The sequence below is a fragment of the Flavobacterium sp. UBA7680 genome (assembly GCF_002482975.1).
Taxonomy (GTDB): domain Bacteria; phylum Bacteroidota; class Bacteroidia; order Flavobacteriales; family Flavobacteriaceae; genus Flavobacterium.
The window spans coordinates 309,185-363,183 of record NZ_DLHA01000050.1 but is presented as its reverse complement, the minus strand read 5'-3'; the positions used below and the strand labels follow the sequence as shown (position 1 = coordinate 363,183).

Below are 53,999 nucleotides of genomic sequence, written 5' to 3'. Positions count from 1 at the left end.
ATTTTTAATTATGCAAAAGAAAAAGGTTTTGCTTTACCAGCAGTTAACGTAACTGGGTCAAGCACAATCAATGGAGTTCTTGAAACTGCAGCAAAACTAAATGCGCCAGTTATCATTCAATTTTCAAACGGAGGAGCACAATTTAACGCTGGAAAAGGTTTATCTAACGCAGGTGAAAAAGCAGCTATCGCTGGTGGTATCGCCGGAGCAAAACATATTCACACTTTGGCAGAAGCTTACGGAGCAACTGTAATTTTACATACTGACCACTGTGCAAAAAAATTATTGCCTTGGATTGATGGTTTATTAGATGCTTCTGAAAAACATTTTGCAGAAACAGGAAAACCATTATTTAGTTCTCACATGATCGATTTGTCTGAGGAGCCAATCGAAGAGAACATTGAAATCTGTAAAGAATATTTGGCTAGAATGAGTAAAATGGGAATGACATTAGAAATCGAACTTGGTATTACAGGTGGTGAAGAAGATGGTGTTGACAACTCTGATGTTGATAGCTCAAAATTATACACACAGCCAGAAGAAGTAGCTTATGCTTACGAAGAATTATCTAAAGTAAGTCCTAAATTTACAATTGCTGCTGCTTTTGGAAACGTTCACGGTGTTTACAAACCAGGAAACGTAAAATTAACTCCAAAAATCTTAAAAAATTCTCAGGATTTCGTTCAAAACAAATTCAACACAGGACACAACCCAGTTGATTTCGTTTTCCACGGAGGTTCAGGTTCTACACTTGAAGAAATCAGAGAAGGAATTAGCTACGGAGTTATCAAAATGAACATTGATACTGATTTACAGTTTGCATACACTGAAGGAATCCGTGATTATATGGTTAAAAATCTTGACTATTTAAAATCACAAATTGGTAACCCAGAAGGTGCTGATGCTCCAAACAAAAAATATTACGATCCAAGAAGATGGGTTCGTGAAAGCGAAGTAACATTCAATGCAAGACTTGAACAAGCTTTTGCAGATTTAAATAACGTAAATACGCTTTAAATTTTAGATTTTTGATTTTAGATTTCAGACTTCTAAAAAAGCCTGAAATCTAATTTTGTGAATCAGATTAAAAATCTAAACTTTAAAATCTACATTCTAAAATTATAAAAATGGCTTGGTTTAAAAGACAAGAAAAAGGGATTACGACCGCGACAGAAGATAAGATGGACGTTCCGAAAGGATTGTGGTACAAATCTCCAACAGGAAAAATTATTGATGCAGACGAATTAGCAAGAAACTTATTCGTAAGCCCTGAAGATGATTTTCACGTTCGAATTGGAAGCGCAACCTATTTTGAAATTTTATTCGACAACAACGAATTTGTTGAGTTAGATAAAAACATGACATCAAAAGATCCTCTGCATTTTGTGGACACAAAAAAATATGCAGAAAGATTGAAAGATGTAATGGAAAAAACTCATCTTAAAGACGCTGTACGTACGGGAGTAGGAAAATCTAAAGGAAGAGAACTTGTAATTTGCTGTATGGATTTTGCCTTTATTGGCGGATCTATGGGAGCTGTTGTAGGTGAAAAAATTGCAAGAGGTATTGATCACGCGATCAAAAACAAACTGCCTTTTGTTATGATTTCTAAATCTGGTGGAGCTCGTATGATGGAAGCTGCTTATTCTTTAATGCAATTAGCAAAAACTTCTGTAAAACTAGCTCAATTAGCAGAAGCTAAATTACCTTATATCTCTCTTTGTACAGACCCAACAACGGGTGGAACAACTGCATCTTACGCAATGTTAGGAGACATCAACATCTCTGAGCCGGGCGCTTTGATTGGTTTTGCTGGTCCTCGTGTTGTTCGTGATACTACAGGAAAAGATTTACCAGAAGGTTTTCAAACAGCTGAGTTTCTTTTAGAGCACGGTTTCCTAGACTTTATAACGCCTAGAAAAGAATTAAAAGATAAAATCAACTTATATATCGATTTGATTCAAAATAATGATATTAGATAGTTTTAAAACTACTTAAAATAGAAAATCCCAAGAAAATTGCTTCTTGGGATTTTTTTTACTTTAATTCCTTACCATATACATATTGATCTATATCAATCCCTAAATTCAATTTATTCATTCTAGAAATTATCTTATCATCAAGATGAATTCCCTTGTTTCCGCTAATACATTGATTAAGACAAACAGAAATAATTGCGTTCCCCTTTTTTGTCAAATTTATAACTCCATCAAAATCTTGCTCTAAACTAGTTAAAAGCAATTCAAGTTTAGATTCTAATTGATAGGCTTGACTTTTTATTGGTTCAAATTTCATACAGCTAAAATCATATTTACTTTTTCCGCTAGGGCGCAAATCATTATTACTCCAACCTGTTAATGGCCGAAGTATTGTCAACTCAGAAAGATGGTCAAAATCCAAAACTTCAGAAGTGACTTTTAAATAAACTCGAGTAGCATTTTCAGTATCAACATTTATTATTTCATTATTATCTTTGGAAAAGTACACAACAAGAAAAAAGAACTCCTCTTTTATTGGGAAATAAACAGCATTTGTATCTATGTACGAGGTAAAGTCTACTCGTTCTATTTTTGGAGTCTCTTTTTCCAGTTTTATTGAATAAATTTTCAAATATTGTTTTGTAGTTTCAAAAACTGGATTTAATATTTCTGAGACTGCCTTTTTAATTAATTCCTCTTTCATTCTCGTTTTGCTTTATGAATCCCAAAGAAAAACATTCTTAGGATTTTTTATATCTTTATTTTAAATCTGATTTTCTATGGCAAGAATTTTTATTGGTTTCATGATTTGTTTTTTCTTTTTGAATTGTAGTAAAAAAGAAAATCAAGAAGAAAATATTCCTTAGATTATTTCACAGAATAATAAAGAAATAATTCGGGGCAAAGACACAGTTCCGCTACCTCCATCTATTCCTGGCCGGCTATATTATGGAACAAATTCCTTTATAATAGACACTGATTCGAAAATATACTATTTTCAAAGAGACGAAATTAATCATATTTGCGGAAATTGGAAAAAAAGTGATACAATTCCAAACTTTATTGATTTACAACCAAAAGATTTGATCGAAATACCCACTAACAATATATCCGATTTTATAAAAGCAAATTATAAACAAAAATTCAAAAATATCACTTACATATGTTCTAAAACTGATACTTTACAATCAGAATCTTTTTTTGTTTTAGAAAAGGCATTAAAGTCACAAGAAAAATACGGAGATTATTACAATATAAGGAGAACAACACAAGAAGAAGATACTGTCTTGAAACACAAGAAAAACAATGAATTTTATAACTCGGAAGATATTAATTGGGATAAAAATAGAATTACATTTCCTTTCATAAAACCAAAGCTAGAAAAGACAAAAAAATAAATTAGCTCGCTTTTTTCAAATCCTTTTTCAATTCCTTTTCCGCTATTTTAAAAGCTAGTTTTTCACGCCATATCGCATAACGTTCTCTAAAAACAATTTTTATAGCGCTATCTACTGCGCCATGCATGAACAAACTCCAAACGCTAGCCATTTTCCGAGTAATCGATGAATCCCAAGCGCGAAGACTCAGCGAAAAAGAACCATCAATATAACGCATCCAGTGCCACATTCCGGTTGGCATAAATAAAGTATCTCCGTGTTCCAGAAAAACTTCATAACCTTCGACACCTTTTAGGGCAGGAAATTTTTCAAAATCGGGATTGGCGACATCATAATCTTCTAAAGCATAAGTGGTATTTGGAACACAATAAAGCCGTTTTTTCCATTTATAATCAAAAAGTATAATATGTTTTCGGCCTCCAAAATGGGTATGAAAAAGGTGCGGCAAATCGATATCATAATGTAAAAAAGTAACAGCATTTGAACCGCCAAAAAACATAGCAGGCATACTTTCTATAAAACCGCCCATTAATTCTTTTGGTATTTTTACATCATTAACTAATTCAGGTTTATGCTTGAAGAGATTGAAGAAAAAAATACGCAAATCTGTGGGTTCTCTTTTTATTAAATCGAGATAATCGCCAAATTTCATACTGGCGATTGAAGCATTAATTACTTTGGTTGGATCTGCTTTAGAATTATCAACCAACTTTACCTCAATATCTCCTGCAATTTGCTTAAAATAATCAGTAGACCATTTGTCTCTTGCAGGCCAGTCTTTTGTTAGTCCTTTTATAATTAAAGGTTTCCTTTTATCTAAATAATTCTTTTTAAAATCATCTCTAGAAATAGACTCAACAGCATCAACATGTTTTAAGATAAAGCTCATTTGTTTAGTGTTTAAATTGTTTGCTTACAAAAAAAATCTAACCAATTCTAGTCTTCAAAAATTACATATAAAATAAAAATAGCTTCTACATTCCTGTACGAATAGCTTCGACAGGATCTAAATTTGCAGCAGAAATTGCCGGAAGAATTCCCGAAATTAATCCAATCAATGCTGCTAAACCGGTTCCTAAAAGTATATTTCCTAAGCTTAGAACAAACTCAAAATCGAGTGCTTTTGTTAAGATAATTGAAATTCCCCAAACCATCAATAAACCAATAATTCCGCCAATTACAGAAAGAATTATGGCTTCAAATAAAAACTGAAATAATATAAAACGATTTTTTGCACCTAATGATTTTTGAATTCCAATTAAATTCGTTCTTTCCTTAACCGAAACGAACATAATATTAGCAATTCCGAAACCACCAACTAAAAGAGAAAAACCGCTTATAATCCATCCTACTACATTCATCTGACCTAAAATTCCGTCAATAAAATCAGTAAAACCAGAAAGTACATTTATAAAGAAATTATCCATTTCTCCTGCTTTCATTCCGCGAATTGCTCTTAGTTTTTGAGCAACTTCTGCTTTGTAAGCATCCATATCGACGCCTTTTGTCGGCTTTAAAACAATAACCGGAGTCATAGAATCGCTGTCGCCATACATTCGGCGTAAAAAATTAGCTGGTAAATAAACCGATGTATCATTGCTGTCTCCAAAAAATCCTGCTCCTTGTTTTGCAATTACTCCAATAACGGTAAAACGCTGTCCGTAAAGACGAATATTTTTCCCAAGCGGATCCATACTTCCAAAAAGACCTTGAGCAATTTCATATCCTAAAACTATAACCGCCGTTCCCGAATTTGATTCAGATTCATTGTAAAATCTTCCTTTATCAAAACTTAATCCGTCAATATTTACCATTTCAAATGAAGATGGAACGATGTTTACATCGGCAACCGTTTTTGAATCGTACTTTAAAGTTTCATGATTTACAAAAAGCTGATAACCGACTTGGTCAGTATTATTCATAGAATTTTTCAATCCTATGTATTCATCATATTTTACATTTGGAAACTGTTCTCTCTTCCATTGTGGAATTTCAGATGGTCCAAAACAATATTTCATTAAATAAATCGTATTTTTATCTAAGCTGCTCAAATCTTTAGAGATTTTTTTATCTAAAGAATCAACTGCGGCCAGGACGGCAATTATTGAAAATATACCAATTGTAACACCTAACAACGATAATAAAGTACGTAGTTTATTATTTCGTAACGCATTTATCGCAAAGCTGAGACTTTCTTTTAATAATCTTAGATAAAGAAGCATATAGTAGTATTTTTCAATAAAGTAAAATTCAATAATTTAAAAACAAAAACCTAATAAAAGTTAACTTACTCATCAGTAGATTTTTTTAAGAGAATGTTACATTAATTTCTTTTAAAATAATATATAAAAAAACTACTTTTGCAGTCTGAAAATCATAACTACACAATGAGCACAACTAAAAAAATACAATCAGCGTTAATATCTGTTTTTTCGAAAGATGGATTAGAACCAATCGTTAGAAAATTACACGAACAAAACGTAACACTTTACTCAACTGGAGGAACAGAAGATTTCATTAAAAACCTAGGAATTCCGGTAGTTCCTGTTGAAGACATTACTTCTTTTCCAGAAATTCTTGGCGGAAGAGTAAAAACTTTACATCCGAAAATTTTTGGCGGGATTTTAAATCGTCAGGATAATGAAAGCGATGTTCAGCAAATGAAAGAATTTGATATCCCTCAGATTGATTTAGTAATTGTTGATTTGTATCCTTTTGAAAAAACTGTTGCTTCTGGTGCAAGCGAACAAGATATTATTGAAAAAATTGACATTGGCGGAATTTCTTTAATCCGTGCCGGTGCAAAAAACTTCAAAGACACTGTAATTGTTGCTTCGGTTAACGAATACAGCTTACTTTTAGATTTGATTACAGAGCAAAATGGTGCTACAACTCTTGAAAACAGAAGATTGTTAGCCACTAAAGCGTTCCACGTTTCATCTCACTATGATGGAGCTATTTTTAACTACTTCAATACTGATGAAACAATCTACAAAGAAAGTATTGATAACGGGCAAGTTTTAAGATATGGTGAAAACCCACATCAAAAAGGATTTTTCTTTGGAGATTTTGATGCTATGTTCAAAAAAGTTCACGGAAAAGAGTTATCTTACAACAACTTATTAGATGTTGATGCTGCAGTTAATTTAATTGCAGAGTTTAAAACTGACGGACCAACATTTGCTATTTTAAAACATAACAATGCTTGTGGTTTAGCTTCAAGAAAAACTATCAGCGAAGCTTATTTAGCAGCTTTGGCTTGTGATCCTACATCTGCTTTTGGAGGTGTTTTGATTGCAAATACTAAAATTGATTTAGCTACAGCACAGGAAATCAATAAATTATTCTGCGAAGTTGTAATCGCTCCAAGTTATGATGATGATGCAATTACTGTTTTACAAGAAAAGAAAAACAGAATTATTTTAGTTCAAAATGAAGTAGAATTACCTTCAAGACAAGTTAGAACATGTCTTAATGGTTTGTTAATTCAGGACAGAAATAATATTACGGATAATAAAGAGCATTTAAAAACCGTTACAATTACAGAACCTACTGCTCAGGAGATCGAAGATTTGATCTTTGCTTCAAAAATTTGCAAGAATACAAAATCAAATACGATTGTGTTTGCAAAAAACGGAACATTAATTTCATCTGGTACAGGTCAGACTTCAAGAGTTGACGCTTTAGTTCAAGCAGTTGACAAAGCAAAAGCTTTTGGATTTGATTTAACTGGTGCTTCGATGGCGAGTGATGCATTTTTCCCTTTTCCGGATTGTGTTGAATTAGCTAAAAAAGCAGGAATAACCGCAGTAATTCAGCCGGGAGGTTCGATAAAAGATGAATTAAGCATAAATTATTGCAATGAAAATAATCTTGCAATGGTATTTACAGGAACACGTCATTTTAAACATTAATTTGTTTAACTTTGTTCGATAAATAATTTTATAACATTTTAAACCCCTAAAAAACTTATGGGATTTTTTGATTTCATGACCGAGGATATTGCGATAGACCTTGGTACCGCAAACACTTTAATCATTCATAATGATAAAGTTGTTATTGATAGTCCGTCAATCGTTGCACGTGATAGAATATCAGGCAAAATCATTGCTGTTGGTAAGGAAGCCAACATGATGCAAGGTAAAACGCATGAAAACATAAAGACCATAAGGCCTTTAAAGGATGGTGTAATTGCCGATTTTGATGCTTCGGAAAAAATGATCAACATGTTCATTAAAAGTATTCCTGCATTAAAAAAGAGAATGTTTACTCCTGCATTACGCATGGTAGTTTGTATTCCTTCTGGTATTACTGAGGTAGAGATGAGAGCGGTAAAAGAATCTTGTGAAAGAGTAAACGGAAAAGAAGTTTATTTGATTCACGAGCCTATGGCAGCCGCAATTGGTATTGGTATCGATATCATGCAGCCAAAAGGAAACATGATTGTTGATATTGGGGGTGGTACAACAGAAATTGCCGTTATCGCTTTAGGCGGAATTGTTTGCGACAAATCTGTAAAAATTGCAGGTGACGTTTTCACAAATGATATCGTTTATTACATGCGTACACAGCACAACCTTTTCGTAGGAGAAAGTACTGCTGAGAAAATTAAAATTCAAATTGGAGCGGCTATCGAAGATTTAGACGGACCGCCAGAAGATATGTCAGTTCAAGGTAGAGATTTACTTACTGGTAAACCAAAACAAGTAGATGTTTCTTACCGTGAAATTGCAAAAGCATTAGATAAATCTATTCAGCGTATTGAGGATGCAGTAATGGAAACATTATCTCAAACTCCTCCTGAGTTAGCTGCTGATATTTACAATACTGGTATTTATTTAGCTGGTGGAGGATCTATGTTAAGAGGTCTTGACAAACGTATTTCTCAAAAAACAGATTTACCTGTTTACATTGCTGAAGATCCATTAAGAGCAGTTGTTCGCGGTACAGGAATGGCGCTTAAAAACATCGCAAAATTTAAAAGTATCTTAATCAAATAAGATTCAAAAATAACAATCAATATACTTTTATTAGGGTCAAATTTCTAATATTTGACCTTAGTAAAATTTGAAACCTTAAAGCATATCCTGAAACAAAATAACCAGACACGAAATGCAGCAAATTTTTAATTTCATTATAAGAAACAGTAATCGATTGCTGTTTTTGCTGCTTTTAGGTATTTCGTTGACTCTCACAATTCAATCGCATTCGTACCACAGAAGCAGAGTAATCAGTTCCGCAAATTTTTTGAGCGGAGGTGTTTATGAAAGAATCAATCATGTAAACGAATATTTGAATTTAAGAACCGAAAACGACGAGCTTGTACTTGAAAACGCAAGGTTAAAAAGTCTTTTATTCAATAAAGAAGACACAACAAAAGCACCATTACCAGATAGCATTAAAGGAGTAAAACCTGCAGATATTATCGTTTCAAAAGTAATTCACAACTCTTACAGCACACACGAAAACTTTATTACACTTAACTCTGGAAGCAAAGAAGGAGTTAAACAAGATATGGGTGTTATCAATAGCTTAGGAATTATTGGAGTTATCGATAATACTTCAACAAATTACTCAACTGTAGTCAGCATTTTGAATATGAAATCACAGATAAATGCTAAACTAAAAAAGACAAATCATTTTGGTTCTTTAACCTGGGATGGAAAAAGTACCGGATTTGTACAGCTTGAAGATGTTCCTAGATTAGCCTCTGTAAGAAAAGGAGATACTATCGTTACCGGAGGACAATCTGTAATTTTCCCGGAAGGAATCAATATTGGTACTGTAGAAAATATATACAAAAAAGACAATTCAAGTTTTTATGTTATAAGAGTTAAACTTTTTAACGATATGACAAACTTAGGTCACGTATACATTATCAAGAGCAAGGACAGAGAAGAACTTATTAATCTAGAAAACAAAAGCAAGGAAAAAAATGAGTAGCGCTTTGTTAGTAAATATTTTTCGATTTATTATGTTGCTGGCAATTCAGGTTGTTATTTTTAACAACATGAATTTTCTAGGATACATAAGTCCTTTTCCATATATCTTGTACATTATTTTATATCCTGTAAACAGCAACAGAGCAGGACTAATTATTTCCAGCTTTTTATTGGGATTAGTAATGGATATGTTTTGTAATTCTGGCGGAATTCATGCGACTGCTTGTGTTATTCTTGCTTACTATCGACCGTATATTTTTAAGTTTTCGTTCGGATTAAGCTATGAATATCAAACTATTAAACTAAATGAATCTTTAACACCAGAACGGTTTTCATTTATATTAGTTTCTGTTTTATTACATCATATTGTACTATTTACATTAGAAGCTTTTGAGTTTAAGTTCATATTTGACATTTTACTGCGAACGTTATTTAGTTCTATTTTTACAATAATCACTTCAATTATAATAATTTACATTATTAAGCCCAATAAACGATGAGAAAAGTTCTGCTGCCCTCTTTAATTATTATTGCAGCATCTTTGCTAGTGATTCGGATATTTTATCTGCAAATTGTAGATGATTCATTCAAATTGAAATCAGAAAATAATGCGATTAAGAAAGTCTATGACTATCCGGAGCGCGGTTATATTTATGACAGAAATGGTAAGTTATTAGTTGCCAATCAGGCTTCGTATGATATCATGGTAATTCCAAGAGATATTAAAGAAAATCTTAATATCCCAGAATTCTGTGCACTTTTAAACATTACACAAGACGATTACGAGAAAAGAATTGCAAAGGCAAGAGTTTACAGCCCTAGGCTTCCATCTGTGTTTTTATCTCAGTTAAATAAAACGGAATTTGCTGCTTTTCAGGAGAAAATCAGAAAGTATGAAGGTTTCTATTTTCAAAAGCGTTCTCTACGTGATTACGAAGTAGATTATGGTGCAAATATATTTGGGTTTATCACACAAGTAAACGAAAACCTTATTGCCAAAAATCCATATTACAACAGTGGTGATTTAATTGGAAAACAAGGTGTTGAAGAAAGTTACGAAGATATTTTACGCGGAATTAAAGGTGTAAAATATATTCAAAAGGATAAATATAACCGAGAAATTGGTGCCTACAAAGAAGGAAAATACGATACGATTGCCGTTGCCGGAGAAGATATCAATTTAAGTATTGATGCTGAACTTCAAAAATACGGCGAGGAGTTAATGATTAATAAACGAGGTGGAATTGTTGCTATTGAACCAAAATCTGGTGAAATATTAGCATTAGTTACAGCTCCTTCTTATGATCCGGGTATTTTGGTTGGAAGACAAAGATCTAAAAACTATACGCTTTTATACCATGATTCTATCGCAAAACCTTTATATGATCGCGGACTTTTAGCTGAATATCCTCCTGGTTCTCCATTTAAAATTTTAACGGGTTTAGTGGCGCTGCAGGAAGGTGTTATCGACGAGCAGACTACTTTTATGTGTCATCACGGATTTAGTTATGGGGGTGGCCGTTTTATGAAATGTCACGGTTTTGGACCTCATCAATTACATAACGGAATTTATAATTCCTGTAATAGTTACTTTGGACAGGCTTATATGTTAACGATTAACAAATATTCAGATCCGGGTAAAGCAGTTGATGTTTGGAGCGGTCACGTAAAAAGTTTTGGTTTAGGTCAATTTATGGGTTATGATTTACCAACGGGTAAAAAAGGTAATATTCCAACATCAAAAACATACAAAAAAATCTACCCTAACGGAGGATGGAGAAGCTCAACTATTGTATCAAACGCTATTGGACAGGGAGAGGTTTTAATGACCCCTATTCAGTTAGCAAACATGATGGCAACTGTTGCGAATCAAGGATATTATTATACACCTCATATCATTAAAAAGATTGAAGGCAAAAAAATTGATCCTAAATTTACAGAAAAGCATACCACAACTATTGATCAAAAATATTTTCCACCGGTTATCAGCGGATTATTTGACGTTTATAACAAAGGTACCGCTTATGCTCTTAGAGTAAACGGAATTGATATTTGCGGAAAAACGGGAACAGCTGAGAATTATGCCAAAATAAACGGCAAAAGAGAAAAACTTAAAGATCACTCTATTTTTGTGGCTTTTGCACCAAAAGACAATCCAAAAATTGCAATTGCAGTTATGATTGAAAATGGAGGTTTTGGAGCAACTGTTGCTGGGCCGATTGCCAGTTTAATGATCGAAAAATATTTAAGAAAGAAAATCACAAGAACTGATTTGGAAGTTCGTGTTTTAAATAAAAGTTTAGCGGCTGAATATGCTAAATTAGGTGGAATGAACGAGGCAAGCGCAATTGAGTCTACACCAAAAGATTCTGTTTTAAAAGCAAAAATTGTAGTTCCTAAAACTGTAACTGCTCCAAAAACAGAAGTTAAAAAAACAACGATAGACACCACTAAAGAGAATTAAGATTATTTCAGATGAGAAATCAAAGTGTAAAAAATAACATTGACTGGATAAGTGTCTTTATCTACATTGCATTGGTAACATTGGGGTGGCTGAATATTTATTCCTCCTCTTTATTATCAACCGATGGAACCTACCAAAAACAATTAATCTTTATTGGATGTACAATTCCACTAATTTTTGTTGTGCTTTTTGTTGATGGAAAATTTTACGAAAAATACGCTAGTATTATTTTTGGTGTGGCATTATTGTCGTTAGCCGGATTGTTTCTTTTTGGAAAAACAATTGCAGGTCAACGATGCTGGTATGCTATAGGAAGTTTCACGCTTCAACCGTCAGAGTTTGCAAAAGCGGCTACATCATTGGCATTAGCCAAATATTTAAGTGATACACAAATTAACCTTAAAGAAACAAACAGGCAACTGCAGGCGCTAGCAATTGTATTTTTACCTGTAATGCTTATTTTACCACAGCCCGATCCGGGAAGTGCGTTAATTTATAGTGTTTTTATTCTTGTTTTATTTAGAGAGGGATTGCCGTCTTGGTACGTTTGGACTGGTTTTATTACCATTCTATTATTTGTATTAACACTTATTCTAGAGCCTTATGTTGTTATTTTAATTGCACTGGGTGTTCTTATTATTATACATTTTAAGGGAAGAGCTGTTGATAGAAATCTACTTTTAAGTGCTATTTTATTGGCTCTTATCTCTGGATTTGTTCTTTCTGTTGATTATGTATTTGACAATGTATTTAAACAGCACCATAGAGACCGTTTCAATATTCTTTTAGGAAAAAGCGTTGACATGAAAGGTATTGGTTATAATACGAATCAATCTGAAATCGCTATTGGATCTGGAGGATGGTTTGGAAAAGGCTTTTTAGAAGGTACGCAAACCAAAGGAGGATTCGTTCCTGAGCAGCATACCGATTATATTTTTACAACTGTTGGTGAAGAATGGGGATTTATAGGTTCTCTGGTTGTGATTTTACTTTTTACAGGTTTATTCCTGAGAGTCATTTATTTGGCAGAAAGACAAAAGACTAAATTCAGCCGAGTCTATGGTTATTGCGTCGCCGGAATTTTATTCATACACTTCTTTGTAAACATTGCCATGGTTATTGGTGTTTTCCCAACAATTGGGGTTCCTCTGCCCTTCTTTTCTTATGGAGGTTCGGGACTTTGGGGATTCACAATTTTATTGTTCATCTTCTTAAAAATGGATGCTAATAAGGTTAATGAATGGTAGGGTTTAAAATTTTAAATTCCAATTTTTAAATTCCAAATTCCAATTGTAGAACTTCTCTTTTCATTGGATACAAAAAAACATTTTTATAATCTCATTCTATAAACATAGCCCACGGTTTCAACCGTGGGAAACGAATGGAATACAAATCATAACATACGAATACATATATTGCGTCCCACGGTTGAAACCGCGGGCTATATTTAAAATGCATTAATATTCAACTGATGTTATTTAAATCGAATCATATCTGAATAAACAGAAAATAAAAAGTCCGAAGTTTTAGCTTCGGACTTTTTTATTTTTCTATGAGATTATACTTCTTCGCTTGGTCTCTTTTTTAAGAGTTTTAAAAGAACCGGGAATGTAGAAATGATAATGATTATTATAATAATGTATTCGATATGTTGTTTTAAATCAATTCCTTTTTTCAAGAATACGCCGTATAAATAATGCCCGGCAAAGATTAGGATGAATGACCACAAGAAAGAACTTAAAACGTTATAAAACATAAATTTCTTTTTATCCATAGAAACTATTCCTGCAATAATTGGAGCGAAAGTTCTAAAGATTGGAAGAAAACGCGCGTAAATAATTGCTTTTCCACCATATTTTTCGAAGAAATCTTTTGATTGTAAAAGGTATTTTTTCTTAAACCAAAATGTATCTTCTTTTTTAAATAAATAATAACCGCTTTTTGCTCCAAACCAATAACCAGTCATATTTCCAAAAACTCCCATTACGGCTACAGCCGTCGAAAGCAAAAATACATTGATAAAATCTCCCGGAATATAAACAACATTTTGAACTAAGTCGCGGCTATAAATTCCAGCTAGAAAAAGTAAACTGTCTCCTGGAAGAAAGAAACCTGCAAAAAGTCCTGTTTCAGCAAAAACTATAAACAGAACAATAAATAACCCAATCTCAAAACCTCCGATACTTAAAGTTATATAGAATTCAGGGTTTAGTAACTGGGTCCACTCAAAATTATTCATAAAACGAATTTGGTTATACTTATAAGTTTGTGAAATTAACAATTATTTACCTTAACCACAATTAAAAGCCATATTTTAAAGATAAATTAACTATATAAAAAAGCCCGAAGATTAACTCGGGCTTTTAAAATTATTTTTCTCTCTCGTACTTACAGCAAGAATGTAGATTTTCATAATCAGCATCTGCAGCCTTTACTTCTTTTGTATCATGCCCAACTTTTGCAATAGCGGCATTCAAATCTTGTGGAGAAGATTTTTCTTCGTTTAAAATCACAGTAAGCTGATGTGTGCTAATATCCCAAGAAGCCGTTTTTACACCCGGAACTCCAAATGCTGCTTTTTCAATACGCTTTTTACATTGTTCACAGTTTCCGTTAACTTCTACAGTATATTTTAAATTCTTATTTTTTTTAGTCTGCGCCTGAGCCGAAAATCCTAAAAAAGTTATCATTGCAATTAAAATCAAATTTTTCATTGTCTGTTATTTAGTGTTATAAATTTATTATTTTATTTTAAATCGTAATCCTGCATAATACATCTGCCCAAAAATTGGCGCATAAGCAACAGAAGCATCAAAATTTGGTCCGAAAGGGTCATTTGCTCCTAAAATCGCTTTTTGCTGTTTGTAATTTCCAATATTTTCTCCTCCTATATATACCTCAAAAACAGATGAGAAAACCCTTGTAACCTGAGCGTTCATAACAGCATACGAAGGCGAGAAATCAGGAAATTGATCTTCAGCAGGATTTGACGCTGTGTACGGAAGCTGTTGTTTTCCAGACCAATTAAAGGTATAATCAAACTTCCATTGTTTATCATTGTTCAACGTTGTTTCGTATTCTAAATTTCCTAGAAAACGATGTTTCGCCTGAAGCGGACGCTGAAAAGTTCCTCTTAAATAATCGGTTTGTATGTCATAGTATTTATAAGCCGTTCTTAAATTTAAGTTATGAATTAGCTCGTAATTAAATTCAACCTGAATACTATTAGCAAAAGAACTTCCTTTTAAATTATAAAACAAAACTTCTTGCGGACTCTGCATTAAATCTACAACAGCCTGATTTTGAAAATCGGTTCTGTAGATATCAAATCCGGCATCGGCATTTTTACCGAAAAGTTTAAATTTCTGCGAAAAACTAACTCCGTAATTCCATGCAATTTCCGGATTTAAACCATAGATTTTTCCGCTGTTGTCTAAAATTGAAAATGTTCTTGAACTTGCAAAAAGCTGCTGATTCTCGGCAAAAATATTAGCCGAACGCTTTCCTCTTCCGGCAGAAAAACGAATTACTCCATTTTTCCAAGGATTATATCTCACATGAAGTCTTGGTGTAGCAAAAAAGCCTAAACGGTTATGATTGTCAACTCTTCCGCCTAAAATGATACTGAAGTTATCTGTGTTATCATACGTATATTCAAAAAATGCTCCAACTGAATTATCGATTCGGCTGTAATCTGTAACATTTACAAATTCCTGATATTGATCGTATGAAAAATTTAAACCGGTTGTAAATTTATGCTTCGTATTATTAATAATCGAATTGAAAATTAAATTCGAATAAAAACTATTCTGCTTAATATCATATTGATTTAAACCAAAATACGAATCTTGTTTATGTCTGTTGAAAGCATTTTGAAATCCGATGCTTTGATAAGGCATATCTTTAAAAACATACCCTATTTTTGTAGATACATCAAAACGTTCTGTATTGATTTCTGAACCCCACTGATTTGTAGTTCCTCGGTCGCGGTCTTTATCAAAATCAACTTCTCCGGTTTGCTTTTTATCATTCATATATCTGAAATTGATAAAACTTACCAAACCACTTTCGGGATCATAATATTGATAACGATTTAAAACATTGATTTGTTTTCCTAACGGATTATCTAAAAAACCGTCATCGTTCATGTCATTTTTAGCCACACGAGTATTTCCGTGAACAAATAAACTTGTCGCCCATTTATCAGATAACTTTTTATTAAAATGTGTATTCAATTCAAATCTTGAATCGGTTGATCCGTAAGCATTCAGAAAAAACGGAATGTCACTTAATGGCTTTAAAAGTTCGGTATTTATTTGTCCCGAAATACTTTCGTAACCATTAATAACACTTCCGGCACCTTTGGTAATTTGAACACTTTCGATCCAGGTTCCAGGCGTAAATGATAAACCATAAGCTTGTGACGCTCCGCGAACCGAAGGAATGTTTTCTTCGGTAATCATTAAATACGGACTTGTTAAACCCAGCATTTTAATTTGTTTTGTTCCTGTTAAAGCATCAGAAAAATTGACATCGATTGATGGATTTGTTTCAAAGCTTTCGGCAAGATTACAACATGCTGCTTTTAAGAGTTCTTTACTCGTAATTAAAGATGTGTTTGCGGTAACGGTATAGGATTTTGTAATTCCTTTTTGCTTTTTTTTGACTTTTACTTCCTCTAAATTTTCTTGTGAGAACACAGAAACCGAAAGTAAAAACATCGCAAAAAGCATGATATTTTTTGGCATAAAAAAAGATTTTAATGTTATTTAGAAATTCTGTTTTGGGTTTCTGTAGAATAAGAAACGCTAAAACATTTATTGCAAGCCATAGAAAGAAGGCTTGATTCTAAACATTAAAATCAGGAATAAAAAATGTATTGATTGTATAATTTGAATAAGGGGGGCGCATTCGCATCTGAATAATACGAAATAACCTGATTGTTTTTGAAGTTTGGAATGGACAAAAACGCAATTGGTTTGTATTCCTGAATTACAGCCGGAAATGCAAGCTGGAAAAAGAAAACTTTAAAAGTCGCATCACTTGATTTTTTTTCAAATTTTACAACTTTATCCTTGCAGCAAGATGATTTTTTCTCTTTTTCACCACAGCATTTTTTCTCTGGTGATGCCGAAGCCGAAATATTTAAAGAAACGGAAGCTATTTTTCCTCCGCAGTAATGCACATCAAAAGCAAACCCAACGTTGGAAACCAACAATAGGAACGCTAAAAATAAAACTGTGCACTTTTTTAAACTCATACTGCAAAAGTATTTAAAAAGACTCAGATAAAATTTAAATGAAATGTTATTTTTTTAGATTTTGAAGCTGATAGTAAAACGCAGGAATAAACAAAAGCACAAATATAGGCTGAATGATAAATCTTCGAACATAAAACAAGAGCCAGCTTTTTTCTGGATAATATTCGACAATTATAAAAAACATTGCAAAAAGAACGACTGAAAAGAAAGCGTATAAAAAGGAACTAAAGATTAAAATTCCTTTATCTCTAAAAAGGGTGTAAATTAGAATAAGTGATAGCGCAGTGTTTAAAACAAACCGAAGTAAAAGGTTCAGAAAAAGTTTTAACGAATCGACTTCTGGCAATTTTATATTATTAAAATCCTTTTCAAAATAATCTAAGAAGGGATCATAAAACAGCATATTTTCAAAAGCCCGAATAATTCCAAAACAAAAAATAACAAGTATCGAAATGAAAATTTTCGTTTTTTCTTCTCTTATTTTATTTAGCATACTTCGAAAATTTATTAACCCAGATAATCCATAAAATAAAAACAGTTCCGTAAATAATTAACGGAAAAAGAACGCCGTGCAAAAGATGATTTTTTTCGGGAAAATGAAATAACAAAATGGTCAATAAAGCGATTCGGGCAATGTTTAAAAGATAAATAAACACGATCCCGAACAGAATATAATATAAGGTAACTTTAAACTTTCCAGAAAAAGCAAGCACGAAAGCAATAAATAAGATAATAACACTTATAGCATTGCAGCCTTCTATTATTCGAACAATGTAATGATTGTTATACAGCACTTCTAACCAGGAATTAGAAAGGCTTTTTTGCACTTTTATATCAAAATTAAAAGCATGAAGCAGCTGCTCAACATTGCGGCCAACTAAATTTGTAATTCCGTCGACTTCATCAGCTTTAAAACTGTTCAAATAAAATTTATATAATAGCGTTAATGCAATATAAGCTGCAAAAAAAGTACCTATAAAAATTAAAAACGGCTTGAATTGGGCTAGATATTTTTTCAACAGATTTTTTTTTCAAATTTATGTATTTTTTGAGTTCAGCTTTAAATACTTTTGTATAAAATTTTCAAATCATGACATTTCAAGAATTACAACCAAAAATAAGCGCTATAGTATCTGATAATAATAAAGTTAGAGACGAAAAACTATTAGCTGTCTGTCAATTATTAAACGAAAATGTAGAATATTACAACTGGGTTGGTTTTTATTTTGCAAATCACGAAAACAAAACACTTCATTTAGGCCCTTATGTAGGTGCTGAAACAGATCATACTGTTATTCCTTTTGGTAAAGGAATTTGCGGACAAGTTGCAGAAAGTAATGCCAATTTTGTTGTGCCGGATGTAAAAGCACAAGACAATTATATTGCCTGCAGTTTAACTGTAAAATCAGAAATCGTTGTTCCGCTTTTTGTAAATGGAATAAACATTGGTCAAATTGATATTGACAGCCACGTAATTGATCCTTTTACAGAAGCTGACGAAAGATTTTTGGAGTTTGTTAATCAAGAAGTTGCTAAGTTATTCTAGAAGAGCTATTTTTAATGTATAAAAAATAGAGCTGAATGAAAAATAATGTATTCATCATATTTCTTCTTATAAGTTCAGTCAATCTATTTGGACAGATTAACATGGTCTCGAAAAAGATTTTTCTTGACTCGTTAAATCGTGAAACTACGCCTGAAAATTATACTTATACGAGAGTAATTACGAACTATTCTCAGAAAAGTGTACGCTATGTCGTTACTGATTTTTACAAAAACGGAAGAAAAAAAATGACGGGCTGTACTTTAGACAGAGACATTTTAAAAAAGGATGGCGAGTTTATTTGTTATTTCAAAAATGGATCGAAAGAATCTGTTGTAAACTATTCTGACGATCATAAAGTGGGCAAAGAGATCAATTGGTACGAAAACCAAAGTAAAAAGTCTGAAAAACAAAATTCGTGGAATCCTAAAACTAAAACGTCTCAAACTTTAATTCTTAATTTTTGGGATGAAAATAAAAATCAAACTGTAGTTGATGGAAATGGAGAATATGAGGAAACCGATAAGTTTGTAACTCAAAAAGGAATTATCAAAAACGGTTTAAAACAAGGTGTCTGGGTTGGAAACGATGCTTTACGCAAAATTTCATTTACAGATAATTATGATCAGGGAATTTTAATTTCAGGAACAAGTATAGACGAAAACAATATAAAACTTTCTTACTCCTCCTTAAATGAGAAACAAACAGGTAAAAAAATTGCGAAATCTAAATAGGTTTTAGTTTGTTAATTAACCTTCAAACGAATCACAAATAGCTGAATTTAAAATCAAACTACCTTAAAATCAGCAAAAAAGGATTATTTTTACCTGAATTTGATTAATTATTAAAATTTTCAAAGTTTAAATTTATTTTTTCGGAAAAAAGATGTAATTTTGCACCCGTCTTACAAAAGTTGTCTGACATACATAAAAATCATTAAATAATATTGGAATGTATTTAACTAAAGAAAAGAAAGAAGAGATTTTCGCACAACACGGTGGTGCAACAAACACTGGAAGCGCAGAAGGTCAAATTGCATTGTTCACTTACAGAATTTCTCACTTAACTGAACACTTGAAAAAAAATCGTCACGATTACAACACTGAGCGTTCTCTTGTACTATTAGTAGGTAAAAGAAGAGCTTTGTTAGATTACTTGAAAAAGAAAGAAATTAACAGATATCGTGAGATTATCAAAGTATTGAATATCAGAAAATAATCAATATAGAAAAGAGGTGCGAAAGTGCCTCTTTTTGTTTTTACATTACAAGCATTTACAAGAAAAAAAGTTTGGTTTTTCATTGGGTTTTAGACAACAACAACTACACACAACAACACTACAACACAACTAAAACCCATTGTATAATCAATAAGGAAAAAATTTATGATTCCACAATTATTTGTAGAAAAGATCGATTTAGGTGATGGCAGAAGCATCACAATCGAGACAGGACGTTTAGCTAAACAAGCAGACGGTTCTGTAGTAGTAAGAATGGGCGACACTATGATACTTGCAACAGCAGTTTCAGCTCGCACATCAAACCCAGGCGTTGATTTTTTACCGTTAACGGTAGATTACCGCGAAAAATTCGCAGCAGCAGGTCGTTTCCCAGGAGGTTTCTTTAAGAGAGAAGCACGTCCAAGCGACAGCGAAGTATTAACAATGAGATTAGTTGACCGTGTTTTACGTCCGCTTTTCCCAGACGATTACCATGCTGAAACACAAGTTATGATTCAGTTAATGTCTCATGACGAAGAAGTTATGCCAGACGCTTTAGCTGGCTTAGCTGCATCTGCAGCATTAGCAGTTTCAGACATTCCATTTTACAACTTAATTTCTGAAGTACGTGTTGCACGTATTGACGGAAAATTTGTTATCAACCCAAGCAGAGCAGACTTAGAAAAATCTGACATCGATATGATGATTGGTGCTTCTTTAGACTCAGTTGCAATGGTTGAAGGTGAGATGAAAGAAATTTCAGAAGCTGAAATGGTTGAAGCAATTAAATTTGCTCACGAGGCTATTAAAGTTCAAATCCAGGCACAATTACGTTTACAGGCTGCTTTTGGTAAAAAAGAAATTCGTACTTACGAAGGTGAGAAAGAAAACGAAGAAATCTACAAAAAAGTAAAAGCTGCTGCATACGATAAAATTTATGCTATTGCAAAAGTTGGTTCGGCTAAACACGAAAGAGGTGCTGCATTTGCTGAAGTAAAAGAAGAAGTTAAAGCTTTATTTACTGAAGAAGAATTAGCTGCTGACGGCGATTTAGTTTCTAAATATTTCTACAAAACAAACAAAGAAGCTGTTCGTAATGTAGTATTAGAATTAGGTGTTCGTTTAGATGGTAGAAAAACTACAGATATCAGACCTATCTGGTGTGAAACTGATTATTTACCAAGAGTTCACGGTTCATCTTTATTTACTCGTGGAGAAACTCAGGCTTTGGCAACTGTAACTTTAGGAACATCTAGAGAAGCAAACCAAATCGATTCTCCATCTGAACAAGGTGAAGAGAAATTCTACTTACACTATAACTTCCCTCCTTTCTCAACTGGTGAAGCAAAACCATTAAGAGGAACTTCAAGAAGAGAAGTTGGTCACGGTAACTTAGCTCAAAGAGCTTTAAAAAATATGATTCCTGCAGATTGTCCTTATACAATTCGTGTTGTTTCTGAGGTTTTAGAATCTAACGGTTCTTCTTCTATGGCAACGGTTTGTGCTGGAACAATGGCTTTAATGGATGCTGGAGTTCAAATGGTAAAACCAGTTTCTGGAATTGCTATGGGATTGATTACTGATGGAGAGAAATTTGCAGTATTGTCAGATATTTTAGGTGATGAAGATCACTTAGGAGATATGGACTTTAAAGTAACCGGAACTGCTGACGGTATTACAGCTTGTCAAATGGATATTAAAATTGATGGTTTACGTTATGACATTATGGAGCAAGCTTTAGGACAAGCACGTGAAGGACGTTTACACATTTTAGGAAAATTGACCGAGACTATCGCTGCTCCAAGAGCTGACGTAAAAGCTCATGCACCAAAAATTATTACAAGAACTATTCCTGGAAACTTTATTGGAGCATTAATTGGACCTGGTGGAAAAGTAATTCAGGAATTACAAAAAGCTACTGGAACAACTATTGTAATCAACGAAGTTGACGAGCAAGGTGTTATCGAAATCTTAGGTACAGATCCTGCTGGAATTGAAGCGGTATTAGCAAAAATTGCTTCTATCACTTTCAAACCAGTATTAGGAGAAGCTTACGAAGTAAAAGTAATCAAAATGCTTGATTTTGGAGCTGTTGTAGAATATACTGCTGCGCCAGGAAACGAAGTATTACTTCACGTATCTGAACTTGCTTGGGAACGTACTGAAAACGTTACTGATGTAGTTAATATGGGAGATGTTTTCCAAGTGAAATACTTAGGAGTTGACCCTAAAACTAAAAAAGAAAAAGTGTCTAAAAAAGCACTTGTTCCAAGACCTCCACGTGAGGACAAAAAAGAGTAATCAGATCTTAGTTTACTAAAGGTTTATTCATAGAAAACCCCAATTCATTTAGTTGAATTGGGGTTTTTAAGTTTTTAAATCTACCTTCCAACTAAAAATACACGGTAAAAGACTAGACTACAACGTTTTCAGTAAACACATTATAGATTAAATAATGTTGTTGGTTTAAAAATCAATGTTGTTGGTTTAATTTATTTTTTTGTTAACCTTCATTAACATAGTTTTATATAGAAAATAGCTGCATAAAACTAAAAATATTGATGAGAAAGGATATTGGAAGATCAAAAATTAAAACAATATTATTTATTATCTCTTTTAAACTCAAACTATATTGTAAAAATCTACCATTGAAAATTACAAATTACTCAACGCTAATTTTCATCCTGCTATTATTTTCAATCAACAGTTTTTGTCAGACTAATGTAAAAAAAGATGTTTCTAATTACTTAGACAAAACAATTGGCGAAGAAATTTTAAACATCAATAATGGCAAAATTCATATTGATCCTTATAATTTAAAAAATACTAACAACTATTATTTAAATAAAAACTTCGTTAACGGATCTGTTTTTTACGATAATCAATTATATGAAAACATTCTTGTAAAGTATGATATATACAAAGATGAACTTGTTAAATCATTTGAAAACAATAACACATTTGGTATAACTCTTATAAATGAAAAAACAGATTATTTTCTAATTGATGATAAGAGATTTGTAAATATTGATAATAAATATAAATACCCGAAAGCAATCACCGGTTTTTTTGAAGAAAAATATTTAGGCAAAAATATTTCCTTATATATTAAACACATTAAAACTGCCAAAGAAACCATTATTGAAACTACTTTATATACTGAGTTCAAAGAATATAATAATTACCAGCTTCTTTATAATTCAAAATTTACATCTGTAAATACACAAAAAGAAATCCTCGCAATATTTCCTCCGCTAAAAAAAGAGATAAAAGAGTATTACAAAAAAAATAAAATTCAAGAAGAGACAAATCCATACCAGTTCAAAGCAGATTTGATAAAATTTATTGATAACAATTTATAAGCTCTATTCCCAAATCTAAATGAAAAAGTACTTTATCTTCTGTTTGTTTTTTTTCCTGCCAATTGTTCTATTTTCTCAAGAAAAGAATATTTCTATAGAATATTCAAATGTTACACGAAAAAAAGCTCTTGAAATAGTCGAAAAAAACATTTCTTTCCACTTTTATTTTGAGGATCAATGGTTATCTAATAATGAACTTATATCAGGAGAATTCAAGGATACCTCTATTTCAGTAATTTTAGATGCTATTTTTAATAACACTACCATAAATTATATTATTGACAAGAACAATATTATTTTAAGCAATGGCCTTTTAATATCAAACACGATAACAGAGGATTATTTTAAAAATACTGATAACTCAAATGTTAGTAAAAAGCCGAATTTACAAATTGTTCCTATTTACAATAAGCAATATCTGAATGATTCTAAGAAAGATTCAGATTCTATTATTTCCCTTGGAAGACAGTCGTTAATAAACGAATCTCAATCCTATACACTTTCCGGCTATATTAAAGACCGAACTTCAGGAAAACCAGAATATAATATTACTATTAAAGTAAAAGGCAAAGATATAAGTACAACAACTGATGAAAATGGTTATTATAGCTTTAGAGTTCCTGCCGGCATTAATATAATTGAAACACAATCTATTAAACATGAATCAAAGACTAAAAAGATTGTACTTTACAACAACGGAAAAGTTGATTTTAATTTAGACGAAAATGTGAATGCGCTTAAAGAAGTTGTCATCGAAAATAAAAGAACAAGAAATACAACTTCGACAGTTACAGGTCTCACAAGCATTGATATCGAAAACATCAAAACCGTACCTTTAATTTTAGGTGAAAGAGACATTTTTAAAGTCGCTACAACTCTACCGGGCATAAAAACAGCCGGAGAAGGTTCTGCGGGATTTAATGTACGTGGAGGAAAAGACGATCAAAACTTGTTTTTATTAGACAATGCTTCTTTATACAATCCATCTCACTTTTTAGGTTTCTTTTCTTCTGTAAATCCTTTTACAACAAAAAAAGCCGATATATACAAAGGAAGCATTCCTGCTGAATTTGGAGGACGTCTTTCTTCAGTTTTTGATATTAAATCTAAAAGTGGAAATACCGAAAAAGTTTCTGGTGAAGCAGGAATTGGCCCGGTAATGAGCAATGTTACTCTCGAAATTCCGATAGTAAAAGGAAAATCAAGCTTATTATTTGGCGGCAGAGCAAGTTATTCTGACTGGATTTTAAAGGCTATTAAAGATCCTGAATTAGATAACAGTCAAGCCTCTTTTTATGATTTGCTTTTAAAATACAATCACCAAATTACTGCAAAAGATAATCTGGAAACTTCTTTATATTATAGTCATGATAAGTACAGCATCAATTCAGACTCTATTTATAAATACAGCAATTTATTAGCAACCGTAAAATGGGATCATGATTTTAACGCAAAAAATAAATCTTCATTTATTGTTACTAATAGCCAATATAAATTTAATATTGATTACGATTCTCAACCTGAAAAATCATTTGATTACGGTTATAAAATCAATGAAACTCAGTTTGTTTTAAAAATGAAGTACAATCTCAATGAAAAGCACTCCTTTAATTATGGTGTAAGCAGCAAAATATACAATATTAATCCTGGTTTCCTCAAACCAACAAGTAACGACTCTCAAATTAAAAACAAAACACTTGAAAAGGAAAAAGCTTTAGAGTCGGCTTTGTTTTTTACCGAAAATTATAAAGTCAATGACAAACTTTTAATTGATTTAGGTTTGCGTTATTCTTTTTATTCGGCACTTGGTCCTTCTACCCAAAACATCTATCAGGATGATCTTCCTAAATCTGAAAGAACTGTTATTGACAGCAAGACCTACAACAATAATGAGTCTATAAAAACGTATGGCGGTTTTGAACCCAGAATTTCAGCTCGCTATTTTATACTTCCGGATTTATCCATAAAAGCAAGTTTTGACAGAACGTACCAATACATGCATTTACTGTCCACAAATACGACTCAATCACCAATGGATGTATGGAAGCTTTCAGATTTAAATACTAAACCACAATCTTCTAATCAATTTTCGTTAGGGATTTTCAAAAATATAATTCAAAATTCATTAGAACTAAGTATAGAAGGTTATTATAAGCGTTCGAAAAATATTCTGGATTATAAAGTTGGTGCCGAATTGTTTTTGAACGAAAACATAGAAACTGAACTTCTTCAAGGTGAAGGAAAAGCGTATGGAGTTGAATTTTTGATCAAGAAAGAAAAAGGAAATTTTAATGGCTGGTTAAGCTATACTTACTCCAGAGCTTTAATAAAATTGGACAGTAGATTTGATGCTCAAAAAATAAACAGCGGAGATTATTTCCCCACAAATTATGATAAACCACATGATTTTAGTGCTATTCTAAATTATAAATTCACCAAGAGATATAGTTTATCAACTAATTTTGTTTATCAAACCGGCAGACCGGTTACTTTTCCAATTGGATCTTATGATTTTGCCGGAGAGAGCTTTACGTTATATAGTAATCGCAATCAATATAGAATTCCAGATTATTACAGATTGGATATTGGTCTTAATTTTGAAGGAAATCACAAAATAAAAAAACTCGCTCATAGCTTCTGGAATCTTTCTGTTTATAATGTTCTGGGCAGGAACAATCCTTATAATGTTTATTTTGTTACTGAAGACAGAAAAATCAAGGCGTATAAAACATCGATTTTTTCTGTTCCGATTCCAACAATAACTTATAACATTAAATTTTAATTCATTTATCACAACAATATGAATTTATCAATAATCAAAAAAACAACATTGATCCTTTTTGCATCTGTTATCTTGGCAGGCTGCACGGAACAATATGTATATCAAAATCAAGATTTTGAAGATGCAATGACTGTTGAAGCCACATTAACAAACGAATTAAAATATCAGGAAATAAACATTTCAAGAACAAGACTTCTTAATGACACCATAAAAATTCCCGAATCTGGAGCTAACGTTACTGTTGTTGACAGCGACAGTAATGTATTTCATTTTGACGAAAAAGATGGAAAATATGTTTCTGAAAATGAATTTAAAGTAGAACCAAATAAAAACTATCAATTAAAAATAACAACTAAATCTGGAAAATCATATGTTTCTTCACCAGAAGTTTTAACTACACCAAACACTATTGATCTTGAAGCAACAGCTGCAGAAAAAGATGGCGTTAGAGGTGTTCAGGTAAATGTTAAGAGTTTTGACCCAACAAATACATCTAAATATTATCGTTATGAATATGAAGAAACCTATAAAATAATAACTCCGCATCCTATTGAAACTCGTATTAAATTAGTACAGCAAAACGGCTATTACAGCTACGTAAAAGTGCCTGCTCCACCAAACATTCAAATTTGTTACACCACCAAACATTCTACAGGAATCAGACAAACCAATACGACCGATTTGAGTGAAGATCGCGTAAAATATCCTATTCGTTTTATTGCCGACACAGATTATATGCTAACAAATCGTTACAGCATAATAGTTTCTCAATACACACAAAGTCAAGCTGCTTATGATTATTATTATACCTCTAAAAAAATGATTGATTCAGGAGAAATATTATCTCCAAATCAGCCCGGATATGTTGTGGGAAACATGAAATCAACAACAGATTCACATGAAAAAGTTGTTGGTTATTTTGAAGTGGCATCTGTCACCAAAAAAAGGATCTTTTTTAGCTTTAAAGATTTTTTCCCTTCCGAAAAGCCAACCGAGTATTTTACAACTTGCAATGCCAGGCTCTACTATTTTTATGAGATCGAAAAAGACAATTATGGCTTGATTAAAACACATGATTATATTGGAGATGGTCCGGGATTTAGTCCTTCTGGATTTTACATGGTTGAAAAAGAATGCGGAGATTGTACATCATTTTCTTCTAACGTAATACCTTCATTTTGGGAAAATTAAAAATCAAATTAGCGTTTCTACTGTTATTAGTAAATTTCACTTATAAAGGTAGTGCTCAAAATAATACTGTTTTGGGTACAGAATCATTATTAGTTAAAACCAATACCTCGGTAGTCTTAACCGGCGAAACACTATATTACCAATTATACTGTTTAAACAAAACAACCGTATTTTCTGATATAAGTGAAGTGGCCTATTTAGAAGTAATTAACAATCGTAAAGAAAGTATATTTAAAACTAAAATTAGTTTAAAAAACGGAATTGGATCTGGTGATTATTTTATTCCAACAACATTAACAACAGGAAACTATAAACTTATTGCTTATACGAGCTGGATGTTGAACAATAGCCAAAATAACTTTTTTGAAAAGGATTTTACCGTTATAAATCCGTTTGAAGAACATATCAATATGATTATTGATAGTACATCTAAAAAACCTGAAGTTTATAAAACCGAAACAAAAAACACATCTGAGGGAATTGTTTTAAACCTTGGCAAAGAAAAATATTTTAAAAGAGAAAAAGCCACACTTGTAATACCAAAAACACTGGATAAAGGAAATTATTTTTTAAATATCAGAAAAATAGATTTTATACCTACAAACTCAAATAATGAAATTATTAATACTGATATCAATTTAAAACAAGACATAAAAGTACTTCCAGAAACAAGAGGCGAAATTATAACGGGGTATATAACTTCAAAAGCTGCAAATGCTAACTTAAACTCTAAAATAGTTACACTATCGATTCCGGGAAAAAATTTCATTTTCAAAACAACTAAAACAAACAGCAGTGGAAAATTTACTTTTTTAATAGATAAACAAACCAGTGCATCAAACTGTTATGTGCAATTGTCTGAATCTGATAGAGAAAATTATGCTATTACAGTAGATAAAACACCAAGTCCGGATTTATCAAATTTAATTTTTTCTAATAAAACAACTATTTCTCCTAAAAATTTAAAAGCGATTCAAGAGCGCTCATTGGCAACTCAGGTAGAAAACGTTTATTTTTCACAAAAAAAAGACAGCCTTATTGAAGCTGTTAATACCGATTTATTTTTTGAGCCTACCGAGAAGAATTATAATCTGGATAGTTTTGAAAGATTTAGAACATTTAAAGAAACCATAATAGAAATTGTTACCGAACTTAATTTTAAAGATTATAATCAAGTTCCTTCACTATATTTAAGAAATTCCAAATTTAATATAACTCAATCTCCTGAACCGTGTCTGGTTTTGGTTGATGGATTACAAATTCAGGATATAAATGCATTACTTAATTACAATGCATATCAGATTGAAAGTATTAGCGTTGTTGACAAGCCGTATTGTTATGGACCTAAAATATTCAACGGAATTGTTAGCATCATTACAAAAAATAACGATTTTGCGAATATTTATACGGATAAAAATATTTTAAAAACGATGATTTTGAGACCTGAACCTGCAAAAGTGTATTTTGAACCAAAATATGAAATATCTAATACCCTAAACCGAGTTCCTGATTATAGATATCAATTACTCTGGAAACCTAATATAGCTTTTAAAAATAGTGAAATGGCGATCTCTTTTTACATGTCTGATATTGCCGGAGATTATGAAATCATGCTGGAAGGAGTAACCGAAACAGGGAATTATATTCATTTTTATAAAACATTCAAAATTGAATAAATAAATCAAATTTCTTAAAATAGAATATTGGGCTTAGCAAAAATTATTAGCTAAAACCCCAATTCATTAATTGAATTGGGGTTTTTCGTTTTTAATTAAAAAGCTTATTCTTCTTGAAAGGAATTTTATTCCGAATCAAATAAGCATGATAGCAGCTAGGAACATCAAATGTCCATTTTGGAAGAATTAAGATGATAAGCAAAACATCTATATGACCAACAATTCCAAAAATAATTGCTAAAGAAAAAGTAATTCCAGAATATCCAAAACCAATCATTCCAACAAAAGCAAGTAATAACGTTATCCCCCATAATTTAGAAAGAAATGCATGCGTACAGGTTTCTTTACCGAATTTCATAAAGCTGAAAACATAGGTCAATGCTTCCATTATAAAAATCAAAGTAATAGGCAATGCATTTTCTATTATTATTTCGGGATTTAATATCCACGAACACCAAGCAACGCACAACCAAAAAACTAAATCTGTCTGACTGTCCATTCTTCGAAGTTTTTCTGAAGAAGTTCCTATTCGACGCGCAATAATTCCATCAAAAATATCAGACAATAATCCCAAAAAGATTAAAACAACAAGTTCTTTTCTAATTTCAGTTCCATAATTATACGTTAGCATTATTAAAATTGGCCCTAATAAAAGCCTGAAAGCGATAAGCGCGATTGGTATATTTTTCATTTATTTTGTTTTTTATTTCTTAAACTGCCAGTTAAAAAAAGGAAGTTTACGTTTTCCGTTTGTATTCCAAAGACCAAATTGCACTCCTCGCAATTCTTTAGAATTATTAAACAATCCAATCTGAATTCCGTTATGTCGTCTGGAAACATTCGATGACCCAATTTGGACTCCATTTCCCAAATCAGAAATATTAGCTAAACCCGAAATACTCACACCAGAAAAGCTCTTTGTATTCAATATCCCGCCAACTGAAAATCCATTCATTTTATTCATTCCAGAAATTATAGAAATATTTACCCCTCTTAATTCTGCACCGCCCATAAATCCTCCCGAACTAATATTTAAACCATTTACCCTAATATAAGTATCGGTTCGATCATCAAAAAAAGCCACGTTACTAATAACATTGTCATTAATTCCAACCAAAAAAGATTCAAACGGGACATTAATTGAAATTGTAAATAAAGCGACTGACAGAGGACTGGCTTCAACATTTAATCCATTAATTGTTTGAAGTTTAATTTTTTCATTCTCATAATGCCCCGCTCCCAGAACAAAACCATTTACTCTGTTGACTCTTCTGGATATTGGAGACAGACTAAAAATCTTTATGCTGTCATTCCTTAAATTATTATTAGATTTCCATCTAAAATAATGCAAATCAATATCCTTTCCTTCAAATTCTACAGAGGGGCCTGCCGAAATATTATTGGCTAGGGAATCTACAGCTTTTGATGAGCCGTCTTGTCCAAAACAAAAACCGCTAAACAAGAGAAGACCTATAAATTGTGCCCTGTGAAAACGGCCAAAAGAATTGGCACCCTTAACTTGATTTATAATTTTCATACTGTTTCTTTTTAAAATTACAGGACAAACCTATTGCATTTATCACATATATATTTGCGTAAAACAATAAAGTATTTTATTATATTTGTGATTATCGCAAATTATGAAACACCAGGAATCATTTTTAAAAGCTATTAGAAGTAAAATTTCCAAGTCCAATTCTTTGATAGATGAAATCGCTTCTATTCTGGAAATCAGTTATGATGCATCTCATCGAAGGATATCTCAAAAGAGTAAATTTTCTATTGATGAAACCATCAAATTGGCGAATCATTTTAATATTTCACTGGATAATTTATTTTCACAAAAAGAAAAAGTCATTGTAGAAAAAACAATTGAGATTGAATCGTTAAAAGATATGCTTCAATATTTTAAAGCATCTGCTCAACAGGTTGAAATACTTACAAAGAATCCCAAAACAAAACTTTATTATTCGGCCAAAGATATTCCGTTATTCTATTTTATGGACGGAACAATTTTGTCAAAATTCAAGGCTTTTGTCTGGCTGAATCTTTTAAATACAAATCAAAAAAAAGTGTCTTTTGAAAATTTTGTAATTGAGGAATCTTTTACTGAATATATGCAAACCTTAAAAAAAGCATATGAAAACACTACCGTAAATGAAATTTGGAACGACACCACTATAAACAGCAGTTTACAGCAGATTCTCTATTTTTATGAAGCCGGATTGTTAAATTTAAAAAATGCTAATGCACTTTGTAAGGACTTAAAGAGAATTATAAGTTTAATACAAGCAAAATGTAATGATGGTAATAACAACTTTGCTCTTTATTATAATGAACTGATATTATTAAATAATAACATGCTTATAGAAACCGAAGAAAAACTAACTATGTTTGTTCCTTACACGCTCTTAGGTTATTTTATTACAGACAATGAAGACAGCTGTAAAAATGTGCATCAGTTTTTTAAACAACAAATTAGTAACTCAATAGCTTTAGGGCAGTCTGGAATTAAGGAGCAAAATCTTTTCTTTAATCGCGCCATTCGAAAAATAGATTATTATCTGGAAAAAATTAATTCACAAGTTGATTTACTTTTCTAAAATAATAAGTCATAAAATTCATTTCTTTCAACCTGTATTTTCTCTTTTGTAAAGCAAATTATTATGTTTATTATCGATGAACGGCAATAAACAAATAATTTAACAAAAAAAACACGACAATGCTTATATTTTCTTAAAGAAATAAAATATCTTTAACCCACCAAAAATAAAACTATTAACCCTAAAAACCTTATTATGGACTTTAATGTCATTCAAATCACAAGAATTAACACAGAAGATTTTATTTTTACAGACACAGTGAACATTACTTTTCCTGTTCCTCCTTTAGCTTCGGCAAAAATTTACGACAATAATGGAGTAAAAACATTAAAAATCTGTGCAACTGTATACATTAATTCTAAAGATTCTCAAAACCCTGTAGTTGGAACATTAACAGAACATGTTAATACTGTCGAAATTTATTTTGACTACGATTGGGATGAAGAAACACCAAATACTTATGATGTATGGTATGTTGAAATAGATTATACTTCTGAAAGCGTTGAAAACATTACTACTGTATTCTCATATTTAAGAAATATTGATCCTGAAACATCAAGAGGAACAGAGACATCTGTAGGTCGTTAAACCCTCGCAATAGATATTTAACTAACATCGTTTATTGAGATTATAAATTATCCATTAAACGATGTTTCTTTATTACATAATATTTTCTTATTAAATTCTAAACAAAAAATGAGTAATGCTTATTATTAGATTTTTTTTTAATTTCTTGATTATTTGCTCCCCTTTCTTGTTGTTTTCTCAATCATCAAACAAACAATTAAACGAAGCACTAAAGAAAAAAGAGATTGAATTCAAAAACGAGTTGAATTTTAGCAAAGCTTCTAACTTTTTTATTAAAAAAAATTGGGACTCGACTTTGGTCAGTTCTATGAAACAATTAAATATTAATAAAAATAAAGAAGTCGCAGATTATTGCCACTTTTTTAGGGGATATAGTTTTATTGAAAAAAAATTATTCAAAGAAGCAAAATTTGAATTAAACTTAATTTCCAAAAAATTTACGTTCTATCCATTAGTCAATAAAAACTTAGGGGATGCTTCAATAGAATTAAAAGAATTTGAAAAAGCAATTATATATTTCAAAAAAATAGAAGGCCTTAAATCCTTAAATCAACAAGGATTAAAAATAAGCCTTATTTATCAAAATTTAGGAATTTGCCATTTACATCTAAGTGATTTTATCAAAGCAGAAGAATATCTTTTTAAAAGTTTAGAAATTCTAGAAACAGAAAAAGACATTGTAAATTTATTTTGTATTTATAATGATATCGCGAACTTATACTATATTCAATATAAAGACCAACAAGCAATTCCTTATTTTGAAAAGGCATATGATTTATCAAAAAAAACCATTGATTTTGATATAAAGAGAAAAGCTTCATTAAATATGTCTGTTGTAGAAGAAAATAAAGGCGATTTTAAGAAGGCATTGTTTTACAGAAAAGAATCTGCTCAATGGAAAGATTCTTTGAACAATCAAAGCAAGATTTGGGCTCTGGCAGATTACGAAAAAAAATTCGCTGTAGCACAAAAACAAAAACAAATTAAAGTACTCAAAGTAGAAAATGAGTTAAAAAATGCACAACGTAATACATTATTTTTCTCTGCTATTGGCCTTTTATTAATTTTAACTGGCGGAGTTTATTTATATGCACAAAAAGTAAAAAATGGAAAAACCATCTTGCGACAAAAAAACAAACTTGATGAACTTAATGCAACAAAAGACCAACTGTTTTCGATTGTAAGCCATGATTTACGCTCATCTGTAAACGCTTTAAAAAACAGTAATTCTAAATTATCTGCCACGCTTGAAAATAAAAACTACGACGAATTAAATCACTTAATTATTCAGAACAGCAGCATTGCTAATGGTACTTATAGTTTACTGGACAATTTATTACATTGGGCATTACTGCAGACTAAACAATTGTATTTTCACAAAGAATCAATTCATTTACATTCTGTAATACAGCAAATCGAATATAATTATAAGCCTTTATTATTAGATAAATCGATAACCTTCGAAAATTCGGTTTCAAAAAATATATTTCTGTTTGTTGACCTTGATTCTCTAAAAATTGTATTTAGAAATTTACTAGACAATGCTATTAAATTTTCTAATGAAAATGGACAAATTACCTTTTCGGCAAATGAAATAGATTCTGATTTTTGTCAGGTTATAATTCAGGATACCGGAATTGGAATGAATGAAAACACTATTAAGGAATTGCTTTATGAAGGAGAATTATTAGCTAAAAAAGGCAATTCAGAAATTATAGGAACTGGTCTGGGTTTACAATTATGTAAGCAAATGATAAAGAAAAATTCCGGAACATTTGATATAGAAAGCGAACTCAATAAAGGGACTAAAATGATATTAACATTCCCAAAAACTAAATGAAATGGACAATATTAATGTTTTAATTATAGAAGATATTTTAGAACAGAGTGATCAACTTATAAAAGTACTAGAGAACAACAACTATAATGTTGCTGGAGTTGCCAAAAATTATACAGAAGCATTAAAACTTTTTTATGAAAAGCCTGTTGATATAATTATAATTGATGTTTTTTTGGATGGAAAACCAGACGGAATAACTTTTGCAGAATCTATAAATATAATTCCGCATGCGTCTAAACCATTTGTGTTTTTAACAAGCTCTCAGGATCGCCAGGTTTTTGAAAGAGCAAAACTCACGAGACCTTTTAGTTTTTTAATGAAACCATTTAATGAACTTGAAATTTTGTATGCCTTAGAAATGGCTGTGGAGAAATTTTATGAGCAGACAAATGTCTTTTTTAGCGAAGAACAAAATACGGTTATCAGTAATGATTCTCTATTTATTAAAAAGAAAAACTCTTTAAAAAAAGTATCTCTTGAAGACATTCTTTATATTGAAGTTGAAGAACGTTACTGCAATATTATAACCGAGAAAGAAAAATTTGTAATTCTAATTTCATTGACTAAAATCAGTGATTTATTAGACAAAAATAAATTTATAAAAACACATCGCAATACAATTGTAAATACCGATAAAATAGAAGAAATTATTCTGGCAGATAATCTTATTATTTTAAAAGGAAATCATAAAATAAATCTGAGTGATACTTACAAAGATTTCATAAAAAAGATGAACATTTTATCTTAGTAAAGATCTAAAATTCAAAAACTAATCCTCTTAACAGAGGATTTTTTTATGCTTATTCGAAAGAAAAAAATCCTACATAACAAACAATTCATCGTATTCATGACAGAGAAAAAGCATTTCGTGACATTTTCAAACTTATAGATCGAGATCAAAATTACTTTTATCCCACCTAAATCAAAATAGAGATAGATGAAGATAGCATTAACGAGACAACCTGAAATGAAACTTTTGCCAACTATAAAAAAAATAAAAAACAATCCATGGGTTGGGGTTGTTGTTTCCTTGGCAATAATAATTCCTTGCTTATATAGAATTTTAGACGATGTTACCGTTTTAAGATTAGAATATATCTTACTGGCCATTGCGTTTCCAATTTATATAAGATCATTAAAAAAAATATTCGACGAAATCCTTGATAACACTGATGATTTCAACGATTAAAACTTAAATACACAATTCTAATTCGATCAAATTATTCGTTAAAAACCCTAAATCATCATTATGATTTAGGGTTTTTGTTGTATAAAAAATAAGATTTTATCACATTTTAACAGATATACGTTTTGTTTATAACCTTTTTTTAATAAATTTGGAAACCCCCAAAACAAATCACTAAAATCCACTGAATCCTTTGAAAAATTATCAAAAAAAGTCCGCTTTCCTCGTTTTATTTGGATTATTCTTAAACATTTATAGCATTCATAGTCAAACAAATAACGATGTGAATGTATACAACTGGTTTGACAATACAGTTGGCAAAAATAATCTTGACCTAAACAACGGGGTACCACACATTAATCCATATAGATCTATTGGAGACAACCATTTATATTTAATCAACAAATATGAAATTGGAAAAATTGACTATGATGGTCAAAAATACTTTGAAGTAAAACTTAAATATGATATTTACAGAGATATTTTAGTTTTAAATCCATATGGAGAATCTGAAAACATTGGAATAAATCTTAACTCAAGTAAAGTCGAAGCTTTTTCAATTTTAGATAAAAATTTTGTCAAAATAGACAAAAAAGTCCCGACTGTTCCGGAATTTACTTCTGGTTATTATGAAGAAAGTAAAGTTGCCGAAGCCCTTACATTATACATCAAACATCATAAAGACATTCAAAAAACAGTTTCTGAGAATGGAATATCTTATAGTTTTAAAGAAAATAATTTATTTTTTATTGATCTTAAAAACATTATTTATTCAATACGAGGAAAGAGCGATATTATTAAGCTGTTTCCAGATCAAAAAAAACAAATCAATGGGTTTTATTTAATGAATAGAGAACTGCAAAAATCTGATTTAAATCAATTCATGAAAAATTTGATGAAATACATTTCTAATTCTCTTTCAATTCAAACCAAATAAGACAATGAAAAAAATTTTACTCGCCTTTATTATTTTATTCTCATTTCAGTTGTCTGTTGCACAAAATTCTAATGAGAAATTCTCAATTACTTTTAAAGATGAAACTTTAGAAAATGCAATCAAACGTATTGAAGCAGCAACATCTTATAAATTCTATTTTGATCCAACTTGGGTTAATGCTAACAAAGAATTAATTTCAGGAGCTTATACTGATGCAACTGTTGACGCAGTACTTAATTCCATTTTAAGTAAAACCGATTTGAATTATATTGTTCTCAAAAACAAAGTAATCCTAACACTTAATAGTACAATTCACGATACCTTACCGTCGAATTATTTTAGCGATGCTCCAGTCGAAACGAATCAAAATAATGGAAATGATAATTCAGACAATCCAGTATTTCATCAGCAGTATGATTCTTTAAACAGCTACAGCGTAACTAAAAAAGCTTCAATAGTTTTCATCGGAAAAGAAAATAAAGATGCTGTTAAAAGAAATTTTACCGTTTCTGGTACTGTAAGAAATGACGAAACCGGAAAAGCAGAACCTAATATTTACATTAAAGTAAGAGGAAAAAATATCAATACTTCTACTGATCTTGACGGAAATTATAGTTTAATCCTTCCACGCGGAATAAACATTATTGAAGTAAAATCCCTTAGCCATAAAGAGGTTGTGAGAACTTTAATGGTTTATGATGACGGAAAATTTGATATTGGAATCAATGAAAGATCAAATCAATTAGATGAAGTTGTAATTAAAAAGAAAGGTCAAAAACAAACAGAAACAGCCGTCTCAGGATTAGTTTCTATTGATATTGAAGGAATTAAAAACGTTCCTTTGATTCTGGGAGAAAGAGATATCTTAAAAGTAGCTACAACATTCCCTGGTATTAAAACTACCGGAGAAGGATCTGCTGGATTTAATGTTCGAGGTGGAAAAGACGACCAAAACCTTATCCTTTTAGACAACGCCGTTTTATATAATCCGCAGCACTTTTTAGGTTTTTTCTCGGCCATAAACCCTTATACAGCAAAGAAAGCAGATATTTATAAAGGAAGCATTCCGGCAGATTTTGGAGGAAGATTATCATCTGTATTTGATATCACAACAAAAAACGGAAATCCGGAGAAATTCTCTGGCGAAGGTGCAATAGGACCAATAACTTCAAACCTTACGCTAAGCATGCCAATCGAAAAAAATAAATCAAGTATTATTTTTGGAGGTAGAGCAACTTATTCAGACTGGATTTTAAAATCTCTTGATGATGAAAATTTAAAGAATAGTCAAGCCGGATTCTATGATGGAATTCTTAAGTACAACAATCAAATCAATGCCAACAATAACATTGAAGCAACTGCTTATTACAGCCATGATCGCTTTAGTTTAAGTTCAGATTCGATCTATAAATACAGCAACAGACTTGCTTCTTTAAAATGGGATCATACTTTCAGTAAAAAGAGCAAAGGTGCTTTAATTTTTACAAACAGTGAATATAAATTCAATATTGATTACGATTCAAGTGATATTAATGCATTTGATTTTGGATACAAAGTAAACGAATCGCAATTGCAGTTAAAATTGAATTATCAGCTTAATCCAAAACATACTTTATCTTACGGTATTGCTAGTAAATTATACAACATTTCACCAGGTTATCAGCATCCGAAAAAGCCTGAGGCTACTTTAATTTCGACTGATCTCGAGAAAGAAAGAGCGCTGGAGTCTGCTATTTATTTAGCCGATAGTTATAAATTTAGTGATAAGCTTTTAATTGATTTAGGTTTAAGATATTCGTTTTATGCATCTTTAGGAGAAGCGAATGTAAATACTTATCAAGCTGGTCTGCCTTTAAGCGACGAAACGGTAACCGGAACAGAGCATTACAATAAAAACGAAGTTATAAAAACTTATGGCGGACTTGAGCCTCGTTTGGCAGCACGTTATTTTATTACTGAAGATTTTTCTATTAAAGCAGGTTATGATGTTACACGTCAATATGTTCACCTTTTATCAAGCAACGTAACGCAATCTCCAACAGATACCTGGAAATTATCTGATTCTAACGTAAAACCACAAACTGCACAGCAAGTTTCTTTAGGTCTTTTTAAAACGCTGAAAGATGAAGAGTATGAAATTAGTTTAGAAGGATATTACAAAAAATCTAAAAACATTTTGGATTATAAAGTTGGGGCACAGCTTCTGCTAAATCAAAATGTAGAAACTGAATTACTGCAGGGCGAAGGAAAAGCTTACGGAGTTGAATTGTTATTGAAGAAATCAACCGGAAGATTAAACGGATGGATTGGTTATACTTATTCTCGTACTTTAATAAAGCTTGACAGTCAGTTTAGTTCAGAAATTGTAAATAACGGTAACTTTTTCCCGGCAAATTTTGACAAGCCTCACGATTTAAGTGCGATTTTAAATTATAGATTTACAAAACGTTATAGTTTGTCTTCAAATTTCTTATACCAAACAGGAAGACCAATTACATACCCAATTGGAACATTTCAATATGGAAATTCAGAATATACGCTGTATAGCGACAGAAATGCTTACAGAATTCCGGATTATATCCGTTTAGACATTGGTCTTAATATTGAAGGAAATCATAAAATTAAAAAGTTAGCGCATAGTTTCTGGAACATTTCAATTTACAATGTTCTAGGAAGAAATAATCCATATTCTATTTATTTTGTAACTGATCAAAATGGAAAAGTAAAAGGTTATAAAACATCTATTTTCTCAATTCCAGTTCCTAGTATTACTTATAATTTTAAATTTTAATTAATGAAAAATTATAAACTATATAGTATTCTTTTCCTCTTTTCAGCTTTTATTTTGAATAGCTGTACAGAAGCGTATCCGTTATTAACGAATACTTATGAAGAAGCTTTAGTGGTAGAAGCAACGATAACAAATGAATTGAAAAATCAGGAAATTAAACTTACCAAAAGTGCCAAATTTGAAGATGAAAAATATTTGACAGAGAGCGGCGCGGAGGTTTATATAACAGACAACTCAGGAAACAGATATGATTTTGAAGATCAGTCTGATAAATATGTATCAACCGTTGCATTTCAGGCCGCACCCGGAACGCAGTATCAATTGCACATTAATACAAAAGACGGCAGAACTTTTGAATCATCTCCGGAAACACTTTCAACAGTAACTCCAATGCAAAGCGTTAAAGCTGCTATAGAAAAAGATAAAGACGATAAAAGAGGAGTCAGTATTAGAGTCAATAGTTTTGATCCTACCAATAAATCGCATTATTACAGATATGAATATGAAGAAACATATAAAGTTGTAGCGCCAAAATGGGTTCCGACTAAAGCATTTATCAATCAAAATGGAGGACTTACTTTTGGTCAAAATGATCCTAATACAAAAACTTGTTACGGAAATAAAAAAAGTACAGATCTGCTTTTATTAAACACTACTGATTTAAAAGAAGATCGAGTTGATTATTTGGCCCGTTTTATAAGCGATCAGGATTATATAATCACAACCCGATATAGTATACTGGTAAAACAATATGTTGAAAGTTTAGCCGCATTTAACTATTACAGCACACTAAAAAAAATATCCGGAAGTGCGAGCCTTTTATCTCCAACACAACCCGGAATTGTATTAGGCAATTTAAAATCTACAAAAAATCCAAACGATAAAATTGTTGGATATTTTGATGTAGCATCAATATCAATTGAAAGAATCTATTTTAATTATAATGATTTATTTCTTGGCGAACCACCACCTCCATTTTATACAGACTGTCAGGAGTTTTGCTACGCTAATTATCCTTTTAGTCCAGATCCATGTACACATTCTGGCGGTTATTTTGACGACTTAGAGATGAACAACATTACTTATTATTTAAACGGTGCATTTTATTATTGGGTATATTCACCGTGCGGAGATTGTACCACAATTGCATCAAATGTAAAACCAACCTTTTGGGTAGATTAAAAAATATAAATTTTAAAAAACAAAAATAGATTCTTCAAAATCAAAACAAGAAAAAACTATTTTAAACAAAGCCATGAACATACCTTTTAATAAAATATTAATCTTATTGCTTATCTGCTTTTTCGCAAATGGGTGTACAGAAACTTATCCGTTACTTACAAACACCTACGAAGAAGCTATTGTGGTAGAAGCTACATTGACCAACGAACTTAAAAATCAGGAAATTAAAATAACAAAAACTTCTAAATTTGAAGACACATCGCTTCAGGTAGAAAAAGGTGCCGAAGTAGTTGTTAAAGACAATCAAAACAATTCTTATTTATTTGAAGAAAACGCTGGAGTTTATGTTTCGCAAACACCATTTCAGATTTTACCAAACAGACAATATACTTTAGAAATTAAAACCACAGACGGAAAAGTATATGAATCAAGTCCTGAAATACTTCCAACAGTAAATCAAATTCAAAGCATAGTTCCTTCGGTTGTAACAAACAAAGACAATCAAATTGGTGTTCAAATCAACGTTAATAGTTATGATCCTGCCAGAACTTCAAAATACTATCGTTTTGAATACGAGGAAAGCTATAAAATTATAGCACCAAGATGGTCATTCTCTAAATTAATAGTTACCGGTCCCGAATCTGTAGCGCTTATTCCTAATTCGTCTAATACCAAAATTTGTTACTCAACAAAAAAATCGACAGATATTATTTTATTAAACACAAATGACCTTACCGAAGATCGTGTAAACTTACCAATACGTTTTATTGAGGAAGAGAACTATATCATCGGGCATAGATACAGTATTTTAGTTAAACAATACGTCGAAAATTTAGCAGCCTACAATTTCCATAGAACAATGAGGGATATTGCTGGTTCAGGCACCGTTTTATCTCCTAAACAGCCCGGAGTACTTTCTGGAAATATAAAATGCATCAGCGATTCTAACACAAAAGTTATTGGTTTTTTTGATGTAACATCTGTTTCAGAACAAAGAATCTTTTTTAATTATAATGATATGTTCCCGGGACAACCAGCTCCTTATTTTAATCCCTGCGAAGACATTCGTTTTAAGTTCTGTTTTGGTGGAGAAGGCTGCAACGGAGAAGATATGATTTTTAATGTTGAACAAAATCTAATGACCTATTTTTTCAATACCGGAACAAACTACATCTTAGTAGACGCCGTATGCGGAGACTGTACATCATTTTCATCTAACGTAAAACCTTCATTTTGGATAGACTAAAACACATATTTTTATTGTTTGTATTAATTAATACACAATTAAGCAGCGCACAACAAACTATCGCAGTAGATGAAACTGTTTTCATTCATACAAATGCAACAACACTTGTTTCTGGTGAAACTTTGTTGTACAAAATCTATTGTTTAAAATCATCTGATAAAACGCCAAGCAATATTAGCAAAGTTGCTTATGTAGAACTGGTTGACGATAGTAAAAAATCCGTTTTTAAAACAAAAATTTCTTTAGAAAACGCAAGCGGTCAGGGAGATTATTTCATTCCGACAACTTTAAAAACAGGAAGCTATAAACTAATAGGCTACACAAACTGGATGCTGAACAAACCGTTTTCTGAGTTATTTCAGTTAAACATTAACATTGTCAATCCTTATAAAGTTGACGAGAAAAGTGTTGCAGCAAACATTTTAGCAAACGGATCAAATACTTCTGACGAAAATGTTACGAACGAAAATGTTACACTTAAACTGAATAAAAAAACATTTGCAAACCGCGAATTTGTTGATTTAAAAATTCAATCTTTAAATAAAAATTTTGAAGACGGAACGTATTCGCTTTCTGTTAGAAAATTAGATAATATTCCTGCTCAAAATCAGGTTTCGGCTGTGAAATTTGCAGCAAATCCATCTTATCCGGTGGTATTAGATTTGCAAAAACAGGATCAAAAAATAATTTTGCCAGAACTTAGAGGTGAAATTATTTCAGGGAAAATCTCGGCAAAAAATAACAGTGATAAAGTCGATAATATTTCAGTAGGATTATCTATTCCGGGTAAATCGTTTGCTTTTGAAGTGGTAAAAACAGACCTAAACGGAAACTTTATTTTCAACATAAACAAAACATTCTATACGTCTAATATTGTTATTCAAATTATTGATGAAAAAGCAAACAATTATGATGTTGCTGTAAACAACGCTCCTGAAATTGATTATTCTCAGGTATCTTTTGAAAAGGATTCAAAATTGTCTTACACCTTTAAAGAAAGTCTTTTAGAAAGATCCATTTCAAGTCAGGTTGAAAATGCTTATTATCACAAAAAAGTAGACAATATCCAAAAAACACCAACATCTGAATCTTTCTTTTATCAAACAGCAAAAGAATATATCCTGGATGATTATACAAGATTTAAAACTTTAAAAGAAACCATAACCGAAGTTGCAGTCGAAATTTATTCTAAACAAAAAGACAACAAACTTTATCTGCATGTTAATGATCCAAGTATTTTTCCGCAGTTTCCTGAATCAGCACTTGTTTTGGTTGACGGACAATATTTAGAAAATCAAACTGATCTTGTAACCTATAATATGAAAAATGTATATAAGATTGAAGTAATTGTGGGAAGATATTATGTTGGTTCAAAATCATTTAATGGTTTAATTAGTTTTACAACTTTTGACAAGGATTTTAAAAGTACTCAAACAGGATCTTCAATTGTAAAACCAGTTGTTTTAAGACCGCAGCCTAAGAAAATATACAACAAGGTAAACTATGAAAATATTGCTGACAATCAAAGAATTCCTGATTTTAGAAATCAATTATTCTGGAACCCTGATGTTCAGTTAAACAAAGATTCTGAAACTTCATTTTATACTTCTGATCTTTCGGGAACTTTTGAAATAAGACTTGAAGGTTTTACTAAAAGCGGAATTCCGGTTTCTGTAAAAGAAAATATTGAAGTTCAAAATGCTGCAGCAAATTAATTGAATTTTTTACTTGTAAAGAAATATCATAACATACTGAAAACCTGTCTATTCCTAGACAGGTTTTTTATTTTTGAAAAAAAACAAATTATTTTTGATACAATTTGTAACTTTTTTGAAACTTCATACGTATAACAATCTGTACACTTAAAAATTGAGGAGACAAATAACATGAGACAACTTAAAATCACCAAGCAGGTAACTAATCGTGAAACTGCATCGTTAGATAAATATCTACAAGAAATCGGAAAAGTTGACCTAATTACCGCTGATGAAGAGGTAGAATTAGCACAAAGAATAAAGGCTGGTGATCAAAGAGCTTTAGAAAAATTAACAAAAGCCAACCTACGTTTCGTTGTATCGGTTGCTAAACAATATCAAAATCAAGGATTAACTCTTCCTGATTTAATTAATGAAGGAAACTTAGGTCTTATTAAAGCAGCACAGCGTTTTGATGAAACTCGTGGTTTTAAATTCATTTCTTATGCCGTATGGTGGATTCGTCAATCGATTCTTCAGGCTCTTGCAGAACAATCACGTATTGTTCGTTTACCATTAAACAAAATTGGTTCTATCAACAAAATCAACAAAATGTATGCGTTATTAGAGCAGTCTAATGAGCGTCCGCCTTCTGCTGAAGAAATTGCAAAAGAACTTGACATGACCGTAAATGACGTAAAAGAGTCTATGAAAAACTCTGGTCGTCACTTATCAATGGATGCACCTCTTGTTGAAGGTGAAGATTCTAACCTTTATGACGTTTTACGTTCTGGAGAATCTCCAAACCCGGACAGAGAGTTAATTCACGAATCATTACGTACTGAAATCGAGCGTTCGTTAGAAACATTAACTCCAAGAGAGGCAGATGTTGTACGTTTGTATTTTGGTCTTGGCGATCAACACCCAATGACTTTAGAGGAAATTGGAGAAACTTTCGACTTAACTCGTGAGCGTGTTCGTCAGATTAAAGAAAAAGCAATCCGTAGATTAAAACACACTTCAAGAAGTAAAATCCTTAAAACTTACTTAGGATAAAACAATATAAATTTCAATATCTTTAAATTCCAAATTCCAACCTTAATTGGAATTTGGGTATTTAAAAATTGGAATTTTTACCGTAAACAACAGTTTGATTGACTGTTCGTTTTTTGATTGATGATTGAAACTCCGGCTGATTACCGGAGTTTTTTATTTAAATATGTTTGCAAAATATTTAAAACATCAAATACTTTTAAAGCTCTAAAAGTTAATTCTATTATTTTTTAAGCAAAACTTTTTCCTGAGTAAATTGGTAAGCCGCTTCTAAAAAGTCTACTATTTTGTTCCAATTTGCATTAGGCTCGTAGTAATTATTATATTTCTTTACTGTTTTAATTACTAGCTTATTATCTTTTAAAACAGCTGTACTAGTAAATTCTCCAGTGGAATTTTGAACATTTTTATTTAATTTTTCAATTCCTGAAATTTTATATCCGGCAGGAATTTCAAATATAATTTCATTTTCAAAAGCTCTCGGAAATGGCATATATACATTGTTTTTTCGGTCAGCTTCCTTTTTATCAATTTCAAGCTGGTTGGTCAGCATTTTTCCAATTTCAACAATATAATTTTCACCTGCTTTTTTGATAAAATTATTCTTTATAACAAATTCTTCCTCATACGAAACTGGAGAATTATCGCCATATCTTCCGGTATTTGTAATTTTAATTGTTGGATTTTCAATCTCAAAATCAAATTCTCCCGAAAGAGATTTTTTCTCGTTTTCTTTTTGAATATCTTTTAGTTTGTTTTTCAAAGCATCAAACTCTTTGTTATATTGTTCGCGCTTGCTTTTACTCCCTACTTTATCTATAACTCTTTCAGTACCATATTTTTGATAATCTTCATCTACATAATCATAAAACTTCAATTTATCCTTTTGTTCATCGCTTTTAAAATGTCCATAAAACTCTGAAGCTCTTTTAACATTCAAACTAGACAAATCAGCATCCATAGAAACATTCGTTACTACTTTTGTAATATTGTCTTTAACTGTAGTCGATGGCAAATCCACTTCCTTTACGTTTGCAATAGTCCTGTTGCTCACAAAATCCATTATGTAACCTTTTGTATTTTCAAGGTTATAATCAATTGTTCCCGGCGTGGTAAAAGGGTTGCAATATTCAAGATATAACGGAGTTGGTGTATTGATTCGTAATAATGGAGTCAGATTTTTTTTAATCAGCAATTCATCCAGAGAACCATTATTTCTGGCTGTCGCCAATACAATATTATAATCGATTTTAAACTCTTTCATATAAGCCATAAAATAGTATATAAAAGACCATTCGTTTGAAAAGAAATCAGGATTCTTGTACATGGCATACGAATTAAAAATATCAGCTTCTTTAATAACTGCCGATTCAATATATTGTGTGTAATACTGATGTCTGGCAAATAAGTAAACCGCTTTTATTTTTTCTTCCTCACTTTCAAAAGTTTTTCCTTTTAAAAACTTTAGTGTTTCTCCTAAATCAAAAACCGCACGGAATTCCTTTTCATAATTGTCAAAAATATCATCCTTATTGACTGTTTTTTTAAAAGCCTCATTCTGTTTAGGCAAAAATATTTGGGAATAATACGGTTTAGCATCACTCGATTTTTTTGCAAAAAAGACCTGAAATTTATAACAAGGCAGTTCGACTAACGGATAAAACCATCTCGGAAACTCCTCTTTTTCAATATCATGAGCCGTTAATTCGTATGCCTTAGTACGTTTTTTTCCAGAAGCAACTTCTTTTAACTCAGGCGCACCGTGATAGGTATTAAAAGCAACATAAAAATCTTCTTCAACTAAAAATTTCATTTTCCTGCTCATAATAGGATATACGTCTCCTAATGTGTTTTCAACAGGATCAAAATTTTGAATCTGGCTAGCAAATGGTTCATACGAATAGTAATAATAATCTATAATATCTCCTATTTCAAGACCATTTATAGCTATTTTTTTCTGGTCATCAACCGCCTTTGCATCTTTATCGACATCAACCTCAATTTCTTTTCCGTCTGGCTTAACAATTTTAACTCCTAAAAATGTTGTTCCTTGTTTATAGCTGTATCCTCTTGACGAATAAAACTTGTTTTTAAACGAGAATTCCGAAAATTCTTTAACCGAATTTTCATCCTGAAGTTTTATTCTTTGTCTATAAGCACTTGTAAGCACTACTTTTACACCAGAATTATGATAGTCATAATGTTCATATTTATAAATAATAACTGCCGACTCATTCTTCCATTTGTCTGGAGTTTTGGTCACCGTTTTAAAAGTGTCTGATTTTCCCCAAAAGAAGTCTTTTACTTCGGTTTTATCCTGTGAATAAGAAGAGAAACAAATTGTAATAAAGAAAATGAGTAATGTTTTATTCATACTGTTTTATGATTTTGTAAAAATTATTTGTTGGTTATAAATTGTTTTAAGGTTTTTATTGAAGTCATTCCATTTTGCCATATCTGTTTTTTTAACCACGGCATTTTTAAACACAAATTGCTTTTTGTAAACAATCTCTTTACCAACTTGTTTAAACGAAATCAGAGCACTGAAATCTTCTTCATTTACATTTAAGCTTTCAGGTAATTTACTCAGTTTATATCCGTCAGGAATCGCCAAAACTACATTCGATTCGTAATTTGTTTTATAATTTAGTTCGTAATTTGTTTTTCTGTCTTTAAACTCAAAATTTTTATATTCATCCATATAGGCTAAATCTATAAAAATATCATTATCAAACTTTGAAACCTTATTTTGAACATCTAAATCATAATTCAACGAAAGTTTTAAATCTCTGTTTTTTAAATCTGAGGTTTTAATATTTTTAGCTGTAATATTTTTATCATTTCCAGAAAGGTATTTTTCTAAAGTTTCGCCTTTTTTATTATTTTCAAAAGAATTAAAAATATTTAAAAACTCCGTTTTACTTTCTCCCGAATAGGTTTTAGAGCAGCTTCCGCTCAATTTATCATTGTCAACAATTAACTTGGCGTTATAAATTTCCTTGTTTAGTTCACTTCCCGAAGCTGGAACTTTTTTAATGATAAATTTATCCCCATCTTCAATCATTACTTCTTTATTTTGAATTCTTTCCGCATCTTCCCCAAAAGAATTATACTTCTCTGTACCGTCTATAAAATACGTTTTGCCTTTATAAAACAGTGTACAAATCATATGGTTATCAACCGCTAAAGAAGGTGTTGTATAATCATACAAAATATGCTTGGTGCCAATCCAGGTAAGTCTCGCATCAAATCCTGCCAATTTCAGCATTTGTTTACTCAGGTTTGCCATTCCTTTACAATCCCCATATCTTTTTTCAAAAACGTTTTGCGCTTCGTCTGGTTTAAAACCCGCGATTCCGTCTTCAAATGCTATATATCTAATATTATCCTGAACCCAATAATAAATATTCTTGATTTTTTCTTCATCGGTTTTTGCCGAAGACGTCAACTCTTTAACTTTAGCGGCAAGCAGACTTGTATCATCTTTCATAGAATCTACTAATGATTTATACCATTTATAAAGATCTGCAGTCGAATTAAAAAGCATCGTTTCTTTATCTCTATGTTTAAATGATTTTGCTATAACCAGAACATGCGGATAGATATAACTTCTTCCCGGTGCTTTTTTCTCTTTATAAAAAGCATCAACATTTTCCATTACATAAGTATAAATTGTAGCACCATTTCTATCGTCGCGCGTTTTAGTTTTAGAAATAGTATTTCCATCAAAATTAAATTCCTTCAATTCTAAATTTAACCAGTCCGGAACGGTAACTGTAATCTCTTTTTTAATAACCGGAAACTCGTCATTAAAATACAAAGAAGTAAAATACTTAACATCATTATACTTTTTTTCAAGCTCATAGATATAACTATATCCCTGAACCGGAAAATCTACGTCCATATACTTTACGCGGGCATCATTGTAGAACAAATCGTTGTCTTTGTAAAATTGATCTTTTAACGTAAACCCGGTATTTTTTTGATTTCTGTATTTCAGAATAAAACTTTCAATCGAAGATTCGCTGTCATAAAACTCATATTTATTAATATCAGCTCTGTGATTAATGTTCATTAAAACTTCTCTAACAGAGTTTTTAACCACAACTTTAGCATCGCTTTTGTTAAGTTCAAACGTAATGTTTTCCTTGCTTTCTAAAACGGCCACATCATCTTTAGAATATTTTTCTCTAAGTGATTTTGCTAATTGAATATCTTCTGCTGTAGGGTCTAATGCCTTTTGGCTAAAGAGCATATTTGCAGATAAAAAAAAGGTAATAATTGAAAGTAGAGTTATTTTCATCAAGTAGGATTATTTGCCGCAATTTACAAAAAAACCCATACGAATTATTTATTTCCTTTTTTAGATTTACTATATTTCTTTCTTATTATTTTAATTAAAATAATGACAAAACCTTAATCTATTAAAAATAAATTTAGCAAAACATAAACATCTTAAACCTATATGAATTTTACATAAAACCTTGACCCGGATAGTTGTCGGGATTACGGTTAAAAAATTTTATCTTTGTAAAAAAACACACCACTACAAAATGAAAAATACTCTTATTGCTCCTTCAGTTCTTGCTGCCGATTTTGCGAACCTGCAGCGTGATATCGAAATGATTAACATCAGCCAGGCCGATTGGTTTCATATTGATATTATGGATGGAGTTTTTGTTCCGAATATTTCTTTTGGAATGCCTGTTTTAGAAGCTATTTCTAAACATGCCAAAAAGTATATTGATGTACATTTAATGATTATTGATCCGGATCGTTATATTAAAACCTTCGCTGATTTAGGCGCTAACGGTTTAACTGTACATTATGAAGCTTGTACACATTTACACAGAACATTACAAGCTATTAAAGCCGAAGGAATGAAAGCCGGAGTTGCCATCAATCCGCATACTAATATTGACTTGTTAGAAGATGTTATTAATGATATTGACTTAGTTTGTATTATGAGTGTGAATCCGGGTTTTGGCGGACAGTCGTTTATTGAAAACACTTATGATAAAGTAAAAAAACTAAAAGCTTTAATTACACGTAAAAACGCGTCAACTCTTATCGAAATTGACGGCGGTGTAACCAACAAAAATGCAAAACAATTAGTAGAAGCAGGAGCCGATGTTTTAGTTGCCGGAAGCTTTGTTTTTAAAGCCGAAAATCCAACCGAAACAATTGCAGATTTAAAAGTCCTTACTGCTTTTTAAGTTTTTTAAATTTGGGAAGAAATCAATTCCAGTCATTTTTTCCAGAGTTTCAATAGGAACAACGAAATCATAAATTGGTTTATCGCTGTCTTCATTCGGAACCAAAAAAGCAATTGCTTTATGTTCCTTTCCAGATTTAGCTAAAACAATTTTATAAAAATATTTAGGAACAGAAACTTTCTCTGTTCCTATTTTTTTATCTGAATCTTTCAGGATTCCTCCAGTAACTACATAAATATCATTGTATTTTCCAGCCCAATAACGAGTTTTCTGCTCAATTCTGTTCCAGATTCCGCTATTAAAATCATGTCTTTGCGGTGAAATATTCGAAGTATAAAAAGTATCATCATAAGCGTCTTTGCTAAATTCCATATCGCCCGCAGGACAAAGATGCCCTTTATCATAACCTGACTTTTTATAATTTCTCCAATCTGCAGAACCCGTTGTTACTTTTGGATCTTCAATAAAATACGGACGTTTGTAATTTCCGTTTTTTAGATATTCTTTCTTCAATTCATAAGCGACCCATTCGGCCTGCTCAAATTTTTCATTATAAGAAAGCGTGTAATATTTATGCTGAATAATTTGATTTGTGGTCGAAGTTGGCTGATAAGCAATCGAATATAAAGAACCAGTATTACTTTGGTCAGAAACAAATGAATTTTCTGCTTTTGCTATTTCTGTTTCAACAACAGTTTCATTTTCCTTTTTACAAGAAAGCAATGCCAAACCAATCAATCCGCAAACTAAAATACTTTTCATAAATATTACTTTTTTCTTTTAAACTAAAAAACGCTTCATAAATTACTTTAAGAAGCGTTTTTTAATAACAAATTAAACATTTAAAATCTTTAAGATTTTACCAATTTATCTTTTTTCATTTTAGGAGAAACGCCATTTTTTACTAAAGATTTAGATTGTAAGTCATCTAAAACATTTAATGCTTCTTCCACATAAACATCTTTAGATAATGCCTGGTGCCAAGCTTCTCTTTTTTCTTTCAATGTAGCATCGTTATTCATTTCAACCTCTTCATAAGGCAATGATCTAAACACTAAACTGTTTTTATAATCAGAAATTGGTTTGTATTTTTTTCCTTCATTTTCAACTTGTTCCTGAGTTTGTTTAAAACTATTAATGTTCAAGCTGTATATGTTTTCTTTATTCTTAACATCGATCCATTTTGCATTATCTTCAATTAATTTAAATTGAGGATTTTGTAAAATTCTGTTTTTACTTTTCTCGATTGCTTTTGTAAAGTTTTCGTTAGACGTCCAAGTGCTGTAATCTGCCGGATCAATTTTGTCCCACGGCATTGCATTGTCAATATCACGCTCTCCCATTTTTAAGTAAGCATAACGATCTGGCATAACCACGTCACTATGAACACCTTCTAACTGAGTTGAACCTCCGTTAATTCTATAGAATTTTTGGCCTGTAATTTTCAATGCTCCTAAATCTCCATAATTTGCATTACGAACAAATTGGTTCAAATCAAGTACATTTTGTACCGTTCCTTTACCGTAAGTTTGTTTACTACCAATGATAACACCACGTTTGTAATCCTGAATTGCAGCTGCTAAAATCTCAGAAGCCGAAGCAGAGAAACTGTTCACCATAATTACTAATGGTCCGTCCCACTCTATTTTTTTATCTTTATCGTATAAAACTTCTTTCTTTTTACCAGCAGATTTTACCTGAACGATTGGTCCTTCTTCAATAAATAAACCAGCGATATCAACAACTGTAGAAAGAGATCCTCCACCGTCATCACGAACGTCAAGAACAATACCGTTTATGTTTTCTTTTTTCAGTCTTTCAACTTCAAGAGCAATATCTTTTCCTGCATCACGACCGTCTTTGTTTTCAAAATCGATATAAAATTTAGGCAGGTAAATAACGCCATATTTTAATCCGTTTTTCTCAACAATACTTGATTTTGCATATGTTTCTTCAATTTCAACAACATCTCTGATAATTGAAATTACTTTGATACTTCCGTCCACTTTTTTAACGGTAAGTTTAACTTCAGTTCCTTTATGACCTTTGATTTTTTTCACAACATCATCAAGACGCATTCCAACTACATCAACAGGTTCTTCATTTCCTTGAGCTACTTTCAAGATTAAATCTCCAGCCTCAAGTTGTTTTCCTTTCCATGCTGGTCCGCCAGAAATTAACTCATCAATTTGAGTAAAATCATTTTTCTTAGTCAATCTTGCTCCAATTCCTTCTAATTTTCCGCTGATGTTTACATCAAAACGATCTTTTTCTTCTGGAGCAAAATAACTTGTATGAGGGTCAAAACGAGCCATGATTGAATTTAAATACACTGAAAACCAGTAATCTTTATTCAAATCTTTAATTACACTAAAATTATCATCTAAAGATTTTAATGAACTTTCTCGTGTGTCTTTTTCTAAAGCATCAAAAGATTTTTCCTGATAAGCAGGATCTTTTTTCTTTTTCTCTTCTTCAATTTTTTGTTTTGTTACAAGCGATGAAAGTGTAGATAATTTAATTTGTTTTCTCCATCTTTCATTGATTTCCGTTAAGTTTTTTGCATACGGAAGTTTCTCATAATCTGCATTAAAAGTCTCATCTGTTGTGTAGTTAAATGGCTGCGCTAAAATCGTTTTGTAACGTTTTTTGCTTTCTTCCATTCTCTTCATCAGCCTTGTATAAGTCAAGTTGAAAAATGTCAAATCTTTATTCAAAAACTGATCGTCCAGCATTAGCTCATATTGCTTAAATTCATCAATATCAGACTGCAGGAAAAATCGCTTCGAAGGGTCTAATGCCTCGATATAATCTTTAAAAATACCTTTCGAAAATTCGTCATTTATTTCAGCCGGGCTGTAGTGTCCTTTTTCAATAACAAAAGCCAGTAATTCTAATAATGTCTTGTCTTTATTTGGGTCCGGATCATCATTCTTGTCAGCATTTATTTTAAAAGCAAACAGGGTTAAAGACAAGCATAATACGGCTATAAGTATTTTATAATTTCTTTTCATAAACTTAATAATAGCATTCATCAAATTTTTTAATCTAAGTTACGGTAAAAACTATGCCAACATGCCAAGATCAGTATAATTTTTTGTTAAAGATATAAAAATGTTTGATGCTTAAAAGTCTTCTGGAATTTAGTTTACAATTTTTATTTATTTGTTAGTATTCTACCAAAATCTGTTACTACATTTGCCCTAACAAGCTTTTATTTTGATAAATCAAAAATGGAAAACGCAGCATGAAAGACGAAAAACCTTTAATATTAGTTACGAATGATGATGGAATTCTGGCTCCCGGAATCAGAGCTTTAATAAGCGTTATGGAAACTATTGGCGATGTCGTTGTGGTCGCCCCAGACAAGCCTCAAAGCGCAATGGGACACGCCATTACGATAAACAATACTTTATTTCTGGATAAAATTTCTAAAGATGGAGATTCTGTTACAGAATACAGCTGTTCCGGAACGCCTGTAGACTGTGTAAAACTGGCCGTTAATGAAATTTTAAAACGAAAACCGGACTTGTGTGTTTCGGGAATTAATCACGGATCAAATTCTTCTATAAATGTGATTTATTCGGGAACAATGAGCGCCGCTGTCGAAGCCGGAATTGAAGGTATTCAGGCGATTGGTTTTTCTCTTTTGGACTTTGACTGGAATGCCGATTTTGAACCCGCTAAAGCATTCGTAAAAAAAATAGCTTTAGAAACATTAAAAAATAAACTTCCTGCCGGAGTGGTTTTAAATGTTAATTTTCCGAAATTGAGCGAAAAAGAAATCAAAGGAATAAAAATCTGTCGTCAGGCGAAAGCGTATTATGCCCAGAAATTTGATAAAAGACAAACGCCTTACGGTAAAGATTATTACTGGCTAACAGGCAAATTTACCAATGAAGATAATGGCGAAGATACCGATGAATGGGCACTTGAAAACGGATATATTTCGGTAGTTCCTGTTCAGTTCGACTTAACGGCACATCATACAATGCAGCAACTTAATACTTGGAAATTAAATGGATAAAAAAGAACTCGTAATCGGATTTATTGTTGGAATTTTTACTTCGCTTCTTGGAAGTTATTTGTTTATCAAATTTTTTACAAAATTTGACCTTCCAGCCGGAATTCAAACTATTAGAGAAATGGGATATTTAGGAAAAGTGATTACAATTGGAGCTGTTTTAGATCTTCCAGTTTTTTTAATTCTCTTAAAAAGAAACAAAGAAATGATGGCTCGAGGCGTGATTTTAGCCGTGATTGTTTTAGCAATTTCGACCATAATTATTTAAATCCTATCTTTGTGCTGCAATAAAAATTCGTTGATATGAAATATTACATAATAGCTGGCGAAGCTTCTGGAGATTTACATGGTTCTAATTTAATGAAAGCATTATACGAGGAAGATCCTCAGGCTGACATCAGATTTTGGGGCGGTGATTTAATGCAAAAAGCCGGCGGAACATTGGTAAAACATTATCGCGAATTGGCTTTTATGGGATTTGTTGAAGTAATTTTTAACTTAAAAACTATTTTAAACAACATAAAAATCTGCAAAAAAGATATCTCTGAATTTAAACCCGATGTTTTAATTTTTATTGATTATCCGGGCTTTAATATGCGTATTGCAAAATGGGCTAAAGAACTGAATTACAAAACACATTATTATATTTCTCCTCAAATCTGGGCTTGGAAAGAAAACCGAATCAACGCTATTAAACAAGACGTTGACAGAATGTTTGTGATCTTGCCTTTTGAAAAAAGTTTTTATGAAGACAAACATCATTTCCCTGTAGATTTTGTTGGGCATCCTTTAATTGATGCTATTCAAAATCAGCCTGCTTTTAAT

At 31.5% G+C, this 53,999-nt stretch carries 47 protein-coding genes (1 of these 47 cut by a window edge); 32 read left to right on the top strand and 15 right to left on the bottom strand.

What is annotated here, in order from left to right:
- A partial coding sequence (gene fbaA, locus B3C18_RS21720; protein WP_291151695.1) for a class II fructose-bisphosphate aldolase occupies positions 1 to 1,017 on the top strand: 1,017 nt, incomplete at its 5' end.
- A 110-nt stretch (positions 1,018 to 1,127) separates the two neighbouring features.
- Positions 1,128 to 1,982 (top strand): acetyl-CoA carboxylase, carboxyltransferase subunit beta, encoded by an 855-nt coding sequence (gene accD, locus B3C18_RS21715; RefSeq protein ID WP_026728501.1) that lies wholly within the window; start codon positions 1,128 to 1,130, stop codon positions 1,980 to 1,982.
- A 55-nt stretch (positions 1,983 to 2,037) separates the two neighbouring features.
- Here accD and B3C18_RS21710 read toward each other — a convergent pair whose 3' ends face one another.
- On the bottom strand, positions 2,038 to 2,682 hold the full coding sequence (locus B3C18_RS21710; protein WP_291151691.1) for a DUF4279 domain-containing protein: 645 nt from the start codon (positions 2,680 to 2,682) through the stop codon (positions 2,038 to 2,040).
- A gap of 379 nt (positions 2,683 to 3,061) precedes the next feature.
- Between B3C18_RS21710 and B3C18_RS21705 the strand changes: the two genes are divergently transcribed.
- Positions 3,062 to 3,376, top strand: a complete 315-nt coding sequence (locus B3C18_RS21705) for a hypothetical protein (RefSeq protein WP_291151688.1) — start codon at positions 3,062 to 3,064, stop codon at positions 3,374 to 3,376.
- A gap of 1 nt (position 3,377) precedes the next feature.
- Here the strand turns inward: B3C18_RS21705 and B3C18_RS21700 are convergent, their stop codons facing one another.
- Together B3C18_RS21700 and B3C18_RS21695 are read right to left on the bottom strand one after the other, a co-directional pair.
- Complete coding sequence (locus B3C18_RS21700; RefSeq protein ID WP_291151686.1) at positions 3,378 to 4,265, bottom strand: cupin-like domain-containing protein; 888 nt, start codon at positions 4,263 to 4,265, stop codon at positions 3,378 to 3,380.
- Positions 4,266 to 4,350: 85 nt separating this feature from the next.
- A complete protein-coding gene (locus B3C18_RS21695) occupies positions 4,351 to 5,598 on the bottom strand; it encodes an ABC transporter permease (RefSeq protein WP_291151684.1) in 1,248 nt (415 codons plus the stop codon).
- A gap of 165 nt (positions 5,599 to 5,763) precedes the next feature.
- Between B3C18_RS21695 and purH the strand changes: the two genes are divergently transcribed.
- From purH to rodA, 6 genes are all read left to right on the top strand, one after another.
- The gene (purH, locus tag B3C18_RS21690; protein ID WP_291151682.1) at positions 5,764 to 7,290 is read left to right on the top strand and encodes a bifunctional phosphoribosylaminoimidazolecarboxamide formyltransferase/IMP cyclohydrolase; all 1,527 of its coding nucleotides are present in this window, start codon (positions 5,764 to 5,766) and stop codon (positions 7,288 to 7,290) included.
- Between the two features lie 57 nt (positions 7,291 to 7,347).
- Complete coding sequence (locus B3C18_RS21685) at positions 7,348 to 8,376, top strand: rod shape-determining protein (protein WP_007804822.1); 1,029 nt, start codon at positions 7,348 to 7,350, stop codon at positions 8,374 to 8,376.
- A 112-nt stretch (positions 8,377 to 8,488) separates the two neighbouring features.
- On the top strand, positions 8,489 to 9,319 hold the full coding sequence (mreC, locus tag B3C18_RS21680) for a rod shape-determining protein MreC (protein WP_291151676.1): 831 nt from the start codon (positions 8,489 to 8,491) through the stop codon (positions 9,317 to 9,319).
- On the top strand, positions 9,312 to 9,818 hold the full coding sequence (locus B3C18_RS21675) for a rod shape-determining protein MreD (RefSeq protein WP_291151674.1): 507 nt from the start codon (positions 9,312 to 9,314) through the stop codon (positions 9,816 to 9,818). Before mreC ends, B3C18_RS21675 begins: the two co-directional genes overlap by 8 nt.
- On the top strand, positions 9,815 to 11,782 hold the full coding sequence (gene mrdA, locus B3C18_RS21670; RefSeq protein WP_291151672.1) for a penicillin-binding protein 2: 1,968 nt from the start codon (positions 9,815 to 9,817) through the stop codon (positions 11,780 to 11,782). The genes B3C18_RS21675 and mrdA overlap by 4 nt, the downstream gene beginning before the upstream one ends.
- A gap of 11 nt (positions 11,783 to 11,793) precedes the next feature.
- Positions 11,794 to 13,029, top strand: a complete 1,236-nt coding sequence (gene rodA / locus B3C18_RS21665) for a rod shape-determining protein RodA (RefSeq protein WP_291151670.1) — start codon at positions 11,794 to 11,796, stop codon at positions 13,027 to 13,029.
- 311 nt (positions 13,030 to 13,340) lie between these two features.
- Here the strand turns inward: rodA and B3C18_RS21660 are convergent, their stop codons facing one another.
- The 6 genes from B3C18_RS21660 to xrtF form a co-directional block, all read right to left on the bottom strand.
- Complete coding sequence (locus B3C18_RS21660) at positions 13,341 to 14,021, bottom strand: DedA family protein (protein WP_291151668.1); 681 nt, start codon at positions 14,019 to 14,021, stop codon at positions 13,341 to 13,343.
- A gap of 130 nt (positions 14,022 to 14,151) precedes the next feature.
- Positions 14,152 to 14,496 carry a heavy-metal-associated domain-containing protein gene (locus tag B3C18_RS21655; RefSeq protein WP_053470050.1) on the bottom strand — a complete coding sequence of 115 codons (345 nt, stop codon included), beginning with the start codon at positions 14,494 to 14,496 and terminating at the stop codon, positions 14,152 to 14,154.
- A 27-nt stretch (positions 14,497 to 14,523) separates the two neighbouring features.
- Positions 14,524 to 16,530, bottom strand: coding sequence for a TonB-dependent receptor plug domain-containing protein (locus B3C18_RS21650; RefSeq protein WP_291151666.1), 2,007 nt, complete (start codon positions 16,528 to 16,530; stop codon positions 14,524 to 14,526).
- A 113-nt stretch (positions 16,531 to 16,643) separates the two neighbouring features.
- Positions 16,644 to 17,042, bottom strand: a complete 399-nt coding sequence (locus tag B3C18_RS21645; RefSeq protein WP_291151664.1) for an HYC_CC_PP family protein — start codon at positions 17,040 to 17,042, stop codon at positions 16,644 to 16,646.
- A gap of 46 nt (positions 17,043 to 17,088) precedes the next feature.
- Complete coding sequence (locus B3C18_RS21640; protein WP_291151662.1) at positions 17,089 to 17,535, bottom strand: exosortase F system-associated membrane protein; 447 nt, start codon at positions 17,533 to 17,535, stop codon at positions 17,089 to 17,091.
- Positions 17,525 to 18,061: an exosortase family protein XrtF gene (xrtF, locus tag B3C18_RS21635; RefSeq protein WP_291151660.1), complete on the bottom strand. Its 537-nt coding sequence runs from the start codon at positions 18,059 to 18,061 to the stop codon at positions 17,525 to 17,527. Before xrtF ends, B3C18_RS21640 begins: the two co-directional genes overlap by 11 nt.
- 71 nt (positions 18,062 to 18,132) lie before the next feature.
- Here xrtF and B3C18_RS21630 point away from each other — a divergent pair, with 71 nt between their 5' ends.
- The 8 genes from B3C18_RS21630 to B3C18_RS21595 all read left to right on the top strand — a co-directional run bounded on the left by B3C18_RS21630 (position 18,133) and on the right by B3C18_RS21595 (position 28,814).
- Complete coding sequence (locus B3C18_RS21630) at positions 18,133 to 18,588, top strand: GAF domain-containing protein (RefSeq protein ID WP_053470045.1); 456 nt, start codon at positions 18,133 to 18,135, stop codon at positions 18,586 to 18,588.
- A 35-nt stretch (positions 18,589 to 18,623) separates the two neighbouring features.
- Positions 18,624 to 19,319 (top strand): hypothetical protein, encoded by a 696-nt coding sequence (locus B3C18_RS21625; RefSeq protein WP_291151656.1) that lies wholly within the window; start codon positions 18,624 to 18,626, stop codon positions 19,317 to 19,319.
- A gap of 217 nt (positions 19,320 to 19,536) precedes the next feature.
- Positions 19,537 to 19,803, top strand: coding sequence for a 30S ribosomal protein S15 (gene rpsO / locus B3C18_RS21620; protein WP_007804772.1), 267 nt, complete (start codon positions 19,537 to 19,539; stop codon positions 19,801 to 19,803).
- Between the two features lie 165 nt (positions 19,804 to 19,968).
- Positions 19,969 to 22,104: a polyribonucleotide nucleotidyltransferase gene (locus tag B3C18_RS21615; RefSeq protein ID WP_291151653.1), complete on the top strand. Its 2,136-nt coding sequence runs from the start codon at positions 19,969 to 19,971 to the stop codon at positions 22,102 to 22,104.
- A 260-nt stretch (positions 22,105 to 22,364) separates the two neighbouring features.
- The gene (locus B3C18_RS21610) at positions 22,365 to 23,165 is read left to right on the top strand and encodes a hypothetical protein (RefSeq protein ID WP_291151651.1); all 801 of its coding nucleotides are present in this window, start codon (positions 22,365 to 22,367) and stop codon (positions 23,163 to 23,165) included.
- A gap of 19 nt (positions 23,166 to 23,184) precedes the next feature.
- Positions 23,185 to 25,947 carry a TonB-dependent receptor gene (locus tag B3C18_RS21605; RefSeq protein WP_291151648.1) on the top strand — a complete coding sequence of 921 codons (2,763 nt, stop codon included), beginning with the start codon at positions 23,185 to 23,187 and terminating at the stop codon, positions 25,945 to 25,947.
- A gap of 18 nt (positions 25,948 to 25,965) precedes the next feature.
- Complete coding sequence (locus tag B3C18_RS21600; protein WP_291151645.1) at positions 25,966 to 27,138, top strand: DUF4249 domain-containing protein; 1,173 nt, start codon at positions 25,966 to 25,968, stop codon at positions 27,136 to 27,138.
- 71 nt (positions 27,139 to 27,209) lie between these two features.
- Entirely contained in the window at positions 27,210 to 28,814 is a 1,605-nt protein-coding gene (locus B3C18_RS21595; RefSeq protein ID WP_291151643.1) for a hypothetical protein, read from the top strand.
- Between the two features lie 91 nt (positions 28,815 to 28,905).
- Here the strand turns inward: B3C18_RS21595 and B3C18_RS21590 are convergent, their stop codons facing one another.
- Both B3C18_RS21590 and B3C18_RS21585 read right to left on the bottom strand, forming a co-directional pair.
- Positions 28,906 to 29,505 (bottom strand): CDP-alcohol phosphatidyltransferase family protein, encoded by a 600-nt coding sequence (locus B3C18_RS21590; RefSeq protein ID WP_291151640.1) that lies wholly within the window; start codon positions 29,503 to 29,505, stop codon positions 28,906 to 28,908.
- Positions 29,506 to 29,517: 12 nt separating this feature from the next.
- Positions 29,518 to 30,351 carry an LA_2272 family surface repeat-containing protein gene (locus B3C18_RS21585; protein WP_291151637.1) on the bottom strand — a complete coding sequence of 278 codons (834 nt, stop codon included), beginning with the start codon at positions 30,349 to 30,351 and terminating at the stop codon, positions 29,518 to 29,520.
- Between the two features lie 103 nt (positions 30,352 to 30,454).
- Between B3C18_RS21585 and B3C18_RS21580 the strand changes: the two genes are divergently transcribed.
- From B3C18_RS21580 to B3C18_RS21530, 11 genes are all read left to right on the top strand, one after another.
- Positions 30,455 to 31,417, top strand: a complete 963-nt coding sequence (locus tag B3C18_RS21580) for a hypothetical protein (protein ID WP_291151635.1) — start codon at positions 30,455 to 30,457, stop codon at positions 31,415 to 31,417.
- Positions 31,418 to 31,612: 195 nt separating this feature from the next.
- Positions 31,613 to 32,005: a hypothetical protein gene (locus tag B3C18_RS21575; RefSeq protein WP_291151633.1), complete on the top strand. Its 393-nt coding sequence runs from the start codon at positions 31,613 to 31,615 to the stop codon at positions 32,003 to 32,005.
- 307 nt (positions 32,006 to 32,312) lie between these two features.
- On the top strand, positions 32,313 to 33,845 hold the full coding sequence (locus tag B3C18_RS21570; protein WP_291151631.1) for a tetratricopeptide repeat-containing sensor histidine kinase: 1,533 nt from the start codon (positions 32,313 to 32,315) through the stop codon (positions 33,843 to 33,845).
- A 1-nt stretch (position 33,846) separates the two neighbouring features.
- Complete coding sequence (locus B3C18_RS21565) at positions 33,847 to 34,593, top strand: LytR/AlgR family response regulator transcription factor (RefSeq protein ID WP_291151628.1); 747 nt, start codon at positions 33,847 to 33,849, stop codon at positions 34,591 to 34,593.
- Between the two features lie 189 nt (positions 34,594 to 34,782).
- Positions 34,783 to 35,034, top strand: coding sequence for a hypothetical protein (locus B3C18_RS21560; RefSeq protein WP_291151626.1), 252 nt, complete (start codon positions 34,783 to 34,785; stop codon positions 35,032 to 35,034).
- A 280-nt stretch (positions 35,035 to 35,314) separates the two neighbouring features.
- A complete protein-coding gene (locus B3C18_RS21555) occupies positions 35,315 to 35,968 on the top strand; it encodes a hypothetical protein (RefSeq protein WP_291151624.1) in 654 nt (217 codons plus the stop codon).
- A gap of 4 nt (positions 35,969 to 35,972) precedes the next feature.
- Positions 35,973 to 38,759, top strand: a complete 2,787-nt coding sequence (locus B3C18_RS21550) for a TonB-dependent receptor (protein WP_291151622.1) — start codon at positions 35,973 to 35,975, stop codon at positions 38,757 to 38,759.
- A 3-nt stretch (positions 38,760 to 38,762) separates the two neighbouring features.
- Positions 38,763 to 39,941, top strand: coding sequence for a DUF4249 domain-containing protein (locus B3C18_RS21545; RefSeq protein WP_291151620.1), 1,179 nt, complete (start codon positions 38,763 to 38,765; stop codon positions 39,939 to 39,941).
- A 73-nt stretch (positions 39,942 to 40,014) separates the two neighbouring features.
- Positions 40,015 to 41,187, top strand: coding sequence for a DUF4249 domain-containing protein (locus B3C18_RS21540; RefSeq protein ID WP_291151618.1), 1,173 nt, complete (start codon positions 40,015 to 40,017; stop codon positions 41,185 to 41,187).
- A 14-nt stretch (positions 41,188 to 41,201) separates the two neighbouring features.
- On the top strand, positions 41,202 to 42,902 hold the full coding sequence (locus B3C18_RS21535) for a hypothetical protein (protein WP_291151616.1): 1,701 nt from the start codon (positions 41,202 to 41,204) through the stop codon (positions 42,900 to 42,902).
- A 171-nt stretch (positions 42,903 to 43,073) separates the two neighbouring features.
- The gene (locus tag B3C18_RS21530) at positions 43,074 to 43,937 is read left to right on the top strand and encodes a sigma-70 family RNA polymerase sigma factor (protein WP_007804760.1); all 864 of its coding nucleotides are present in this window, start codon (positions 43,074 to 43,076) and stop codon (positions 43,935 to 43,937) included.
- A 220-nt stretch (positions 43,938 to 44,157) separates the two neighbouring features.
- On the opposite strand, the gene B3C18_RS21525 is transcribed toward B3C18_RS21530, so the two are convergent.
- Positions 44,158 to 46,308: a hypothetical protein gene (locus B3C18_RS21525; RefSeq protein ID WP_291151613.1), complete on the bottom strand. Its 2,151-nt coding sequence runs from the start codon at positions 46,306 to 46,308 to the stop codon at positions 44,158 to 44,160.
- 6 nt (positions 46,309 to 46,314) lie between these two features.
- Positions 46,315 to 48,237 (bottom strand): transglutaminase-like domain-containing protein, encoded by a 1,923-nt coding sequence (locus B3C18_RS21520; RefSeq protein ID WP_291151611.1) that lies wholly within the window; start codon positions 48,235 to 48,237, stop codon positions 46,315 to 46,317.
- A gap of 250 nt (positions 48,238 to 48,487) precedes the next feature.
- On the opposite strand from B3C18_RS21520, the gene rpe reads away from it, so the two are divergent.
- Positions 48,488 to 49,150: a ribulose-phosphate 3-epimerase gene (gene rpe / locus B3C18_RS21515; RefSeq protein WP_291151608.1), complete on the top strand. Its 663-nt coding sequence runs from the start codon at positions 48,488 to 48,490 to the stop codon at positions 49,148 to 49,150.
- On the opposite strand, the gene B3C18_RS21510 is transcribed toward rpe, so the two are convergent.
- Positions 49,127 to 49,912 carry a DNA/RNA non-specific endonuclease gene (locus B3C18_RS21510; RefSeq protein ID WP_291151605.1) on the bottom strand — a complete coding sequence of 262 codons (786 nt, stop codon included), beginning with the start codon at positions 49,910 to 49,912 and terminating at the stop codon, positions 49,127 to 49,129. The two genes, rpe and B3C18_RS21510, sit on opposite strands and share 24 nt — an antisense overlap.
- A gap of 89 nt (positions 49,913 to 50,001) precedes the next feature.
- The gene (locus tag B3C18_RS21505) at positions 50,002 to 52,185 is read right to left on the bottom strand and encodes a carboxy terminal-processing peptidase (protein WP_291151602.1); all 2,184 of its coding nucleotides are present in this window, start codon (positions 52,183 to 52,185) and stop codon (positions 50,002 to 50,004) included.
- 212 nt (positions 52,186 to 52,397) lie between these two features.
- Between B3C18_RS21505 and surE the strand changes: the two genes are divergently transcribed.
- The 3 genes in view from surE to lpxB are tightly spaced (at most 35 nt apart) and all read left to right on the top strand, a layout consistent with a single transcriptional unit that may run on beyond the window.
- The gene (gene surE / locus B3C18_RS21500) at positions 52,398 to 53,177 is read left to right on the top strand and encodes a 5'/3'-nucleotidase SurE (RefSeq protein ID WP_291151600.1); all 780 of its coding nucleotides are present in this window, start codon (positions 52,398 to 52,400) and stop codon (positions 53,175 to 53,177) included.
- Entirely contained in the window at positions 53,170 to 53,442 is a 273-nt protein-coding gene (locus B3C18_RS21495; RefSeq protein ID WP_056207642.1) for a hypothetical protein, read from the top strand. Before surE ends, B3C18_RS21495 begins: the two co-directional genes overlap by 8 nt.
- 35 nt (positions 53,443 to 53,477) lie before the next feature.
- Positions 53,478 to 53,999 carry the 5' portion of a lipid-A-disaccharide synthase gene (gene lpxB, locus B3C18_RS21490; RefSeq protein ID WP_291151597.1) on the top strand. Its footprint extends 594 nt past the window's final position, so 522 of the gene's 1,116 nt are visible here — the first part of the coding sequence; the start codon lies at positions 53,478 to 53,480; its stop codon lies beyond the right edge, outside the window.

Excerpts from the sequence above, each read along its gene's own strand:
- accD (WP_026728501.1), top strand. The coding sequence starts at position 1,128 with ATGGCTTGGTTTAAAAGACAAGAAAAAGGGATTACGACCGCGACAGAA.
- B3C18_RS21710 (WP_291151691.1), bottom strand. The coding sequence starts at position 2,682 with ATGAAAGAGGAATTAATTAAAAAGGCAGTCTCAGAAATATTAAATCCA.
- B3C18_RS21700 (WP_291151686.1), bottom strand. The coding sequence starts at position 4,265 with ATGAGCTTTATCTTAAAACATGTTGATGCTGTTGAGTCTATTTCTAGA.
- B3C18_RS21695 (WP_291151684.1), bottom strand. The coding sequence starts at position 5,598 with ATGCTTCTTTATCTAAGATTATTAAAAGAAAGTCTCAGCTTTGCGATA.
- purH (WP_291151682.1), top strand. The coding sequence starts at position 5,764 with ATGAGCACAACTAAAAAAATACAATCAGCGTTAATATCTGTTTTTTCG.
- B3C18_RS21685 (WP_007804822.1), top strand. The coding sequence starts at position 7,348 with ATGGGATTTTTTGATTTCATGACCGAGGATATTGCGATAGACCTTGGT.
- mreC (WP_291151676.1), top strand. The coding sequence starts at position 8,489 with ATGCAGCAAATTTTTAATTTCATTATAAGAAACAGTAATCGATTGCTG.
- B3C18_RS21675 (WP_291151674.1), top strand. The coding sequence starts at position 9,312 with ATGAGTAGCGCTTTGTTAGTAAATATTTTTCGATTTATTATGTTGCTG.
- mrdA (WP_291151672.1), top strand. The coding sequence starts at position 9,815 with ATGAGAAAAGTTCTGCTGCCCTCTTTAATTATTATTGCAGCATCTTTG.
- rodA (WP_291151670.1), top strand. The coding sequence starts at position 11,794 with ATGAGAAATCAAAGTGTAAAAAATAACATTGACTGGATAAGTGTCTTT.
- B3C18_RS21660 (WP_291151668.1), bottom strand. The coding sequence starts at position 14,021 with ATGAATAATTTTGAGTGGACCCAGTTACTAAACCCTGAATTCTATATA.
- B3C18_RS21655 (WP_053470050.1), bottom strand. The coding sequence starts at position 14,496 with ATGAAAAATTTGATTTTAATTGCAATGATAACTTTTTTAGGATTTTCG.
- B3C18_RS21650 (WP_291151666.1), bottom strand. The coding sequence starts at position 16,530 with ATGCCAAAAAATATCATGCTTTTTGCGATGTTTTTACTTTCGGTTTCT.
- B3C18_RS21645 (WP_291151664.1), bottom strand. The coding sequence starts at position 17,042 with ATGAGTTTAAAAAAGTGCACAGTTTTATTTTTAGCGTTCCTATTGTTG.
- B3C18_RS21640 (WP_291151662.1), bottom strand. The coding sequence starts at position 17,535 with ATGCTAAATAAAATAAGAGAAGAAAAAACGAAAATTTTCATTTCGATA.
- B3C18_RS21630 (WP_053470045.1), top strand. The coding sequence starts at position 18,133 with ATGACATTTCAAGAATTACAACCAAAAATAAGCGCTATAGTATCTGAT.
- B3C18_RS21625 (WP_291151656.1), top strand. The coding sequence starts at position 18,624 with ATGAAAAATAATGTATTCATCATATTTCTTCTTATAAGTTCAGTCAAT.
- rpsO (WP_007804772.1), top strand. The coding sequence starts at position 19,537 with ATGTATTTAACTAAAGAAAAGAAAGAAGAGATTTTCGCACAACACGGT.
- B3C18_RS21615 (WP_291151653.1), top strand. The coding sequence starts at position 19,969 with ATGATTCCACAATTATTTGTAGAAAAGATCGATTTAGGTGATGGCAGA.
- B3C18_RS21610 (WP_291151651.1), top strand. The coding sequence starts at position 22,365 with ATGAGAAAGGATATTGGAAGATCAAAAATTAAAACAATATTATTTATT.
- B3C18_RS21605 (WP_291151648.1), top strand. The coding sequence starts at position 23,185 with ATGAAAAAGTACTTTATCTTCTGTTTGTTTTTTTTCCTGCCAATTGTT.
- B3C18_RS21600 (WP_291151645.1), top strand. The coding sequence starts at position 25,966 with ATGAATTTATCAATAATCAAAAAAACAACATTGATCCTTTTTGCATCT.
- B3C18_RS21590 (WP_291151640.1), bottom strand. The coding sequence starts at position 29,505 with ATGAAAAATATACCAATCGCGCTTATCGCTTTCAGGCTTTTATTAGGG.
- B3C18_RS21585 (WP_291151637.1), bottom strand. The coding sequence starts at position 30,351 with ATGAAAATTATAAATCAAGTTAAGGGTGCCAATTCTTTTGGCCGTTTT.
- B3C18_RS21580 (WP_291151635.1), top strand. The coding sequence starts at position 30,455 with ATGAAACACCAGGAATCATTTTTAAAAGCTATTAGAAGTAAAATTTCC.
- B3C18_RS21575 (WP_291151633.1), top strand. The coding sequence starts at position 31,613 with ATGGACTTTAATGTCATTCAAATCACAAGAATTAACACAGAAGATTTT.
- B3C18_RS21570 (WP_291151631.1), top strand. The coding sequence starts at position 32,313 with ATGAAACAATTAAATATTAATAAAAATAAAGAAGTCGCAGATTATTGC.
- B3C18_RS21565 (WP_291151628.1), top strand. The coding sequence starts at position 33,847 with ATGGACAATATTAATGTTTTAATTATAGAAGATATTTTAGAACAGAGT.
- B3C18_RS21560 (WP_291151626.1), top strand. The coding sequence starts at position 34,783 with ATGAAGATAGCATTAACGAGACAACCTGAAATGAAACTTTTGCCAACT.
- B3C18_RS21550 (WP_291151622.1), top strand. The coding sequence starts at position 35,973 with ATGAAAAAAATTTTACTCGCCTTTATTATTTTATTCTCATTTCAGTTG.
- B3C18_RS21545 (WP_291151620.1), top strand. The coding sequence starts at position 38,763 with ATGAAAAATTATAAACTATATAGTATTCTTTTCCTCTTTTCAGCTTTT.
- B3C18_RS21540 (WP_291151618.1), top strand. The coding sequence starts at position 40,015 with ATGAACATACCTTTTAATAAAATATTAATCTTATTGCTTATCTGCTTT.
- B3C18_RS21530 (WP_007804760.1), top strand. The coding sequence starts at position 43,074 with ATGAGACAACTTAAAATCACCAAGCAGGTAACTAATCGTGAAACTGCA.
- B3C18_RS21525 (WP_291151613.1), bottom strand. The coding sequence starts at position 46,308 with ATGAATAAAACATTACTCATTTTCTTTATTACAATTTGTTTCTCTTCT.
- B3C18_RS21520 (WP_291151611.1), bottom strand. The coding sequence starts at position 48,237 with ATGAAAATAACTCTACTTTCAATTATTACCTTTTTTTTATCTGCAAAT.
- rpe (WP_291151608.1), top strand. The coding sequence starts at position 48,488 with ATGAAAAATACTCTTATTGCTCCTTCAGTTCTTGCTGCCGATTTTGCG.
- B3C18_RS21510 (WP_291151605.1), bottom strand. The coding sequence starts at position 49,912 with ATGAAAAGTATTTTAGTTTGCGGATTGATTGGTTTGGCATTGCTTTCT.
- B3C18_RS21505 (WP_291151602.1), bottom strand. The coding sequence starts at position 52,185 with ATGAATGCTATTATTAAGTTTATGAAAAGAAATTATAAAATACTTATA.
- surE (WP_291151600.1), top strand. The coding sequence starts at position 52,398 with ATGAAAGACGAAAAACCTTTAATATTAGTTACGAATGATGATGGAATT.
- B3C18_RS21495 (WP_056207642.1), top strand. The coding sequence starts at position 53,170 with ATGGATAAAAAAGAACTCGTAATCGGATTTATTGTTGGAATTTTTACT.